The sequence below is a fragment of the Streptococcus mitis genome (assembly GCF_002005545.1).
Classification (GTDB): domain Bacteria; phylum Bacillota; class Bacilli; order Lactobacillales; family Streptococcaceae; genus Streptococcus; species Streptococcus mitis_I.
The window spans coordinates 757,644-814,226 of record NZ_LBMT01000001.1 but is presented as its reverse complement, the minus strand read 5'-3'; the positions used below and the strand labels follow the sequence as shown (position 1 = coordinate 814,226).

The window sequence follows — 56,583 nt, the reverse complement described above, 5'->3', positions numbered from 1 at the left end:
CGCCATGTCATTGATCATGATTTGGGTATTGACCCAGGCTTCAAATTCCTTCATAAATTCTTGTTCGTAACTCATTTTTTCTCCTTATTCTAATCCACGGAAATAGTCCGTATCAATCTCACGGTAGGGCTGAATATCCTGAACATACTCCAGCACTCCTTGGAATTCTCCCTCTTCATCGTGCACTGCTGCGTAGGTGATGTGGACAAACTTGCCTCGTGACTCAGATTTGAACCACATTTCATACTTGTCTTTGCTTCCCTCACGAAGCCCCTTCATTATGGTCTTGATCTTGTCCAAATACTTAGGCGGATGGCAAAGTTCAACATTGCGCCCGACTTGGGACGGTGTTCGTTTGAAAATCATCTCATCAGCCGGCGTATTGTCATTGTAATACTGGAAAATATCGTCTTTATTGACAAAGGTAATCTCCATAGGAAGATGATTGAGGATGAGATTGGCCTGCTCTACTGAGAGATAGCCATTCCCAAAAGCCTGTTGACTATGGCGGTCCAGCACTGCTTCCTTTTCCTTAGGAGTAAAGGTAATAGTAAACTGGCCTTCTGGCGTATCGATAACTTGCTGAACTTGACCCTCTGCCGTATCTAGCTGTACAGGCTCCCCTGCACTATCTTCCTCAACAAAGCTATGTCTTTCTGGCACCCATTTCTCAGATGGACGTATGATGGCATAACCATAAGCGTCGCTCTCCTCCGCAATCTGAAGCCAGTCATCCTGAGTAAAGGACTCAAGAAGAATCATGAGAAGGATAGATTCTTCCTTGAAAATCATACTTTCAAACTCTGTCGCAAAAGCTTCAAAAGCTTCCTTTACAGCGGAAATCGACACTTCTGGTAGTGACTTGGCTGTCGCTAAAGCTGTTTGAAAGAGTTCCCTGATCTGGTCATCCACTCCCCACATAACTTTAGGAGGTGAATCGTGTCCATAGCGCTCCATGATAGGGAAGAAGAGCTCTTCCTTGCGCTGGTAATGAATATCAAATTGCCCCACAAGTCCCATCTGACGCACCAAGCCCTTGCGCATCTCCGCAAGCATTTCTTCATCTTCCATATACTCATATGTATCTAACAATCTACGAATGCGAATCAAGGCAGCGCGGAGAGCCAGATTTTCTTCCTTAAAGACACGAACTGGGTGCCCAGGGTGTTCGGTATCAGAAACTTCAACACCTTTAATAGCATTTTTAAAAAGATTGGCATGGACATCGCAGAGTTCCATGACATCTTCAAAGGTGACACCTGAGTCTGAGTTCATCAGCTCGTGCTCCATGAGGGAAATCTCGATGGCTGAGACACCCGCAAAGGTCGCATCAAAACGCTCCTGAACCGACTCAGGAGAGGCACCATTATGCAATTCTAACAAAATATCCCGCAGGACATGAATCCGTTCATCTGCCATTAGTCTAACCCAATCACTTCGTAGCCGTTTGCTTCCAGCGTGCGGACAATCTTGTCCATAGGGGTTCCTTCGAGCTTAGAACCCTGTTTGAGCGATACTTTACGACCAACTGTGTTGCGCATTAAGGGATTGGCAAGGGGTTTAAAACCAAGCTCGACTAAAATTTCCAAGACTTCTGGATGCTTGTCCACCACTTCTGCAACAGGAATTGACACATCGATGATATTGTCCATGACGACCTCCATTGAATCTTCTAAAATGATTTTACTGCTTTTATTATACCACAAGGAAAGAGATTAAAAAACTAGCAGTGGAGTTCCTGCTAGTTCTCTGCGACTTGGATAACCATCTAAATAAGTTTAAAGAGCCAATCCAATATCTTAAATAATATCTTGTAAAACAGCAATTGGACTGCAAAAGAGATGATCATCCAAAAGAATTTCAAAATCCCAATAATCGGTTTAATAAAAATAATAGCAAGAAGTCCCCAAAAAAATTTCATTCTCTCTCCTCTGGCTTGATGAGCCATCGAGCCGTATCCATTAACTTGTCTGCAATAAAAAGTTTCCCCAGACCAACAACGACATGGTCATCTTTCTTTATCGTTTTTATTACTTTTACACCTTGCATGGTTAAAAAGTAATTCCCGTAAGTTTTAGCTAGAATTTTTATGAGTCCCATATTACTCACCTTCGATGATTTCAGCTTCTTTTCGGATAGTATCAATATCTATTTGATACTGCCCTTCATTATAGTTAACTAATTTGGATAATTCCTTTTGCAGTCTTTCCCCCATCGGCTTCATGGTCGCAAAGGTTAAGCCACCAGAAAGGACACCCCCTAAAATAGGAATCACTTTTCCCATTCCCTTAGCCAAGCCTCCCTTTGTCAAGCTGACTCCAAAAATTTTCAAAACTTTCTCCAGAATAGGATACCAAAGTGTCTTTGTCAACGCTTTCTGCGGAATCGTCTTCATCACATGCTTGGCAACTGTTACACCTCCAGAGCGAAGCAAAGCTCCTGCTCCATTTACCCCTAGCATGACACCGAGATAAAGTAAGAGTGTATTTTGAGCATCCTCGCTCAATTCATCACGGGATTCCCAAAGATCATCAAATCCATAAATATAGCCTAGTTCTTGGGCTAACTTTAATGAAAAAGCATAAAACTGAACTACATCTGTTGGAATAGTGATTGCCATGGCAATACCGCCAGGTAAACCTGCCAAAATCGAAGTCCCGCTTGCTCGTAGAACATTGTCCTTAATACAGGTCTTAGCAACTCGATCCAAGCTTTCCTTTGTTAACAAAGAGGTCGGACCTTTTTCCAATAATGTAGCAATATCCTTTCGATCTAACTCTTTAGAAAATTTGTCAACTAAAAATTTTTCTCGATTAACTTTGACCATGGGTAATTTCACCACTTGTTGCAGCACTTGCATCGCTAACTCTTGTTTGCCCATCTCTATCTCCATTTATCATTCGTATTAAACTTTATCATATCATACTATGAGGTATTTACAAATTTTTTAAACTGTTTTTTTGCTAATACAGCTATTAATAGCTAGAAGAGTTCACCCACTAAAAAAGAGGGTTTCCCCTCCTTCTTAGTTCTTATCCAGATTGCGTAGCATTTCGTCAATCTTGTTTCCATATTCGATTGATTCGTCTTTGACGAAGGTCAAATCTGGGATTTTGTACAATTTCAAATTACGACCAAGTTCACGTTTGATGGTACCAGTTGCTTTTTCAAGCCCGATTTGAGCTTTTTGATTATCTGAAGCAAGGTTACTCAAAATGGTGTAGTAAACCTTGGCTACAGACAAGTCACCCAGCATCTGAACATCTGTGATGGTCACGCCTTGGACACGCGGATCACGGACTTTCTTTTGCAAAATCTCATTGACTTCACGCTTGATTTCCATGCCCACACGATCCGTACGGAAATGATTTGCCATGATATTCCTTTCTCTACTTTGAACCAAAAGCTAGGCCAGCAGACCTAGCTATTTTTATTAGATAGAGGAACTAGAGCCATTTGAATCTAGGAAACAAGCCTTAGATAGAACTGAGGGTTCATCAAGGCGCTGTTGACGACGAGTCAAATGAGCTATCGTTTCTCTATTATCTCTTGATTTCTTCCATGACATAAGCCTCAATCACATCATCCATCTTGATATCATTGTAGCCATCAATCATCAATCCACCTTCACGGCCGTTTGTAACTTCTTTGACGTCGTCTTTATAGTGTTTCAAGCTTGCGAGTTCGCCATCATAGATAACAACACCGTCACGGATAACACGGACTTTAGAGTCACGGGTAACCTTACCGTTGATAACCATGAATCCACCGATGGTTCCCACTTTAGATACCTTGAAGGTTTCACGAATAACTGCTTCACCGATAACTTTTTCTTCAAATTCTGGATCAAGCATCCCCTTCATGGCTTCTTCCATCTCTTCGATAACCTTGTAGATAATGCTGTGAAGACGGATTTCCACATCGTCAGCTTCGGCTTGTTGACGCGCTTGTGGTGTAGGGCGTACGTTGAAACCAACGATAAAGGCATTTGAAGCTTCGGCAAGAGTCACGTCAGATTCGTTGATGGCACCGACTGCCGAGTGGACGATGGTCACTTTGACACCTTCCACATCGATTTTTTGAAGTGAAGCAGAAAGGGCTTCAACAGAACCTTGTACATCGGCCTTGATGATAACGTTAACAGACTTGAGTTCACCAGCTTTAAGGGTATCAAAGAGGTTTTCAAGGCTGACACGTTGGGTAGCTTGACGTTGTTTCATGAGGGCACGTTTGGCACGCTCTTCACCAGCTGCACGCGCAGATTTTTCATCTTCGTAAACGGCAAAGTGGTCACCCGCCATTGGCGCTTCGTTCAAACCTGTGATAGAAACTGGTGTTGATGGTCCAGCAACTTTAACACGACGACCAAGGTCGTTGGTCATAGCACGGACACGACCGAAGGTATTTCCGACAACGATTGGGTCTTGAACATTCAAGGTACCTTGTTGAACAAGAAGGGTTGCGACCGCACCTTTTCCTTTATCCAAGCGCGCTTCGATAACTGTACCGATCGCACGAACTGTTGGGTCTGCCTTGAGTTCTTGGATTTCAGCCACAAGAAGGACTGTTTCCAACAATTCTTCGATGTTTTGGTTGAATTTAGCTGAAATTTCAACAAATTCAGAATCTCCACCCCAAGCCGTTGACATAACACCATGCTCTGCCAATTCACCGATAACGCGTTCTGGGTTGGCACCTGGTTTATCAATCTTGTTGATGGCTACGATAATTGGAACGTTGGCTGCTTTTGAGTGGTTGATGGCTTCGATAGTTTGAGGCATAACTCCGTCATCTGCCGCTACGACCAAGATCGTAATATCGGTAACAGAAGCACCACGCGCACGCATAGATGTAAAGGCCGCGTGTCCTGGTGTATCAAGGAAGGTAATCTTCTTGCCATTTTCAACAATTTGGTAGGCACCGATATGCTGAGTGATACCACCTGCTTCACCTGTAGCAACACGAGAGTTACGAAGGGTATCTAGGAGAGTTGTTTTACCATGGTCAACGTGTCCCATGATAGTTACAACTGGTGGACGCTCAACCAATTCATCTTCATTAAGATAACCATCTTCGACAAAGAAACGTTCGATGTCGGCATTATCCACTTCAACCTTTTGTTTGGCTTCGATACCGTAATCCACCATGAGGAGTTCGATGGTTTCTCCATCCAAGGATTGGTTTTGTGTGGCCATGACACCCATCATAAAGAGTTTCTTAACGATTTCAGCTGGTTCACGTTTGATACGTTTTGCGATTTCCGCAACGGTCATACCATCTGTATACTCAAATTCTGTTGGCAATTCATGGAATTTACGCTCTGTAACAGGTTTTGGAGTCTGATTACGGTTGTTCTTGTTATTGCCTTTTTTGTTCTTTTTGTTGTTATTCCAGTTACTATTCTTTTGATTTCTCACTTGATTTTGACTACTTCGATTCTTTTGTTGTTTTCTAGGACCATCTTCTTCGTGATCATAATCGTCACGATTTTTGTCTGGTCGAGCTTGTTTTTTACGACGTGTATCCACTGCAGGTTCTGTTTTCTCAGGGACGACTTCAACCACTGCTTGAACTTGCTGTGCTTGCTGTTCTTGTTGCGCTTGTTCAGCTAACTTAGCCACTTCTTCAAAGATTTCCTCTGGCTCCTTGCGTTTATTTGCTTGGGCCAAGGCTTCTTTGGCAGCCTGAGTCTGCTTGAAACGTTCCTCACTTGAACGGGCATATTCTGCATTTTGCTCTGCTTTTAGGGCTGCTGCACGGGCTTTAAAGTCAACACGTGGAGCCGCTTGATTTGGACGTTTGTCCTCTTGCTGACGGCGCTCATTTCTACGATTTTGCTGACCTTGCTGTTTCTTAGCTTGGTCATTAAAGCGACGATTGTCGCGGTTGCCTTGAGCTTGTTTCCCACCATTACGACCGTCGTTTTTCTGACGGTTTCCGTTTTGTTGTTGATCACGGTTATTGCCCTTATTTTGCTTGCGTCGTTCTGCCTGCTCTTTGGCACGTGCTTCACGCTCAGCCTTGAAATTACGACTTTGCGGTTTAGCCGCTACTTTTTCTGTTTTCGGAGCGACTGGCTCAGCTGGTTTTGCCTCTTCCTTAGCTACAGCTGGTTTAGCTGGCTCAGATTTTTCGGCTTTCTTTTCTGCACTTGCTTTTGGTGCTGCAGGTTTTGCTTCTACTTTCGGAGCAGCTGCAGGCTTAAAGCTGGCAGCGATTTTTGCAGCGACAGCTTCTTCCACACTTGATGAGTGGCTTTTCACATCCAAGCCCAACTCTTTTGCACGCGCTACAACTTCTTTACTTTCTTTTCCAAGTTCTTTTGCGATTTCGTACAATCTTTTCTTAGACAAATCATGTCCTCCTCTTCTATTCCATAAGAGACCTCATTTTCTTTGTAAATCCAGCATCTATTACAGCCAAAACCTTTCTCGATTTTCCGACTGCTATGCTTAATTCCAGTGTTGAAAACACGGTTACAATTTCTACTTGATAATAATGACTTTTATCTTGAATCTTCTTGGTTAGATTGGGTCCAGCATCATGGGCTAGAAAGACCAACTTGGCCTTGCCGTCTTGAATGGCCTTGACCACCAATTCTTCACCCGATATTATTCGGCCTGCTCGCTGAGCGAGTCCCAAGAGATTGCTTATCTTTTGCTTATTCAAGTCCTAACTCTCTTCTTTTCACTTTGTGATCCACATAAGCGATCAACTCGTCATAAAAGCTTTCTTCCACTTCCATGCTAAAGCTGCGGTTAAAGACCTTCTTCTTTTTAGCCTCTATGGCTTCTGCATTGTCTAGTTTGATATAAGCGCCGCGGCCATTAGCCTTGCCTGTTGGATCGATAAAGACTTGCCCTTCTTTGTTTTTGACAATGCGGAGCAAATCCCGCTTATCAATCACTTCATTGGACACAACAGACTTGCGCAAAGGGATTTTTCTTGTTTTCATCTTTCCCTCCTCTAGCAGCTTTTATTCTTCTACAGTATCGTTTTCTGCTTCCAACTCTACCGAACCAGCTTCTTCCATGGCTTCAAATTCACTAGCAGACTTGATATCGATACGGTAACCAGTCAAGTGAGCCGCCAAACGAACGTTTTGTCCACGACGACCGATGGCAAGAGAAAGCTTGTTATCAGGAACAACCACCAAGGCACGTTTGCTGTCGTTTTCGTCAAAGATAACTTGGTCAACCTCAGCAGGAGCGATGGCATTGTAGATAAATTCAGCTGGATCTGCTACCCACTCGATAACGTCGATATTTTCTTCGATTGGCACCATACGGTCGCTCTTAGCATCGTAGCGAGCTGGGTGGAATTTGCTAGTAATCTTCTTGATATTCGCTCCACCACGTCCAACGATTGTACCGATAGCGTCCACGTTTGGATTATGGCTACGAACGGCAACCTTCGTACGGTCACCAGCTTCACGAGCCACGCTCATGATTTCAACAGTTCCATCATAAACTTCTGGAATTTCTTGCTCCATCAAGCGTTTGATCATTTCTGGATGGCTACGGCTAACAAAGACGTTGACACCGCGAGGGTTGTCTTCAACCTTGTAGACATAAACTTCGATACGATCATGAGAAGCAAAAACTTCCCCAGGAATTTGGTCTTGTTTTGACAATTGGGCTTCGATGCTGCCGAGGTTGACATAGATAAAGCGGTTGTCAAAGCGTTCTACTGTACCAGACATGATTTCTTGTTCATGCTCTTTGTAAGTATTGTAAGTGATGGCACGTGTTTGCTTGCGCATTTTTTCCATGATGGTTTGTTTGGCAGATTGAGCTGCTACACGACCAAACTCAGCAGGTGCTTCTTCAAACTTGATTTTGTCACCAAGCTCATAGGCTGAATTAATGGCAAGAGCATCTTTCAAGCTGATTTCCAAACGGCTATCAAATACCTCATCAACTACTTCACGGACAGTGTAAACGGTAAAGTCACCTGTTTTTTCGTTGAAGTCAATAGCTACGCTGTCTGATTGACCATAGCGTCTGCGATAAGCGGAACGAAGCGATTCTACTACTGCATCGATGATGTCTTCTTTTTTGATTCCCTTGTCTTCTTCCAAAATGCGGAAGGCCTCTAGCATTTCTTTACTCATGTTTTCTTCACTTTTGAATCCTCAAAAGCTATCCTTTCTTTTTCTATAATTTAACTGCTAAACGTGCTTTTGATACTAAACTGTATGGAATTTGGACAGTTTTCTTACGCGTCTTGTCCATATATTCCATAGTCAACTCGTCCTCTTCGAAGGCCAACAAGGTTCCTTCAAAGACCTTTTGCTTATCGATGGCTTGGTAGAGCCCGACATGGATGTATTTCCCAACTGCTCCAGCAACGGCATCCTTGGTTTTTAAAGGACGTTCCAAGCCTGGACTGGTGATTTCTAGGAAATATTGTTCTGGGAAGGGATCTGGCTTGATGGTGTCTAGAACAGGACTGATAATTTCTGTCAAGTCTGCCGTGTCGTTCAAGGTAATTCCTTCAGGTTTATCTACAAAAATACTGAGAATCATGTCACTGCCAATCTTTCCATACTCGATATCCACGAGTTCGAAAGGTGCTTGGATGACAGGTTCTACAACTTCTCTGACTAATTCTACGATTGTTGCGATTGCGTCCACCTCCTCATAAGCAAGAGGCGAAGATATTTCCCCGCCTCACTTTTCATATTCTTACTCTTAGTATAGCACGTTTGCCAACTTATGTAAAGCAAAAGCACTTATACAGCCTGATTTTAGGCTATTTCTTAAAATTCTGCCTCAACTCGGTAGATAACTTGACCCTTGTTGGAGAATTTTTGCTCGTATTCTGTCATGACATTGCCTTCAAAATCACTAGCATGTAAATCAAGCCAGACACCATTGAGTTTCATGCCATATTGAGAAAAGCTCACTAGGCTGTACTCAAACAAGCCACGGTTATCCGTCTTGAAATGAATTTCTCCATTTTCAGGCAAGATACGCTTGAAGGTATCCAAGAAGGTCTTGTAGGTCAAACGACGCTTTTCATGGCGTTTTTTAGGCCATGGATCTGAAAAGTTCAGATACAAGCGATCAATCTCACCGTCTTCAAAGTAGTCAGTCAAATCAGAACCATCTACCCACAAGAGCTTGATGTTAGGCACTCCAACTTCAAGCACCTTGTCCAAAGCGTAGCTCAAAACAGACTTTTGAATATCAATCCCGATATAGTTGATGTCAGGGTTTTGCTTAGCCATACCTGAAACAAAGGCACCCTTTCCACTTCCAACCTCCACATGAATGGGATTATCATTGCCAAACAAGTCCCGCCATTTTCCCTTGGCTTCTAAGGGATTGAGGACCACATACTGGGGATTTGCCTCTAGTAATTCTGTCGCCCCTTTACGATTTCTAACTCTCATCTTCTCTTTCCATACTTGTCTCGGAAGTGACGCAAGCCATGAATCTCCCGATTGACATTTTCTAAATCTTGGTTCATATAATACTTGGAAATCTGGCTCAAGTAAGACAATTGACCGTACCAATACAATTTATTTAATACCGTTTGATTATACTTATAGCCGTAGTAGGTCAACCATTCCTTCCACTGATGTTCTGGAATATAATGGCAGAGCATATGGGCCACATCAAACATGCGATCGGTCAAACGAACCGAATCCCAATCCACCAAATAAATCAAGCCACTGTCTGTCTCAATCCAATTACTATGTCGTACATCTCCATGGACAATGGTCGCATAGTCCTCTCTAAATCCTGGAATAGTTTGACGTAAATCAGCCATCACTTCACTGATAAAATGATTTTTACGCAAAGCATCTGGAGCCGTTTCCTGCCAAGACTGTAGTAAATCTACAGGTGTTTCCATAGCATATCCCAAACGACTCAACTGTGTCATCAACGGACGTGAGCGATGAAGACGGGTTAAAATATTGACGATTTGCTTACGATTCATATCATAGGGGGTCAATATCTTGCCTGTCAACCATTCTTGAGCACACATATCACGCCCATCTGCCAAACGGCGACTCCATAATAATTGTGGAGCAATTTGTTCTCTAGCTAGACCAGGTAGGATTGGAGAGGTGTTCATTTTTACAAAGATACGCTTCCCATCAGGATAGCTACCCATATAAGCCTTGCCACTTTTCCCAGGTATGGGAGTCAGTGTTAGCTCATTATCACCCAAATCCATTTCTTTCCTCCGTATAAAGTTTCCTTACTATTCTACTAGTTTTTGGCCTATTCGTCAACCGCTCCACACCCGATTCTCAAAGAAAAGCCTCTGGATTGGCTGGGGTATCATTATAGAAAGAAAAGGTAAGCACCGTCTTCTGCTTACCTTTTCATAATTTTTATAAATAATATAAGAGTGGCAAACTGTTGTAAAACATGTGGACTAGAGTAGAAACCCATAGGTTTTGGCTCTTTTTATAAGCAAAGCCCAGCAACAAGCCCCCAAGTAGATAAAAAATAAACGAAGGGACATTGGAAGGTCCATGCATGAAAGAAAAGAGAGAGGAAGTTAGTACAAGCCCTAACCAAGAATTGTCAAAAACCGCACCTTGAAGAAGTCCTCTGAAAATGAGTTCCTCCTGGATGGGTCCAAAAACTGAGGAAGTCAAAATCAAAGACAGAGAAATTCCTCTGCTGACTTCCGCCAAGTGTTGAACTCCCGCGCCAGAAGAAACAGCGAAGAAATGAATATAAACCAGCGTCTCAAGCACACTTAGAAGAAAGATTGCAATGAAAAGTAAAAGTTCTTTCTTGCTTAACATCCCAAAAGAAATCATTTCAAACTTTCTAGCATAAGCAACACTCAGCGAGGTTACTAGAAGACTTACAATAATCAATTCAGATTCATTTTGAAAAAAATCCCCATGGTTAATCGTATAAGGAACTGTAATGACGATTAGTAGTACTAAAAATCCAAAACACAAGGCATGAAATTTATCAAAAAACTCCATAAAGCTATCCTCCTCACCAAACAGACTTCCTACACGTCATTCTTTAGATCTAGTCTTTCCAAAACAAACCATTTGAGTAACCAAAATCCGACCACATAGCCAGCCCCTAAGAATATAGCCATTAAAGCTAGCATGGAATTTAGGGAATTAAAGACCACCGCAGATACAAAGGTTAGCACAAAAACATTAAAGGCAATGGTGTCAGAAGCCAAGACCAGAATATAGGGCGTCAACCGGTCTAAGGTTTTTGAATCTAGGAAAAATAAGTGTTTATACATGATAACCTCCTCTATGGCTAAAAAGCAAGGCTTTGGTTTTTTTACCCTAAGACCCTATGTAGAAAAGTGAGCAAAAATGGTAAGTTTGCGATGATATTATTAACAATATGAATCGAATAAGAAGGATAGATACTCTTCGTATAACGTGTTAGACAGGCAAACAGACAGCCCACTGCCGTATAGACAAAAATATCTGCGAGACTTGGCAAGCTAGAAAAGTGGGGCAAGGCAAATAAGAATGACGGAAAGAGAAGATCCTGCCCCCATCTCGAATCCTTAAAGAAGGCATGTTGAAGCAGGCCCCTACATACCAATTCTTCCATCAGAGGTCCTAGTACGATTAAGGTTAGGTAAACACCAAACTCCGCAAAATTTGTCTCACTATAGGCAATAAACAAATTCCACCCTTCATTAGTTCCCTGGACGTGTTTAGCTGTCAGATAGTTAAAGCAGATAAGTACAACAGCGGCTAACACCGTCAGAACAGAATAGCTCAACCACTTTTTCCTAGGGATACGAAAGAGATAAGCATGGCCCGACCTGACCAAAATCCAAACCATCAAGCAGATAAAGAGAAGACTGATGATGTTTCGAATCCAGATAATATTTCCTACCCAAGACGAGAACTCCCAATAATTGCTCCAAAATTGGGTTGTCCAAGACAGTCCGAAAAACAGAAACAAATAAGAAAGAATTGCACTCGTTTTGAAAAGAATAGCGTGTCTTTTCATATAAATCCTCCCTACTATCTACAAGACAGGATAGCTCACCTTGTCATGCTCTATTACTGCAAGATTAAGAAGACAGCTTGTTCTTTTTAAGGCTAACCTGACTACTAGATAATAGATACATTAAGGCATTAAAGACAATGAAAATATGTCCATAGAATAAAATCAACCTCGCATCCAAACCAAGATAAAGTTTGACCATCAAAAAGATGAGCAAAAAAATTTGAAACCATAAGGTTTTTCCAAAAATAAATTTAAAGCGATTTCGAATATCTACTTCCTTTATTTTTACCGCTACCCCTTTATTAGCAAGAAGGAAAACGCCTGCTTCAAATAATCCACTGTAGAGAACAATCCACCCAATCGATACATTAGAGATTTGTAAAAATGTCCCTAAAAGAATATTCAACATACTACTCAAGAAAATAACAAGAAATAATCTATATTTCATATTAAATACCTCCATTCACTTATTTCACGGACAGTTTAATAGAGCCTTCTAATAAAAGATTCTGTCAGAAGAGGAAGGCAAGCTACTTTTTATAATACTTCAAGCCCCAAATGAGTAGAAGCATAATAATCAAGCAGAGAATAGCGCCAATATAGGCAATTAGTTGTTGGTAAGATTCTCCTGCTGTGACACCTCTATACAAACAAATAATAGACATAAAACCTGTCAAGCCGATGAACATGAGTTGATTGGTTCTAGGACTAACCAAATCATCATCTTCAAACTCTCTTATCCTCATTTCCCTAGTGAGGTAAACAGTAACCAAAATAGAGGCCAAGTTAATAACCACTAAAAGAAATTGGAGAACTACGGAAAAATTTAAAAACTGACGAGATAGAAATAGATAAGTAGAGACAAGTAAAGGCAACTGACCTAAGAACAATCTCGCAAGGAAGATGTTCCGTTTTTTAGCAAGAAAAGTTTTCATTTCTTTGCTCCTTTCTTTTTAGTTAAAGCAAAATAGATCACAACCGCAATCATATAGGCTATGGTATAAAATAGATGATACCAAATACTCTCCCTAAGCGGATAAAGAAGGATAGACATGATCAGATACAGAACGAAAATGATTAGTATTTTTTTCTTCATAAGATTTCCTCCTAAATGTATGCTTTATCTTAGTTTAGCTACAACCTTTACACTGCTAGTATAGCACTCATTTTATCCTTGGAACACTCAAATCATAAATGGTCATCAAAACATCTTGAATTGTAAAAAATTTAAAAAGCAAGCATGAAAAACATACTTGCCCTGGGGGAACTTGACAATGTGAAAATACAAAATAGAAAACTACTCACCCTCACTTCCGTATGTTCTCATATATTCTCATAATCGCAACAAGGATAGCAGCTGTCCCACTTGCCAAAGCGATAAGGGTAATGATAATGTTGAGGATTTCAGGCGTACTCCCTATTCTATTGATAAGACGGAGTAGGGATATAACTGTCAACTGAATCAGGAGTATTGATTCTACTCTTACCAATGAAGTCAGTTGGTTTTCAACTGCATATAAAAAGACTGGTAACATAACACAGGCTATAGCAATCACAAACAGGTTACTCCCTGTTTCTTCTCCCTTGTTCACCACGGAAATCATGAGAAGATTCGAAGCTATGATCAACGTAGAACAGATGATAAAAAAGGATTTCTTATTCATTTAATATACCTCATATACTATAGTACAAGTCAAACTGACTAAAAACAGACTTCAACTGCTAGCTTCTGCCAATTCTTTTTTCACAAATTTTCTAATGACCAACCGGCAGCAAGTGAACCGTTAAAACTTGACGAAAGACTTGATTTTTGCAGGTGGTATTGAGACTGGTATTGGGATGACTTTCCACAATTTTCATGACGGTATAGAGACCAACTCCTCTCTCCTCCCCTTTAGAACTGGCTCCAAAGGAGAAGATTTCAGAAATATCTATGCTCTCTTCTTTGATGGAGTTTTCAATGATAAAGGTCTCCTGTGCTCCATTTTTTAAAAAGGCGATTGAAACATGAGGTTGACAGGCTTCTACACTAGCTTCAATAGCATTGTCACAAAGGATAGACACAATGGTTAGAAAGTCAAGCAAGCTCATCCCCTCTACCTGAATCTCCTCAGGAACTTCGACATTAAATACAATCTTCTTATCTCTGGCTTTTAGAAATTTACCTGCTAGGAGACTTTTGAGGGCACGGTCACGAATATTTACCAATCGTCCAAGGTCATATTTATTGTCCTGCAATTTTTCACTAGAATCCTTTAAGACCGAGTCGTAGACCTCTTTTATCTGCTCCATATCCTCCTCTTCAATGCCCAGACGTAAGCTAGTCAAGAGGTTAGTGTAGTCATGTCGAAAACTTCGTACTTCCTTGTAAAGTTCCTCTATATGCCGACTATATCGCTCCATATCTCTGTAGCGCAAGGCCTGCTCTTGGTCCAATCTCTCATGGAGTTTGTCCTTCAAATAGGTATCCAGTTTCTTGATAATCCCCATAAAAAAGAGCAAGTAAAACACTAGAATCAGATGGCGAACAGTCGTTGATTGAATACCTTGTTCATATTCAAAGAAAGACAGACTTTGCATCACTAGATAATAAGCCCCCATTATCCAGTTAATCGTGGTCAGGGACTTTTGAAAACCTTTATCGAGAATCTCCTTTCTCAAGTTAGTGAAATCATAGTCCAACCATTTCAAAAAGACTAAAACTATGAAGCAAACGAATATCGTCATCAATAAAAAGATAGGATTGCTACCTTTATCTACAATTTCTTGTCCCCAAAATGGAAGCACAAAATAGGAGACCCCTCTATAAAAGAGATTCACCAATATCATTGGAAAGAGACCATAAAAGAAGAGGAGTTTTTTAGGAAGCCCTCTTAACAGTAAGAAAGACAAACCTATACCGTACAAGGGTTCCATAAAATAAGATAGATAATCATTTCCTACTATATAGCTAATCATTACAAAAACAACTGCCAAAAGTAGCTTAAAAAGAAAGGCCTTAAAAATTCTCTCAAAATTGAGACCAATTCCATCTACCTTAAAGAAAATAACAATTTTTAGCCCATTAGTAATAAGCGTATACAATAATATCCAAGCAATATTCATAAACTCTCCTAGCTCAATGCAAGTTATTGATGGCCTCAGACACTTCTCTGACCTTATAACGCGCGATCAGACAGCTTCCTCCATTGGGAAAGAAAAGGAGTTTTTCTTTCTTATCCAAACGAACTACATTGGCAGGATTGATGAGAAAAGAGCGATGGCACTGCAAGAGACGGGGCTCCTGCTTGAAAACCTCCTCTAAACTCGCTGTAAATTCCAGCCTGTCTGTCTTGGTATAGAGAATAACACGATGGGCTCTAGGCGATGTTTCAAGATAATAAACCTCTTTAAAAGGATACTGGAATTGGGCAAATTTTGATTTAAAGTAAAAGCAATCTTCCGCCAGACTTTTACTATCTTGACTATTGGCATAGAGGAGGGCTGTCTCGATCCGAGATTCAAATTCCTCTGCCGACAAGGCCTTATCAATGTAGTCCAAAGCAGACACTTGGTAGCGAAAGGACAAGGGCATAAACTCCGAGTGAGTCGTCACAAAGACGATGAGAGCATAAGGATCCCGATCCCGAATCTTTCTAGCCACCTCTAAGCCTTTCATCTCCTCGTTTCGAATCTCAATATCCAAAAAGAATAGCTGATGGGCTCCCTTCTCATGCACCTCTGCCAGCAGTTGGTCTGGCTTACCAAAGACTTTAAAAGAACTGGGAGTGATATGATGTTCCTTCAAGAGTTTCTCAATCGTCGTTTCAATCCTAGTCTGTTGGGAAAAATCATCTTCTAAAACAAATATTCTCATCTTCTTACTCTCCTTGATTTGATTTCTTCCTAAAAAGAGAATAGCAAAAATACTATGATACAAGCCCACCAAATCCTAAACAGGCCTTTAACGCTCCTGAAGGGTATCTTGTTCCTCAAATAAGCATGATAATCTTACAACTATTTTATCATAAAATCTTAACAGTACCATTCAGGAAATTTCAAGGGCAATTAAAGATTTTATGGTGAAAAAGGAGATAAAAGTGATAGACTAACAGTATCAAAACACAGTTGCTAGAAACAAGACTAGCACCCAGATTAAAGGAGGAATTCTCATGACAGATATAGACCCCATCAAAAGAGCTCAGACTTTGATTACTGACTTAAACAAAGCCTATCAAGCATGCAAACAGGCAAGCGCTGACGACGTCCGCTTTCAGGAGCAATTAAACTCTATTCTTGGTTTTCTAGCCAAGGCTGAGACAGTGGATAATCGAGTCTTGATTGAACTGGAAAAATTTTACCAGACTTCCAGTCTTCTCATGGGACTCAGCGCTCTCAATCCAGATGCTCCTACTCGCGCCGCTTGGCGGGCCTATGACCGCTTCCACTTTGACCAAGTCAAGACCAAGTTAAGTCTCTACGGACCAACCATTATCCTATAGTAACAAAAAAGAAGTTGAGACAAACTGAACTCAACTTCTTTTTTAGTGTCATATAGGGCAATGTTAGTTCTGCATCTGACGTTTTACTTGATAAGGTAAGTACAAGACTAGTAAAACCAAACCCGCTCCCAGTAAGGCTAGAAGGGCTAGTTTTTCTTGGAAGGTAATCAACCCAACCACTAATTCCACTACTAAGACCAAACTGGTCAATCCTCGGACTACTGCCTGCAAGCCTTTTTCCTTTTGCCCCTTGTCCAGCGGAAAGAGTTGGGTCAAATACTGGTAGTCAAAGGCATGATAGAGGGCCAACAACTGGAAGAGCAAGAGGTAGTTAAACAGCACTACCACTGCTGTCGCAATCCAAGCTTGCTCGATAAAAACCTGCGCCAGTATGGAAAGCAAGAGCAGACGAAGACTGAGCGCAAAGAGGTCTCCATTTCGCAGATAAGAACGCAGATAGAGATTTTGCCAAATCTTCCCAGGCACCTTCTGAACAGCCTTTAGGATAAAGTCCAGATAGGCACGACGCTTGACGCTGTTTGAAATTCCCTTGACCTGCGTAAAGAGGGCAAAGAAACGAAGCAAGACTTGCTTACGCTTGCTTTCTTGGGAAATGACATAGTCCCAGTCCAGTCCAGTTTCAGTAAAAAACTTGCTGGCCTTTTGACGAAAGAGGAAATATTTCCCTACTCCCAATAAAAGCACATAGACCAGAAAAACTGGCAAGGCATAACCCATTGCCAAAAATAAAGGCGCAAATAACAGCAAGAAAAGGGTCTGGACAAAGAGCCAAAAGGCTAGAGAAATGCCAGTTTGACGCTTGAGATGGAGTTTGATTTCCTCTTCTCCAACTAAGAGAAAGAGCTTGTCTGGAGCCTCCATATAGGTGGCAATTCCTCCCCAAAGCAAAAGTAAAACAGACGTAATCCCTACAAATAAAAGGATGGGCCAATGATTTTCAGGAAAATGTTGCAAGAGTTGACTGTACTGGTAGGCTAGAAAGCCCATCAGAACAAGCAGGAACAAGACAAAGTGGTCATTGAGAACATAGCGCAGATAACCAAGACACTCCTTACGAAAAGCCTGCTTTCTCTTTAAAAACAAGTCTTTCATAGCTCCTCCTCTTTGGTCAGAGCCAAGTAAATATCATTCAAACTAGCCTCAGGCATATCAAAGGCTTCGCGCAGTTGCAGGAGATTTCCCTTAGCACGCACTTCCCCTTTGTGGAGAATAACAAAGGCATCACACATCTTCTCCGCCGAATCCAGCACGTGGGTACTCATGAGAATGGACTTGCCCTTTTGCTTTTCCACTTCCAAAAGCTGAATCAAGTCCGCAATAGCCAAGGGATCAAGACCAAGGAAGGGCTCATCCACGATAAAAAGACTCGGATCCACCACAAAAGCACAGATAATCATGACCTTCTGCTTCATCCCTTTTGAAAAATGAACAGGAAACCAGTCTAATTTCTGGTCCAGACGGAACATTTTTAACAAGGGCTCTACTCGCTCAAAAGCCACTTTCTGCTCAATACCATAAGCCATAGCAACCGTTTCGATATGCTCTCTGAGGGTCAATTCCTCATACAGACTAGGCGTTTCAGGAATGTAGCCAATTTGCTTACGGTAACTAGTCGCATCTTCTTGCAGTGTCAGGCCATTGATATTGATAGAACCGCTATAAGGTGTCAACAGACCGATAATCTCATTAATAGTCGTCGATTTCCCAGCACCATTGAGACCAATCAAACCGACCAACTGCCCACTTTCAACAGTAAAGGACACATCTTTCAAGACAGGAACATGAACATAGCCACCTGTCAGGTTTTTAATTTCTAACATATTTTCTCCAAATCTGGTATAATGTAGCTATATTATATCAAAATTCAATACAGTAGAGGTAGATTTTATGTCAGATTGCATTTTTTGTAAAATCATTGCAGGGGAAATTCCTGCTTCAAAAGTATATGAAGATGAGCAGGTTCTTGCCTTTCTTGATATCTCTCAAGTGACACCAGGACACACCTTGGTCGTGCCAAAGGAACACTATCGCAATCTTTTGGAAATGGACGCTACTAGCGCCAGCCAACTCTTTGCCCAAGTACCAAAAGTAGCTCAAAAAGTCATGAAAGCTACCAAGGCTGCTGGTATGAATATCATTGCCAACTGTGAAGAAATTGCAGGGCAAACCGTCTTTCATACCCACGTTCACCTCGTGCCTCGCTACAGTGCGGACGATGACCTCAAGATTGATTTTATCGCCCACGAACCTGACTTTGACAAACTTGCTCAAGTCGCTGAAACCATCAAAAATGCCTAAGGAGTTGCCATGAAATTATCCAATCTACTGCTATTTGCAGGAGCTGCAGCTGGAAGTTATCTGGTTACAAAAAATCGCCAAACCATCACAGATGAAGTCTTGAATACCACTGACCGCGTTCAAGCTATCAAGGATGATGTGGATATTATCCAAAACAGCCTGCAAATCATCGACCAGCAAAAAGAACTGATCAAAGAATACCAAGAAGATTTGACTTACAAGTTTAAGGTCTTGGAAAAAGATATCCAGACTAGACTAGCTGTGATCAAAGAAACACAGGAAACTGAAGATAAGTAAAAAGAGCCCAACGGCTCTTTTCTAAAAGGTAAACAAGTTATATCACATTAACTATACATCATAATTTAGGCAACTCATTCACCATTTCACAACTAAATCGAAGACTTTCCGCCGTAATGAAAACACCTGAAACAGTTTGGTTTCAGGTGTTCGGAAACTTTGAGACCTAGGCTCAAAGTTTAGGTATGGAACTTCAAAGAAGGTCGCTACCGTCCGTCATTACTTAAGGAAAGTCTTAAAAAATCTATAAACAAAAAGAGCCCAACGGCTCTTTTTGCTTTATTCTCCTTCAAAGGCATCTTTAATATGGTCAAAGAAACCTTTTTTCTTTGGATTGACTTTTAAATCACCAGCAGCTGCGAATTCTTTAAGCGCTGCTTTTTGGCGTTCGTTCAAGCCTGTCGGTGTTACGACATTAACGGTAACATATTGGTCACCAACTGCACCACCACGAAGACTCGGAGCTCCTTTGCCACGTAGACGGAATTTCTTACCAGTCTGAGTTCCCTCTGGGATAACCAATTCAACATCACCGTGAACAGTTGGGATATCTACTGTGTCACCAAGAGCCGCTTGGACAAAGTTGAGGTTGAGATTGTAGAAGATAGTAGTTCCTTCACGTTCAAACTTGTCGCTGGTTTCCACAGAAACCACTACATACAAGTCACCATAAGGTCCACCATTAAAGCCAGCTTCACCTTGACCAGCTAGGCGAATTTGTTGACCTGTTTCCACACCAGCAGGGATTTTTACATGTACACTATGGGCTTGTTTTTCATGACCTGTTCCGTGACAAGTGGTACATGGATCCTTGATTTCTTTTCCACGACCGTGACAGACATCACAGGTTACTTGGCGCCGCATCATACCAAGCGGAGTTTGTGTATCAACGTTAATGACACCAGCGCCATGACAGCGTCCACAAGTGACTGGACTTGTTCCTGGCTTAGCACCTGAGCCATTACATGTACTACAGCTTGCTTCACGGTTGTATTTAACTTCTTTTTCAGCTCCAAAAATAGCTTCTTCAAAGGTCAAATTCACACGGTATTGGAGGTCATCCCCCTGACGAGGAGCATTTGGATTGCGCGAAGCACCGCCACCGCCGAAGAAACTTGAAAAGATGTCCTCAAAACCACCGAAGCCACCTGCCCCGTTGAAACCGCCAGCTCCACCACCGAAGCCTCCAAAGCCACCATTGGCACCAGCAGCACCGTATTGGTCATAGGCAGCCCGTTTTTGGTCGTCACTCAAAGTCTCATAGGCTTCTTGAACTTCCTTGTACTTTTCCTCAGCACCAGGCTCCTTATTGATATCTGGGTGATATTTTTTGGAAAGCTTACGATAAGCCTTTTTGATTTCGTCTGCCGAAGCGTTTTTTGACACCCCCAGACGATCATAAAATTCAGTATTGTTCATACAAGATACCAAGACCGTAAAATTCGACTGAAAAATAGGAAATCTGATGCTGGAGCGATGCTCCTAGACAGATTTATCTTTTTTCCGAGAATTTAGGTCGGGTTCAATTCCTTTCTTTTATATTGAGTAAGAAAGCTCAGAGTGTGAGTTCAATTCCCTGAACACTCTTTGTTCCTTTCTATAATTTTCATGTAAATCTTTAGAGGATGTTTTCTATACTCTGCTTCACTTCATCAAACTCTTTGTCCGATAGAGTAAAAATCAAATCCTCTTCAGCATACTCGTTCTGTTCTTTAAAATAGTTGTCCGTATTCTCTGCCAACCCTAAACCGAAAATCACTTTTCTTGCAAACTCTTGATGTGCAAAACCGATAGCCGTAATGATTTGTTTATCTTGGACAAGAACTTTCGGTTGGAAATTCTCACGTGGAAGAAATTCAAAATAGTCAAAGAAGTTTTGCCAAATTCCACCTGTAAATTTCGTGTCGTTCAACAAGCCTGCTTTCGCCAATAAAAGGGGCGCTGAAGAAATGGCTGCAATTAGTATATCTTGCTCATTAAGACTTCTCAAAAACGAGATCAATCTCTCATCTTGTAGAGCAGGACCTATATTTACCATTCCTGGCAAAATCACACAAGAATAATCTTCTATACGGATCTGATCCAATATTTTCGTCGGTTGACAGGACAAACCATCCTCAGAGACCACCATCGAATTCTCAGAAGCGACATAATCAATCGTGATGTCAAAAGATAGAGCTAAAGTGCTTGTCAAAGCGGTTATCTCATAAAGAGAAAAATTAGGATAAATGATACAAAGTACTTTTTTCATACGCAACATCCTCTATTTTATCGAAAAACAGAGGCTGGGTTGCAACCTCTGGATTTCTTATAACAAATTCGGATACTCCCTGATTATATTGATAATATCTCGAGCATTAGTTATATTTTCTGAGTAACTTCCACTCGCGCCATCATCATCTTGGTAACTATAATTACTTGTTAATGAATAATCACTTTCAATTATGTATTCTTTAACCCAATTCCTAGTATATCTACCATCCGAACTCCAGCTATCAAAGCTACCTTCTTCAGTATGTCTATTCCCTACCGAATTAATAAAACGCATTAACCAATCTACATCACTATCATTCAAATGACAACTAGCGATATCTACGAATTGCGAAAGATACTCTCTTTCTTCTTTAGTAGCCATATCATTCTCCTTTAAAGTATAACTATCTAATAACCAGGGAAATTAAACATATAACTTAATAAATCTTTTTATTTCTCAGTAAACTCTCCGTCTACGACGTCATCGCCTGCGTTTCCTGTTGCTTGTGCACCTTCTGCTCCTGCTTGAGCTTGTTGAGCTGCTGCGGCTTGTTCGTAGAGTTTAACAGCAAGTCCTTGAGCTTTTTCGTTCAATGCTTCAAGTTTTGCTTTCATTTCGTCCAAGTTGTTGTCTTCTTGAGCTTTCTTAAGGTCATCAAGGGCAGCTTGGGCAGCGTCACGTTCTGCGTCGAAACCTTTGCCTTCAGTTTCCTTGATTGTCTTTTCAGTCGCAAAGATTGCTTGGTCTACTTCGTTACGAAGGTCAACTTCTTCTTTACGTTTCTTATCTGCTTCAGCGTTAGCTTCTGCATCTTTCATCATGCGGTCGATTTCTTCGTCAGTCAAACCTGAGTTAGATTGGATGACAATTGTTTGTTCTTTTTGAGTTCCAAGGTCTTTAGCCTTAACAGAAACGATACCGTTCTTGTCGATGTCAAATGTTACTTCGATTTGTGGAATACCACGAGGTGCAGCTGGGATGTCTGTCAATTGGAAACGTCCAAGAGTCTTGTTATCTGCTGCCATTGGGCGTTCACCTTGAAGAACGTGGATATCAACGGCTGGTTGGTTGTCTGCTGCTGTTGAGAAGACTTGTGATTTAGATGTTGGAATAGTAGTGTTGCGGTCGATGAGTTTTGTGAAGACACCACCCATTGTTTCGATACCAAGTGACAATGGTGTTACGTCAAGAAGGACAACGTCTTTGACATCACCAGTGATGACACCACCTTGGATAGCAGCACCCATGGCAACAACTTCATCAGGGTTTACTGATTTGTTTGGCTCTTTACCAGTTTCAGCTTTAACAGCTTCTACAACGGCTGGGATACGAGTTGAACCACCAACAAGGATAACTTCGTCGATTTCTGACAAGCTCAAACCTGCATCTGAAAGGGCTTGACGAACTGGAACTTTTGTACGTTCAACAAGATCACGAGTCAAATCGTCAAATTTCGCACGAGTCAAAGTCATTTCCAAGTGAAGAGGTCCAGCTTCACCTGCAGTGATAAATGGCAAGCTGATTTGAGTTGAAGTTACACCAGAAAGGTCTTTCTTCGCTTTTTCAGCTGCATCTTTCAAACGTTGCATTGCCATCTTGTCAGTAGACAAGTCAATACCGTTTTCTTTCTTGAATTCTGCCACCAAGTGGTCGATGATTTTTTGGTCAAAGTCATCACCACCAAGTTTGTTGTCCCCTGCAGTTGACAATACGTCGAAGACACCGTCACCCAATTCAAGGATAGATACGTCGAATGTACCACCACCAAGGTCAAATACCAAGATTTTTTCTTCTTTGTCAGTCTTGTCCAAACCATAAGCAAGAGCTGCTGCTGTTGGTTCGTTGACGATACGTTCTACTTCAAGACCAGCGATTTTACCAGCGTCTTTTGTTGCTTGACGTTGAGCATCGTTGAAGTAAGCTGGAACTGTGATAACTGCTTTGGTTACTTTTTCACCAAGGTAGTCTTCAGCATAACCTTTCAAGTATTGAAGAATCATAGCTGAGATTTCTTGTGGAGTGTATTCTTTGCCGTTAGCAGAAACTTTTTCAGAAGTTCCCATTTTAGATTTGATAGAGATGACTGTATCTGGGTTTGTAACTGCTTGACGTTTTGCAGCATCACCAACGATGATTTCGCCGTTTTTGAATGATACTACAGATGGAGTTGTGCGGTTTCCTTCTGGGTTTGCGATGATTTTGCTTTCAGTTCCTTCAAGAACTGCAACTGCTGAGTTTGTTGTACCTAAGTCAATACCGATAATTTTAGACATGTGTTTTCTCCTTGTTAGTTAATTTTCTATTTTTGATATTTCCCCTAAGTGGTGGGGACGTGAGCAACTCCCTCCGGGATTTCATCACTTATTTTTGAGCCTATTGTCTCAAAAATCCCCTGTTTCAGTAGCAGAAGCTACTGAAACTTTCACCACGGCGGGAAATATCTTCCTTGCAAGCCTCCGGCTTGCCTCTTATCTTTCTTCATAGTTTATTGTCGTTTCGGACAATACTAAATCAGTCTTTCTTACTTACTGACATATCTTCTGTAAGTAAGAATAACAATTGACCAATTAAAATAGGTTGCAATATAAGTTCTAATACTTTTTGCAGCCAAATTACTGGTTGCGTTCCAAAATAAGAAACTTTTGCTCCTTCCGAAATAGGATAAGCAAAAAATATCCCTACTACCAGAAAGAAAACGACAATTCCAATAGCCCAATTTGTAGCCGCTATCTTTTTCATTCTCATCTTCCTACTATATTGTTTCGACATATAAAACTTCTAATTATACACCACTACCATTGCTGGGCGTAGGATGCGGTCATGGAGTTTGTAGCCTTTTTGGAAGACTTGGGCGATGGTATCTGCTGGGTGTTCATCGTCTGCTGGGAGAGTTTGGATGGCCATATGGTAGTTATGGTCAAATTCTCCGTCAGCTGCGATTTCTTCAATTCCTTCTTCTTTCAAAGCATGAATCAAACTTTCTTGAACCATTTCCAAGCCCTTCTTCACATCATCTGTCAAACCTTCAACTGCGAGTGCACGCTCAAGGTTGTCCAAAGAAGGGAGAATCGCTTTTGCCAAGTCCTGACTACGATAACGTTGCAAGTTTTGACGCTCTTCATTGGCACGGCGTTGGATATTTTGCATTTCTGCATGAGCGCGAAGGTATTTGTTTTCGTACTCATCTGCACGTTCATTTGCCAAGTCCAATTCAGACTTCTCAGGAGTTGTTTCTTCTACCGTTTCCACAACTTTCTCTTCTTGGACTTCTTCCACTTCTTCATTTTTTATATCTTGGGCCATTTTCGCCTCCTTTAATGATTTCAATCTTAATGTACTTCGTAATGATTACTGCTGAGGTAGCGGTAAAAATCTGTCAACTTCATAGTCAAAACACGATTGACCACATTGACCTGATTGATTAGCTGCTGGTAATCCAGATTAACTGGACCGATAATGGCTAGAATTCCAACTCCCCGATAAGGAATGAGGAACTTGCTACTAATCACCGCTAGGTCAGCTAGACAGGACTCTTGACTGTCTGCAACACGGACGTTTTGCATCTGATCTTCACGCAACCCCTCACGAATCTCCAGAGCCACCTTTTGCGGTTGGTCAAAGAACTGATAGGCTGCTAGATTGGCAAAATTCAAGAGATTAACCTTGCCCGCCACCACAATGTTTTCGTTGAACATTTCCTTAAAGATATGTTCAAAGAGATCGATAACATTGTCCGTTGTTGTAAAGTAACGCTGGATAATCTGCGGAATCTCCGTCCGAATCTTGTAGTGAATATCTAGAACGGTGTGGCCGAGGAAACGTTCCTGAATGATGTTCTTCAGTTTCAGCAAATCCTCCTGCAAAAAGTTCCTTGGAATCAGAAACTGACTAGTAACCGTTCGCGACTCGTCTAGGGTAAATACTGCCAAGGCTGTATGTTGCCCCAAAACAACGATATCAAAAGCTGTCAGACGTTGCCTGCTCGGCTCAACATCCAGCGCCACTACCGTACAGCCACTCAAGTCTGTCAGCAGGTTAGCAGCCTCTTGCAGAATATCCTCCAATTTGAAGAATTCCTGATCAAAGGCTTTGACAATCTCATAAACCTCATTTTCAGCTAGTCGGTCAAAATCCAGTGAGTGTTTTACATAGTACTGAAAACCAGCAACACTTGGCATCCGACCACTTGAAGTATGAGCCTTCTCAAGCAAACCTTGCTTTTCTAGAGCCGCCATGTCATTACGAATGGTCGCACTGCTAGAGTTAATAGACTCTTGCAAGGTTTTGGATCCGACAGGTTCGTGCGTTTTGGTAAAGATGTCAATAATCAGATTTAGAATATCCTGCTGACGCTCTGTAACCACCTCATCACTCCTCTCTGTCTGATCGATTAGCACTCGACACACTCAAGTGCTAACTTATGATTCTATTATACACCCTTAAAAGAGAATGTCAAGACAAAAACTCAAAAAATTAGCACTCTTTTATCAAGAGTGCTAAAAATCGGTCTGAAGACCTAGAACCCTACCTTCCATCTACTCGGTATTTCCTTTTAAGTCTGAAAAAACCATGGATTAGATAAGAAATCAGAAAAGCATATAAAAGAAAAATAATAAAGAAAGATATAGAAAGTTCTTCTTTAAATAAACTCATACAAACAACCAAACCACCTAAGAAAGTAGCTGTACATGAACGAAGTCTATTTCGCATAACTTCCCATCTGAGCCCCTTACTCATATAGACTTGATCCTCTGGAAGTAAATCAGAAGACGATTTACGAAGAATCGAACAAGAACCTGCTCCTATCAATTCCCAACCTCTATTTCTAAAATCTTGCAGTTCATGCTTATATTTTTTAAGAAATCTAGAATCATAGATACGGTAGATGACATCGTCTGGTTGACATTGGTCAAAATAGAACAAACCAAAACGACTAGTTCTATACCTCCAACCTTTCAAGTGCATCTCATGCAAATATTCTTCTTTCTTATCCTCATCAAGAATCGTAAAAATCCGAAATTGTACTTTGCTATTCATTACCTTACCTCCAAATCAGAAAACATACATAGTTTTATTTGTCAGATAATTCTTTCCACTTTTGAAACAATCTCCAAAAAATATAAGAAATCTGAATCGCAAAAACTATTAATAAAACACCATCTATTATGAAAATCAAAAACAATGCCCAACTGAAAGAACTAACTCCACTGACAAACTTTGAAAAAATCGGTAGTAGAGCTGCAAAGAGAAGCAAGATAGGAAGTATCCGCATTGTTAAAATGCGTTTGACCATAGCTAACCTCCCGGCCGCATCATTATAAATTTCAAACTCCGCATCCGATTCAATCTCAGAATGTGCTTTTCTAAAATAGGAAAAACTATTAAAGTCTGTAATATGCTCCCAGCCACAGTCTTTAAATAGCTGTAAATAGGAGGCTCTCTCTGATTTTTTCATGGGATAAAAGTCCAACTGATAAGACACCTGCTCCGGTTGGCACTTTTCAAAAGTATACTTAACCGCAACTACTAAGTTAGAGTAGGTTACTTCCTTGAGTTTCCAGCCCTCAGCATGCATTTTTCTAAGATATAAAGCCTCTCTATCATAATCCGCAATGGTAGCAATTCTATAAACAACCTTCTTTTCCATCATCTTCCCTCCAGACTGTTTCTGTGGAGTCGTTCAATACGTTTCAATTCAATATCTAAGACTTTTCGTCCCAAGTCCGTAATCTGATAGATTTTCCGTTTTTCCTCTTCGCGGACAAAGGAAATCAAACCATCCTTTTCCATCTTTGACAAGGTTCCATACATAGTTCCAGGACTAATCGAAACTTGCGAATCTGTCATCTCCTTAACCTTTTGCGTAATACTATAACCATGACCTTCCTTTTGCAGACAGAACAAGATATAAAAACCCGTTTCCGTCATCGGAAGATAAACTCGACGAATCTTATCCGTTAATTCCATTTGCATTCACCTCCTATTCGATTCGATATATCGCACTTCGTTATATAAAATATATCACACCTCGATATAAAACACAAGAAAAAAGATCACCCTCAGGCAATCTTTCTTCTATATTAGTATTAGTAAAGGTCTAAATAATTATCAATTTCCCATTGTGAAACGAAGGTTGCATAGCTTGCCCATTCGATTCGTTTGGCTTCAAGGAAACTAGTATAGATATGTTCTCCAAGAGCCGCTCTGACAACTTCATCTTCTGTCAAAGCTTTCAAAGCGTTGTGAAGAGTTGATGGAAGATCTGTAATACCAGCTTCCTTGCGCTCTTCTGCTGTCATGATGTAGATATTTTCTTCGATAGGAGCTGGTGCTTCGATTTTATTTTCAATACCATGCAAACCAACTTCCAAAAGAACTGCCATAGCGATATATGGGTTTGCCATTGGATCCACTGAACGCAACTCAAGACGAGTTCCCATACCACGTGAAGCAGGCACGCGCACAAGTGGCGAACGGTTACGACCAGCCCAAGCAATGTAAACAGGCGCTTCATAACCTGGAACCAAACGTTTGTATGAGTTAACCGTTGGGTTCATGATGGCAGTATAGTTGTAAGCATGTTTGATCAAACCACCAAGGAAATGGTAGGCCGTTTCTGACAACTGCATTCCTTTTGGATCATTGGGATCAAAGAAGGCATTATTTCCTTCTGCATCAAACAAGGACATATTACAGTGCATACCTGATCCGGCAATACCAAATTTTGGTTTAGCCATAAAGGTTGCGTAAAGGCCATGTTTGCGAGCAATGGTTTTAACAACAAGTTTGAAGATTTGAATTTTATCACAAGCACGGAGAACTTCATCGTACTTAAAGTCAATCTCATGCTGTCCAACCGCAACCTCGTGGTGACTCGCTTCTACTTCAAATCCCATTTTAGTCAAGACATTCACAATCTCACGACGTGTATTGTCCGCAAGGTCAGTAGGCGCCAAATCAAAGTAGCCACCCTTGTCATTCACTTCAAGTGTTGGGTCTCCATTTTCATCCAACTTAAATAGGAAGAATTCTGGCTCTGGCCCAAGATTGAAGGATTTGAATCCCACTTCTTCCATGTGACGAAGAGCACGTTTCAAATTACCACGAGGGTCCCCTGCAAATGGCTCACCTTCTGTTGTATAGACATCACAGATCAAACCTGCAACACTTCCATTTTCATCTCCCCACGGGAAGACTGTCCATGTATCCAAGTCTGGGTACAAGTACATATCCGACTCATTGATACGTACAAAACCTTCAATAGAAGATCCATCAAACATAGCCTTGTTTGACAAGACTTTATCTAACTGTTCATCTGTAGCAGGAATTTCGACGTTTTTCATGGTTCCCAAAATATCTGAGAACATGAGACGGATAAAGGTAACATTTTTTTCCTTGACTTCACGACGAATATCTGCAGCTGTGATTGGCATGAGTTTTCTCCTTAATGTATAACTACTTGCGGTTGGCTAACCGCGACCAAAAGGTGATCGTACCGAAGCAAAGCGACCCTGTTGGAGGAGTTCATTATGAAGTGCACGACGCACCTCAGTCTGACTCACCGCTTTCTTGGATTTCGCTTCACGTTCAGCATATTTTTTCTTAATGGCAGCGATATTATAACCTTCAGAGATATAATCTTTGATTTCAAGCAGACGATCCATGTCATTCAAGGAATACATGCGACGGTTCCCTTCGTTTCGATCAGGCTTAATCAACTCTTGATCTTCATAATAACGAATCTGACGCGCCGATAAATCGGTCAACTTCATAACACTGCCGATAGGAAAAACAGCCATATTTCGGCGAAATTCTTTTTCCTTCATTTACAATTTCCTTCTTTCTGTCTATTATAGTCTAAAAAAAGACAAACGTCAATTGATAATGTTATAAAATGTAACATTATTTTTCTTTTTTCTCTAAAAAGAGACGAATACGATCAATATCGTAATTTACTAGAATTGCGACAAAAACTCCCATGAAAGTTTCTGATACACGCGCAAACACGTACAAAATCGTTTCTCCGCTCGGAATCGATAGGGTAATGATTAACATGGCTGCTACACCACCAATAACGCCTGCTTTGTTATTCATGGCTACATTTGTCATAATGGTTAACATGGTGCAGATTGGAACAACTACCAAGGTCACCCAAAAGGCTTCGTGGAAAAAGGTATTTAATAAGAAGAAGACCAGGGCATAGAGGCCACCGATACTATTTCCTAGAATACGCGAAGTCCCAAAATGGACACTCTTATCAAAACTCTCCCTCAGGCTAAAAACGGCTGTCAAAGCACCGATTTGAAGACCTTTCCAGCCAAAAAAGCCAAAAATCAAGAGAACTAGAAAAACAGCAATACCTGTTTTAAAGGTTCGCATACCAAGTTTAAACTGGGATTTATCGAATTTATATTTTTTAAAATAACTCATAATCTCAACTTTCTATTTCCATTTTATCATAATTTGGGTGATTTTATGAGCAATAGTTGAGAGGAAGCGTTTTTATTTTGAACAAAAGAAAAGAGGAACTTTCATCCCTCTCTTCTTTGATTTATTTATAAAATCTTATTTTTCTGTCAAGGCTGCAAGTCCTGGAAGAACTTTACCTTCAAGAAGTTCCATTGATGCTCCACCACCAGTAGAGATCCATGAGAATTTGTCTGCACGGCCAAGGTTAATCGCTGCGGCAGCTGAGTCACCACCACCGATGATTGATTTCACGCCTGGTTGTTTCACGATAGCGTCCATCACACCGATTGTACCAGCTTGGAAATCTGGGTTTTCAAATACACCCATAGGTCCGTTCCATACAACTGTTTTGGCACCAGTCAAAGCTTCGTCAAATTTAGCGATAGATTTTGGACCAATATCAAGACCAAGGAATCCTTCTGAAACTGCTTCACCTTCAGTGTCACGCACTTCAGTGTAACCAGCAAATGCGTTAGCTTCTTTTGAGTCAACTGGCAAGATCAATTTACCGTTTGCTTTTTCAAGAAGAGCTTTCGCAACATCCAATTTGTCTTCTTCTACAAGTGAGTTACCGATTTCGATACCTTGTGCTTTGTAGAATGTATAAGTCATACCACCACCGATAAGGACTTTATCAGCTTTTTCAAGCAAGTTTTCGATAACACCGATCTTGTCTGAAACTTTTGAACCACCAAGAATCGCTACGAATGGACGTTCTGGAGTTTCAACTGCTTCTTGGATGTAGGCAATTTCGTTTTCAAGAAGGAAGCCAGCAACTGCTTTTTCAACATTTGCTGAGATACCAACGTTAGATGCGTGTGCACGGTGAGCTGTACCGAATGCATCGTTTACGAAGATACCATCTCCAAGTGATGCCCAGTATTTACCAAGTTCAGGATCGTTTTTAGATTCTTTCTTGCCGTCAACATCTTCGTAACGAGTGTTTTCAACCAAGAGAACTTGTCCATCTTCAAGAGCGTTGATAGCTGCTTCCAATTCAGCACCACGAGTAACACCTGGGAAAACAACGTCTTGGCCCAATTTAGCTGCCAAGTCTGCTGCTACAGGAGCAAGTGATTTACCAGCTTTATCAGCTTCTTCTTTCACACGTCCAAGGTGAGAGAAAAGAATTGCACGTCCACCTTGTTCGATGATGTACTTAATAGTTGGAAGAGCTGCTGTGATACGGTTGTCGTTAGTGATTACGCCATCTTTCAATGGTACGTTGAAGTCAACACGAACGAGGACTTTTTTACCTTTCAAGTCAACGTCTTTAACAGTAAGTTTTGCCATGTTACAAAAACCCCTTTATTTATTTTATTCGAAACTATTATATCACACTTTGGAAATATAAGGAAAGATTTCACAAGATTTTTCGATATTTAATCTTTGTGACATGCTAGAGTATACTATTTTTGATTTTTCTAACGAATTTTCTTTCTAAAATCTTAGCTTAACACTTGTTAGATTTACTTTTATCCTTTAAAATAGAATAGGAGAAATTCCGTTATTATTTTTCGGAGGAAAAAGAAATGTCCATCAATTGGCAGGAAATTTTATTTCACTTTTTAGGTGGTCTGGGACTATTCTTATATAGTATCAAGACCATGGGAGACGGTTTGCAACAAGCTGCTGGAGATCGCCTTCGTTTTTACATTGACAAATATACCAGTAATCCCTTTTTAGGTGTTCTAGTCGGAATTGTCGTGACTGCCCTGATTCAGTCAAGTACAGGGGTTACAGTTATCACGGTTGGACTGGTCAGCGCTAGTCTTCTCACTCTTAGACAGGCTATCGGAATTATCATGGGAGCCAACATCGGAACCACAGTTACTTCCTTTATCATCGGTTTCAAGCTTGGTGAGTATGCTTTACCCCTGATTTTCCTTGGAACCATGTTCCTCTTCTTTACCAAAAATAGAACAGCAAACAATATCGGGCGCATCCTGTTTGGTGTAGGAGGAATCTTCTACGCCCTCAACCTCATCAGTGCCGGTATGAGCCCTCTTAAAGATTTACCACAATTCAAGGAATATATGGTAACCTTGGGACAAAATCCTGTATTAGGAGTTTTTGCCGGTGCAGTGATTACCGTCCTCATCCAAGCTTCTTCTGCGACAATCGGGATTTTGCAAGGTCTCTATGCAGGTGGATTCCTTGACCTTAAAGGTTCGCTACCGGTTCTCTTCGGGGATAATATCGGGACAACCCTAACAGTTATCATCGCGGCAGCTGGAGCCAATATCTCTGCGAAACGCGTTGCTGCAACCCACGTCACCTTTAACGTTTTAGGGACTATCCTTTGCTTAATCTTATTAGGTCCATTTACGTCTATGATTGAGTACTTCCAAGCACTCCTTCACCTCTCACCTGAGATGACCATCGCCTTCTCTCACGGTGCCTTTAACGTAAGTAACACCATTGTACAATTTCCATTCATCGGAGCCTTGGCCTACTTTGTAACCAAGCTCATCCCTGGTGAAGATGAAGTTGTCAAGTACGAGCCGCTTTACCTTGATGAGCATTTGATTAAACAAGCTCCATCAATCGCTCTCGGAAATGCAAAAAAAGAACTCCTTCACTTGGGAAATTATGCTTCTAAAGCCTTTGACCTTTCATACAACTACATCATTGACCTTAATGAAAAGGTTGCTGAAAAAGGACACAAGACAGAAGAAGCCATCAATACCATTGATGAAAAATTGACTCGTTACCTGATTACTCTTTCAAGTGAGGCCCTTAGCCAGAAAGAAAGTGAAGTGCTCACCAACATCCTGGATTCATCCCGTGATTTGGAACGGATTGGGGACCACGCAGAAGCGCTAATCAATCTGACTGACTACCTTCAACGTAAGAATGTTGAGTTCTCTGAAGCTGCTTTACAGGAATTGGCTGATATCTATCAAAAAACCACTGGCTTTATCAAGGATGCCCTTGACAGCGTGAAAAACAATGATATTGAAAAAGCTCAAAGTCTGATTGAACGCCATAAAGAAATCAACAATATGGAACGTGTTCTCAGAAAGACTCACATCAAACGCCTCAACAAGGGCGAGTGTTCAACGCAAGCTGGGGTCAACTTTATCGATATTGTTTCCCACTACACTCGTGTATCAGACCATGCTATGAATCTAGCTGAAAAGGTCATCGCTGAACAAATCTAAGATCCAAGAAGCTATCCTAAATGGGATGGCTTTTTTCTTTTCCTAACCAAGAATTGCTTGTCTAACATATAGAAAAATGCTTTGATTCACAATGGAATCAAAGCATTTTAAAGAGCTCCCCGTACATAAGCGCAGAAGCCGCAGTTCCTCTGTACTTTGCTTCTTCTCTTTTGATAAAGCGAGCCAAGTTGAGCAACTCAGGTGCCGGATGTTTGGGATTCTTGAGCAATTCACGATTGACCAGTCCTGAGAGACGGACTGCCAGCAATTGCTCATTTGTAGCAGGTAGTTTTTTAGCAGTCTCTAAGAGAGCAGCAACTAAATCTTCACTCAAATCATGTCGAGCATGATTGTAAAGATCTTTTACAAGGCTTTCTAGGTTTGGTTCTACCATCCCTACCACCTCCCTTATGGTTTAATAATTTTTAATCAAATCAACTGTTGAACGATCCAATTTTTTCACCAAGGCTTGCAAGAAAGCTTGAGCTTCTAGGAAGTCATCCATAGCGTAGAGGGTTTGGTGAGAGTGGATATAACGAGCGCAGACACCGATTGTTGTAGATGGGACACCACCATTTTTCAGATGAGCTGCGCCAGCATCCGTTCCGCCTTTACCACAGTAGTATTGGTACTTGATACCAGCTTCTTCAGCCGTTGTCAAAAGAAAATCCTTCATCCCTGGGAGAAGCAAGTGACCTGGATCGTAGAAACGAATCAAGGTGCCATCTCCAATCTTGCCTTGACCACCGTAGACATCACCAGCAGGTGAGCAGTCAACTGCTAAGAAAACTTCTGGGTCAAACTTGGTTGTGGAAGTATGAGCACCACGAAGACCAACTTCTTCTTGGACGTTAGAACCAAGATAGAGTTCATTTCCCAGTTTTTGACCTGAAAGAGCTTCTGCCAACTCACTCACCATGAGCACACCATAGCGATTGTCCCAAGCTTTTGAGATAATATTTTTTTCATTGGCTGTCAAGATTGCAGAGCTATCTGGTACGATGGTGTCACCAGGACGGATGCCAAAGCTTTCTGCCTCAGCCTTGTCCGCAAAACCGCCATCAAAGACGATATCTGCAATAGCTGGCATAGTTGGTCCACCCTTACCACGAGTCAAATGTGGCGGAACAGAACCTGAAATCACAGGAATTTCACGACCGTCACGAGTAAAGAGTTTGAAACGTTGGCTGCTAACCACCATGGGGTTCCATCCACCGATTTCAACGACACGGAAGGTACCATCTGGCTTAATCTCGCTGACCATAAAACCAACTTCATCCATGTGAGAAGCGACCAAGACGCGCGGTGCATCCGCAGCTTGTGAATGTTTGATACCAAAAATACCACCCAAGCAATCTGTCACCACTTCATCCACGTGCGGTGTCAACTTTTCACGAAGATAAGCACGAACAGGTGCTTCATGACCTGAGATCGCAGCAAGTTCTGTTACTTCTTTGATTTTTGAAAATAATGTTGTCATTTCAGTTCCTTCTTTCTTTCATCCATTTTACCACTTTTTATAGGAGAAGGATAGCGGGAAGGTGGATTTCTAAATTAGTATCTTAGTCTTACTGTATCTTAGAAAAGCTTGTATTTTCTTGCATGTGAGGTGAAATCTAAGAACTATTCCAAGACCAACCAAACTATTAATTCCCAAACACAAAACAATTCAATGCTATATTTGTTAAGTTTTTCATGAAATTCGCAGAAAATAGTTGACTTCACCTTCTTATTTCTTTAAAATAGTACAAAACTAGGAAAAGGAAAAAATCATGACCAAAACAATTCTTGTTACAGGTGGAGCTGGCTACATTGGCTCCCATACCGTTAAAGCTCTTTTAAATGCTGGCTATCAGGTACATGTTCTAGATAATCTCTCTACAGGAAATCGAGCGGCTGTGGATAGTCGTGCTAGCTTTAAACAACTGGATGTTTATGATGCTAGCGCCTTAAAGGCTTACTTAGAAGAAAATCAGATTGATGCTGTTCTTCATTGTGCAGGTGAGATTGTTGTGAGCGAAAGCATTGAAAATCCAAGTAAATACTTCACTGCCAATGTTGCTGGTATGAACCAAGTTCTCAAAGTCTTATCTGAAGTTGGTATTCAAAAAATCATGTTCTCTTCGACTGCTTCCCTCTATGGTAATAACTGTATTGACAAGCCCGCAACTGAAGATACCCTGCTCGACCCTGTCAACCCTTATGCAGAAACAAAACTGATGGGTGAACGAATGATTTACTGGATGGCCAATCGCTACGATTGGAAATATGTCATTTTCCGTTACTTTAATGTAGCTGGGGCTGAAATGGATGCTTCAAACGGTCTGCGCGTGAAAAATCCAACTCATATCATTCCCAATATCAACAAGACCGCATTGGGACAAAATGATAGCCTAAAAATATTTGGAGATGATTACGATACACGTGACGGATCATGCATTCGTGATTACATTCATATCTTGGACCTTGCACAGGCTCATGTTAAAGGAATGAACTACCTATTTCAAGAAGACAGTTCTTCTCAAATCTTTAACTTGGGAACTGAAAAAGGCTATACCGTCAAAGAAATCTTTAAAACTGCTGAAGAACTACTGAATCAAAAAATCCCACACGAAATTGTTGCTCGCCGTGCTGGTGACCCAGCTAGCGTCCTAGCAGACGCATCAAAAGCTAAAAAATATCTTGATTGGAAGGCTAGCTACTCCCTTGAAGATATTATTTTATCGGATTATCATTGGCGTGTTAAAGAAGGCAAAAACATTTTGGAATAGGAAAACAGAGGAGAAGGTCCTGGTACTCTCTCCTTGCTTTATTTATTAAATTGTCAGAAAATTTATTAACAGATTAAATAAATCGTGTTACAGTAATATCCGCAGGTATCTTTCGGTACCAAATCTACATGAAAGGATGGGGTATGAAACTTTCTCATTATTTAATTGGCTTACTTCTACTCCTAGTCTTTCTCTCTATTAGCATTGGGACCAGTGATTTTTCATGGGGAAAGCTCTTTGCACTGGATCATGAAACTTGGCTCCTCTTTCAAGAGTCCCGTCTCCCAAGAACTATCAGCATTCTCCTGACCGCCTCTAGTATGAGTATGGCAGGACTTCTCATGCAGACTATCACTCAAAATCAGTTTGCTGCTCCAAGCACAGTTGGAACGACTGAAGCTGCCAAACTGGGAATGGTATTGAGCCTCTTTGTCTTTCCGTCGGCTAGTCTGACCCAAAAGATGCTCTTTGCTTTTGTTTCATCCATCGTATTTACCCTCTTCTTCCTAGCCTTTATGACCATTTTTACTGTAAAGGAAAGGTGGATGTTGCCTCTGATTGGGATCATCTATAGCGGGATTATCGGTTCTGTGACAGAAGTTATCGCCTACCGTTTCAATCTGGTTCAGAGTATGACTGCTTGGACCCAGGGGTCCTTCTCCATGATTCAGACCCATCAGTATGAATGGCTCTTTTTAGGCCTCATTATCCTGATAGCCGTTTGGAAATTATCCCAAACCTTCACCATCATGAATCTAGGAAAAGAAACTAGCGAAAGTTTGGGGATTTCCTACTCCCTACTTGAAAAACTGGCCCTCTTTCTTGTGGCTCTAACGACTAGTGTCACCATGATTACCGTGGGTGGCTTGCCATTTCTCGGGGTCATCGTTCCCAATCTTGTTCGCAAGCACTATGGAGATAATCTAAGTCAGACCAAACTTATCGTCGCACTGGTTGGAGCCAATCTAGTTCTGGCTTGCGATATCCTATCCCGAGTTCTGATTCGACCCTATGAGTTGTCTGTCAGTCTTCTACTAGGAATCATTGGTAGCCTCGTCTTTATCCTACTTCTATGGAGAGGGGGACGAAAAGATGCAGTCTAAAAGCAAACATACTAAGCTCTTCTGGATTCTCATTATTCTTGCCATCGGAGCTTGTCTTCTCTACTTTTGGCCCATCACTCACTTGTCATCCTTTGCTTGGAAGTTGCGTTCCCAAAAGATCATCGTTTATCTCTTGGTAGCCATCGCGACTGGGATTTCGACTATTAGTTTTCAAACCCTGACGGAAAATCGCTTCCTGACGCCAAGTATTTTGGGAATCGAATCCTTCTACGTCCTACTACAAACCCTACTACTGGTTTTTGAAAGTAAGTTTCTTCAACTTGGTAAGTCTCCTATTTTAGAATTCCTAGTCTTACTTCTACTTCAATCCCTCTTCTTTCTCGCCTTGCAAGGGTACTTGAAGACACTGATGAAGCAAGATCTGGTCTTCATCCTGCTGATCTGTCTAGCCCTCGGAAGTCTCTTTCGAAATATCAGTACCTTCCTTCAGGTCCTGATGGATCCAAACGAATACGATAAACTACAAAACAGTCTCTTTGCTTCCTTTCAGCATCTCAACACTTCCATCCTAGCCATTGGTTCTCTAATCATCCTTGCTTTGACAATCTTTTTCTTTCGAAAAGCAGTCATTCTGGATGTCTTGCACCTGCAAAGAGAAACGGCTCAGATATTGGGACTCGATGTTGAAAAAGAACAGAGAGAGCTCCTCTGGGGCATCGTACTTTTGACCTCAACGGCCACTGCCCTGGTGGGACCTATGGCCTTCTTCGGCTTTATGCTGGCTAACCTCACCTACCTGATTGTCAAAGACTATCAGCACAAGTTACTCTTTATCGTAGCCATTCTGGTTGGATTTATTAGCTTGACCTTGGGGCAGGCCCTGATTGAACGAATTTTTGCGCTGGAAATTCGCATCAGTATGATCATTGAGAGTATTGGAGGTCTCTTATTCTTTATCTTACTTTACAGGAGGGCACGTCGGTGAAACTGGAAAACATTGACAAATCCATTCAAAAACAGGATATTTTGCAAGGCATTTCGCTTGAAGTCAGTCCTCAGAAACTGACAGCCTTTATTGGTCCAAATGGTGCTGGAAAATCGACTCTCCTCTCCATCATGAGCAGACTGACCAAGAAAGATCAGGGTATTCTCAGTATCAAAGGTCGTGAAATCGAGAGTTGGAATTCGCAAGAACTGGCCCAAGAACTGACTATCCTAAAGCAGAAAATCAATTACCAAGCCAAATTAACCGTTGAAGAACTGGTCAGCTTTGGACGTTTTCCTTACAGCCGAGGTCTACTGAGGGCAGAAGACTGGGAAAAAATCCGAGAAACTCTGGACTATTTAGAACTGACCAACTTAAAAGACCGCTACATCGATAGCCTGTCTGGAGGACAACTCCAACGGGTCTTTATCGCTATGGTACTGGCCCAGGATACAGACTTTATCTTGCTGGACGAACCACTTAACAATCTCGATATCAAGCAAAGCGTCAGCATGATGCAGATTCTTCGGCGACTGGTGAAAGAACTCGGAAAGACCATTATCATCGTTCTCCACGATATCAACATGGCCAGTCAGTATGCAGATGAAATTGTCGCCTTCAAGGACGGTCAAGTCTTTAGCAAGGGAACAACCAATCAAATCATGCAGGCTGACCTGCTTAGTCAACTTTATGAGATTCCCATCACGCTAGCTGATATCAATGGCAAAAAGATCTGTATCTATAGCTAGTAACATAGAAGCTCAAGTTAGAGAACCTTCAGTCTCTTAGTCAATAAGACCAAGAGACTCCCTAAATCGTTATCACATTTTAAAAAGGAGAAATCATGAAAACATCCCTTAAACTTTATCTCACTGCCCTAGCGGCTGGCTTCTTGCTCCTACTTGGTGCATGTAGTACAAACTCAAGCACTAGTAAGACGGAGTCAAGTAGCTCCGCTCCAACAGAGGTAACCATTAAAAGTTCACTAGGTGTAGTCACACTTTCAAAAGTCCCTGAAAAGATTGTGACCTTTGACCTCGGTGCTGCGGATACTATTCGCGCTTTAGGTTTTGAAAAGAATATCGTCGGAATGCCTACAAAAACTGTTCCGACTTATCTTAAAGACCTAGCTGGAAAAGTTAAAAATGTTGGTTCCATGGTTGAGCCAGACCTAGAAGCCCTTGCTGCTCTTGAACCAGACCTAATTATCGCTTCACCACGTACCCAAAAATTCGTAGATAAGTTCAACGAAATCGCTCCGACTGTTCTCTTCCAAGCAAGCAAGGACGACTACTGGACTTCAACTAAGGCTAATATCGAATCCTTAGCAAGTGCCTTCGGCGAAACTGGTACACAGAAAGCCAAGGAAGAATTGGCCAAGCTAGACAAGAGCATCCAAGAAGTCGCTACTAAAAATGAAAGCTCTGACAAAAAAGCCCTTGCTATCCTCCTCAACGAAGGAAAAATGGCTGCCTTTGGTGCCCAATCTCGTTTCTCTTTCTTGTACCAAACCTTGAAATTCAAGCCAACTGATACTCAATTTGAAGACTCTCGCCACGGACAAGAAGTCAGCTTTGAAAGTGTCAAAGAAATCAATCCTGATATCCTCTTCGTTATCAACCGTACCCTTGCCATCGGTGGAGACAACTCTAGTAACGACGGTGTCCTAGAAAATGCCCTCATCGCTGAAACACCTGCGGCTAAAAATGGTAAGATTATCCAACTAACACCAGACCTCTGGTATCTAAGCGGAGGCGGACTTGAATCAACCAAACTCATGATTGAAGATGCACAAAAAGGCTTGAAATAAGCAACTTCAAACTCATACTCTTCGAAAATCAAATTCAAACCACGTCAACGTCGCCTTGCCGTACTCAAGTACAGCCTGCGGCTAGTTTCCTAGTTTGCTCTTTGATTTTCATTGAGTATCAACTAACATCTTTACATGATAAAACGCATCCTATCAGTTCACTCAAACCTGATAGGATGCGTTTTTATCATTTCACTAAAATCTTTTACCCAGCCTCATTTTTCTTCTTGATTTCGTTTGAGAGAAAAATGGTTTGGCACAGGATCCTTGCCTGTTTTCGACCAGGGATGGCAACGTAAAATCCGAGCCAAGCCCATCAAGACACCCTTGAAGCCATGTTCCTCAATAGCCTGAATCATATAGTTGGAGCAAGTCGGCTCAAAGCGACAAGAGGGTGGAAAGGCTGGCGAGATAAAACGTTGGTAAAAGCGCACAGGCGCTATTAAAATTCGTTTCATTATTTCTTGGTTACAGCCATGGTGTGTAGTTGGCTGATTTCTTTTTTATTAAGACGACGGGATTCTCCTGGACGGAGTCCTGTCAAGTCTAGATGTCCGAAACGGGTCCGTGACAACTTATCTACTTGGAGACCGACAGCTTCAAACATCTTTTTAACCTGGTGGTTACGCCCTTCATGGATGGTCAACTGTACCACAGAGCGATTTTTAACTGGATCCACTTTGAGAATTTCATAAACAGCTGGTTTGGTTTTCTTGCCATCAATCTCAAGTCCACGGGTCAAGGGGCGGAGATTATCCTTATTGGCCACACCTTTAACACGCGCGACATAAACCTTGTCAATCTCATTACGAGGGTGAATCATCTCATCTGTAAAATCCCCATCATTGGTCAAAATCAAGACTCCTGATGTATCCCAGTCCAAACGACCTACAGGGTAGATGCGCTCTTTCACGTTGGGCAAGAGGTCGACAACCGTCTTGCGGCCCTTGTCATCTGTCACACTGGAAATGACACCGCGTGGTTTGTTAAGCAGATAGTAGACCTTTTCTTCGTTGTAGATAGGCTGACCTTCAACTTCGACCTTGTCGCCTGACTTGATAGTGGTTGCTAGTTCACGTACCACTTGGCCGTTAACCGTCACCAAACCTTGCTTGATCAGCTCTTCTGCTTTTCTCCTACTGGCCACACCTGCGTGGGCAATATACTTATTGATTCTCATCTTCTTCTATCCTTTCACCAAATAATTGGCTTTCTTGGGCTTGAATCTCAAGCTCATCAATCACTGGTAATTCTTCCAAATGGTTTATCCCCATGTAATCTAGGAAATAATCTGTAGTCACATAGAGGTTGGGGCGACCCAACACTTCTTTTTTCCCGTCTTCTCGTATCAAGTCAAAAGCCTGCAACTTTGCCAAGGCCCCACTCGAGTTGACCCCACGGATGGCATCAATCTCTATCCGTGTGATAGGCTGTTTGTAGGCAATGATGGACAAGGTCTCAAGGGCAGCCCGAGATAAACTCTGGTTGATAGGTGCCTTAGAGTATTCCTTCAAAATCTCTGAAAACTGAGGCTTGGTCACCAATCTATAAGCACCACCTGTCTCAATCAGGGCCAAACTGGAATCTGGGTCCTTTTCATACTTCTGGGCTAATTTTTCTAAACTCTGTTGGATGCCTGTCGGTGGCAGAGAGAGGAGTTCAGCTAACTGGCGGACTCTAATCCCATCTTCACCCGCTACAAACAAGAGCGCTTCTATTTTTGCTAAAGTACTCATCTTTCCTCTCTATCAAGTCTAGCTTTGGGCCACTTGACTTTCTTCCTTCTTTTCCATGAGATAAATATCTCCGAAACTTTCCTCTTGCACGAGGATCAGCTCCTGAGTTTTGATTAACTCTAGGGTTGCCAAAAAGAGGGTGATGACCTCTTGGAGATTCTGGGCTTCCTTGAACAAATCCTGCAAGCGCAATTGATCTCGTCCAATCAAGGACTCTTTCACGATAATCATCATGTCCTCAATCTTATACTCATCCCGCAAGATAGTCGTGTGGTTCTGTGCAAACTCCTCTTTTTTCTTAGCTAAGATATTGGAAAAAGCCAAAAATAGGTCAATGGTCGTCTTGTCATGCACAAGCTCCGCATCTTCATAAATCAACTCTGTCGGCGCTTTGGAATAATACTGGGCTCGCTCTTGGTGCTTGGCTTCCAAATGCTCACCCAAGAGCTTGAACTTGCGGTATTCTTCGATTTGAGAGAGAAGATCCTGCTCTAGGTCATCCTCCAAGTCTGTCACTTCTGCCACCTTCGGAAGAAGCTTGCGGCTCTTGATCAGCATGAGCTGACTGGCCATAACCATGTACTCACCCGTCACTTCCAGACGCATGGCCTGCAGGGTTGAGACATAGGCTAGATACTGTTCGATGACTTCCGTAATGGGCACATCGTAGATATCCATCTGGTACTTAGAAACTAGGTGCAAGAGCAAGTCCAGGGGCCCTTCAAAATCTTTTAGTTTAATATCCATTATCTATATTTTTCTAAGGTCAGGACTGTTTTTAATCCTAATTTTTTTGCAATTTCGTACAAATCGACCTTTTTTTCAATTTGTCGTAGAATGAACTGTTCCCGTAGGGCTTGAGCTGATAGTTCTGGAAAACCTTTCTCCTTGACAAAGGACTCTAGCTGACGGAAGGCCCACTGACGAGAATAGGCTTTCCCTGCCCTTTCAAAGAGGTAGGTCTGCCCCATCAAGGATTCCAATTCTGAAAGCAAGCTCGTGGGAATGGTAACAATCCTCTGTTGGGAAGCCTTCTTGATTCGCAACACCTGAAAGTCCAGATTGATATCCTCAACCTTGAGAGCCAAAATCTCACTCGGCAAGAGCCCCATTTCCAAGATAATAAGAGCCAGTAAACGCCCCTCTGGATAATCACTTTCCTGCCAAAAAGAGTCTAGGTTTAACAGTTCTGGTTTTGAGGTCTTCTTTTCAGCTTGTTTAGCTAATTCCAAGCGGTAAAAGCTATCCACTTCTCCTTTTTGATAGAGAAAGTAGAGAAATTGGTTACAGGTCGAAATCTTTCGCTTCTGGGCGCTGATTTTTAGATTGGCTAGCTGGGCTTGGTAAATCTTGAGACTGGTCTCAGAAATCCGCTCGCCTACAATGTCTAAAAATTGCTCCAAATCATACTTATAGGACTGCTTGGAATTAGCAGATAAGCCCTGCTTTTCCTCTAAAAAGGCTGAAATCCTGTCTCTCATTTGCATCGAATTTCATATTCCTTACTAAAATCATGCAAGAGGGCATTGACTGCCTTGAGGATAGACTTGCGCGTGATAATTCCTTGGAAAATACCAGACGCATCCACAACCGGCAAGAAGGACTCATCTACCAGCTTGTGCAAGACCTCCGTAATGGTAAAATCAGGCGAAACAACCGCTACGTCCGTTCTCGTCATATGAACGATATCCGTATCTGCCATGATTTCTTGACTCAAATCATGCTCCATCTGATAAGCCATAATATCTCTGAGCCCAATAGTTCCAACAAACTGTTTTTCATCTGTCACAACAGGAACACGGGTATAGGTCATCTGACTGAGCAAGAGGGTCGCATGATCCGCATTGTGGGTATCAATCAACACGGCTAGATTTTCAGCAGGGGTCAAAAAAGTTTCCTCCTGCCCCAACAAGAAAGTCTCAAACTCCTTGGCAATCATCGGCTAAACTCCTTGGACAAGCCCGGATACACCTCATGGTCTCGTGTCAAAAAGTCGACTTTGAAGTAACTATCATCAATCTCCACACGAGCATAGAGACATTCTCTGATGGTCCCACGTGGTTGACTGATAGAACCTGGATTTAGAAAGAGGGTCTTGCCTTCCATCCAAGCGCTTGGCACATGCAAGTGACCATAAAGACAGATATCGGCCTCTTCTTCCTGAGCCCAGTAGTCCAACTTTTGAAAGTTGAAATTGATGTCAAACAAGTGACCATGGGTTTGGATAATCTTGGTCGAACCAAGCTCAGTCACCAAACGTTCTGGGTAGCCGGCGTAGAAGTCCATGTTCCCTTTAACAACACGGATGCCTTCCCAAAGGGGAGAATCAGGACGCAGTTCAGAATCGCCGTTATGAAAAACGGCGTCAACTTTGCCCACATAGCGATCACGGATTTCTTCCACAATCAAGCTATCGCCATGAGAATCGCTCATTACAATGATGGTTTGCTTTGCCATGATGGAAATACCTCCAAAAGTTTCTTAACGGCTAAGGCACGATGAGATTGACTATTTTTTTCTTCAAGGGTTAATTCAGCTGATGATTTGCCTGTCTCTCCCACAAGGAAAAGAGGATCATAGCCAAAGCCATTTTCACCCTTGGGTTCAAAGTTAATGTAGCCAGGCCAGTCTGCTTCAACAACCAAGCTTTCCTTGTTTGGACTGGCAACGACTAGGGTTGTATGGAATTGAGCCGAGCGGTCCTTGAGTTCAAAGACCATGGCCAATTCGTGCAAGAGCTTGGCATTGTTTTCACGATCAGTAGCTCCCACACCTGCGAAACGAGCTGACCAGACACCTGGCAAGCCACCAAGGACATCAACTTTAAGTCCAGAATCATCTGCCAAAACCATCTTGCCCGTTAATTGAGAAATGGTTTCTGCCTTGAGGCGGGCATTTTCTTCAAAGGTCATGCCTGTTTCAGCTACTTCAGGCAAGTCAGGGTAGTCATTAAGATTTTCCACATCGTAGCCTAGCTTGTCAAAAATAGCTCGAAATTCCTTGGTCTTGCCCTCGTTACGAGTCGCAATCAATAAGGTTTCTCTGACCTTGTTTGTCTCAAAGAATGCTTCTACATCAACACCTTCTTTAGGCAATTCTACATGCAGGAGTTGCCCATTTTCAACCAAGAGCAGGGCTCCCTGACGTTGAATAACTTCCAAATTTCGTCCCATTTCTTGGTTAAGGATATCTACTACAAAAGACAATAAACGGTAGGGAGAACCATAGCGTAAAACAGTAACTGAAAGTGGAAAACCTCGTTCCTCGTCTCGAAAGATTTTGGCCAATCCAACTAGAGGAAAATCCAAGTCTTCATCAGTCAAAGTCCGGACACCACCAAAAATACTATAGGACCCAACATACCAGTCCTGGTCATCCTTGTATTCATAAATTTTATTTGTCATAATTCTACATGCTCCACATAAATCTCTTTTTCCAGCCATTCTTCACCAATTTGTGCAAAACTTTGGCTGCTGGCTGTTGTGTAAAAACGGTGATGAAGTGGTCCAGCATCGCGACCACGATTGATTTCAAAATAATTAAGTAAGACTGAGATATCCCGTACGCACTCTGCCCCACTATCAATGAGTTTGACATTCGGTCCCATGACATTTTGAATAATAGGTCTGAGCAGTGGATAATGGGTACAACCCAAAATCAGGCTATCCACCTTTCCAACCAAGGGACGCAGGGTTTCATAGACCACTTTCTTGGTGACACTGGTTGACAGGGCACCAGACTCCACTAAGGGAGCAAACTTGGGACAGGCCAAACTCTCCACCTGTAAGTCCGGATCCAAATCATGAATTTTCTGACGGTAGATGTCTGATTGTACCGTCATGGGTGTTCCAATCACTCCGATTTTCCCACCTTGGCTGGACTTGATAGCTGCCGAAGCTCCTGGCAAAATTACACCCAAGACAGGAATATCTAGTTGAGCCTTGATTTCTTCCCAGACGACCGCAGTCGCAGTATTACAAGCAATGACAATCATTTTGACATCCTTGGTCAAGAGAAAGTTGACCAACTGCCAGGTATATTCACGAATTTGCTCAGCAGGACGGGGACCATAGGGCGCCCGTGCCGAATCTCCAATATAGACGATTTCTTCATGGGGAAGTTGGCGCATGAGCTCGCGCACAACGGTCAAGCCCCCGACACCCGAATCCAAAAAACCAATTGGTCGATTATCCATACAGTCTTCTTTCTAGTCTTTTTTCTGATTGATAGTTCATTATGATTATTGATCCTTATGAACTGAATGACATCCTAATCAACAACTATCTCTCTTAATCATAATCAAATATCAATAGAATGCAAGGAAAAAGCCTCATCCCTAAACCCTTAGCCAACATAGTGAGAAGTCTGGAACTTTCATCCCAGACTTTTCCTTATTTATTTTTTCTTTTTATTGTTAGCAAGGGCTGCCTTTTGTTGGCGGATGATTTGGTGGTAAACTTGTTGTACCTTAGCTTCGCTTGGTTTTTGACCATTTGCACTCAAAAGAGTACGAACTGCTTCAGCATTCAAACGTGGGTTGTCAGCAAATTCTTTTTCGATTTGCTTACGAACCAAGTACATCCCTCCAAGAGCTCCTCCTAGAAAAGCTAGCACAATCAATACAATTGCTAAAAGTAAATCCATCATTTTTCTCCTGTTTCTTTTTGAGTCCCTTTCATTATACCACAAACTAGCCACCCTGACTAGTTTGTTTTACGCTTTCATAGATGGAATAGACAGCAAAAAGAACCCTGCTTTTCTGCAAAAGAGGGCTCCTTACTGAGTTTATACTCAATGAAAATCAAAGAGCAAACTAGGAAGCTAGCCGCAGGTCGCTCAAAGCACTGTTTTAAGGTTGCAGATAGAGCTAACGTGGTTTGAAGTGATTTTAGAAGAGTATCAATTTCATATTTCTGCCTATCCATTTGTACTAATAAAAGACTGAGACACTAGATCTCAGCCTTTTTCTTTATCCCAAAACCAATTCATCACTAACTAGACTTTGGCCACTATTTTTCTGGAAGAGATGCATGAGGTCTTCAACTGTCAGATGCTTTTTCTCTTCTCCCTTGACATCCACTACTATTTTACCCTGATAGAGCATAATGAGACGATTGCCGTACTCAATCGCATGGTTCATATCGTGGGTAATCATCAAAGTCGTCAACTGATGGTGTTCCACAATCTTTTGCGTCAAATCCATCACCATTTGACTCGTTTTAGGGTCAAGGGCCGCAGTGTGTTCATCCAAAAGCAAAAGTTTGGGTTTCACCAGAGCTGCCATGACTAGGGTCAAGGCCTGTCTTTGTCCTCCTGAGAGATATTGAGTATCTACTTTTAAGCGGTTTTCAAGACCAATATTCAACTCCTTCAAGGCCTCTTGGAACTGGATTCTATCCTTCTCCTTCACGCCCCAGCCAAGTCCTCTTTTTTGTCCACGTCTCAAGGCAATAGCCATATTCTCCTCAATCGTCAAACGAGAGGCTGTTCCCATCTTAGGATCTTGAAAAACACGGGCGATATCCTTGGCTCTCTTTCTTACACTCAGATTTTTAATGGATTTCCCTGCCAATAAAAGGTCCCCTTCGTCCACCGATAGATTGCCAGCCAAGATATTCATCAAAGTGGATTTCCCTGCTCCATTTCCACCAATCACAGAGATAAAATCTCCCTCTTCAACCTCTAAATCTAATCCTTTGAGGACATGGTTCTCATTGACCGTCCCTGCTTCAAATGTTTTGTGAATATTTTCAAGCGTTAACAAACTTGCCATAACTTTCTCCTCCTATTCATTTCTCAATTTCAGACCACGAATCTTTAATCTCTTTTGCAATTCTGGTGCAAATAAAACTAAGGCGAGCAAGATTGCATTAAAGAGACGAACCAGGTTTTGGTCTAGATTTGGAATCTCATAGATATTTAAAATAATCAAACGGTAAACAATCGCACCAATTCCGATGGATAATAAGCGGCTTCCAATGGTTAAATCATGAATCAAGACTTCCGCAATAATCACTGCACTCAAACCAACAACGATGGTTCCTGTCCCAGAAGTCACATCTGAAAATCCATCATTTTGGGCAAACAAGGAACCACATAGGGCAATCAAGCCGTTTGAAATCATGTAACCAACAATCTTCATGGTGTCTACATTGACCCCATTGGCCTCACTCATCGGAATATTGTCCCCAGTCGAACGCAAGACCAAGCCAATCTCTGTTTTCATCAAAAGAGTCAAGACCAAACAAACAAGTAAGAGACAGACCAAGCTGAGTGAGAAAACAGCTTCTTCATTTGTCAGTCCCAAGCTCGCCAACTGTTTAAAGACAGTTGAAGAATCTCCCAAGGAAAGATTGGGCACACTTCCCATGATTTTAATATTGATGGAATAAAGCCCTGTCAAGGTCACAATCCCTGTCAAGAGAGCTGGAATTTTCATCTTGGTGTGGAGCATTCCTGATACTAGACCTGCTACCATACCAGCCAGCAAAGCAAGTAAAGTCGCAATCCAAGGATTTGTCCCTGCCTGTATCTGAGATACGACGACAGCCGCCCCCAGTGGAAAGGCTCCTTCAGCAGTCATATCCGCAATATCCAAAATACGGAAAGTCAAGTAGACCCCAATCGCCATAATCGACCACAACAAACCTTCTGATAAACTAGATAATACAAAATTCATCTCAAATCTCCTTATTCCTTGCCTTCTAACTTACTCATATCAATTCCCAATGCGTCTGCCATTTCTTGATTGGTATGCAATTCCAATTTTTCAGGCAACTCAACTGCTATATTTTCTGGCTTCTCACCTTTTAAGACACGAACCAGCATGCGAGCTGTCTGTCTTCCCAATTCTTCATAATTGGTTCCGTAGTTATACAAGCCACCAACCGCAATCATTTCTGTTGAACCACCGAATACTGGAACCTTGTGTTTAATAGAAACCTGCTTGACTGTTTCCATGGTTGATGAAATGATATTATCCGTTGGTACAAAAACCATATCCACCTCTGCCATCAAACTCTCTGCTGCCGCCTTGACGTTGTTGCTGTCCAAGATTGTTTTTTCAACAACGGTAAATCCTTTTTCTTCCAGAAGTCGCTTAGCTTCATCCTTTTGGACAACTGAGTTTGGCTCGCTCTGAGTATAAAGAATTCCAATTGTTTTAGCTTTTGGCAACACTTTCTTTATCAAATTGATTTGGGTTGAAATAGCATCTGATGACTGATCGCTTGTCCCAGTTACATTGCCCCCAGGATGTTCTCTTGACTCAACCAACTTGGCACTGACAGGATCTGTTACCGCTGAAAAGATAACAGGTGTCGTTTGTGTTGTATTAGCCAAGCTCTGGGCAGAAGGCGTTGCGATGGCTAGAACGACATCACTAGATTCTGCTAGTTGCTGGGAAATCGTTTTAAGATTTCTTTGTTCTCCCTGTGCATTTTGCAAATCAATCTCAATATTTTTCCCATCAACATAGCCTTGTTTGGCCAGTTCATCTACAAACCCTTCTCTAGTAGCGTCTAAAGACTGGTGGGTAATAAACTGCGAAATACCGATACGAAAAACATCTTTTTTCTTATCTGCCTTCAACTGATGCAAACTAATCAGAGAGGTTAAGAGGATCCCCACTACCAAGAGGGGTGCTAGCAATTTTCGAACAACTTTCATAATGAAACTCCTTCTCAGAAAAGATAATACTCAATGAAAATCAAAGAGCAAACTAGGAAACTAGCCGCAGGCTGTACTTGAGTACGGCAAGGCGACGTTGACGTGGTTTGAAGAGATTTTCGAAGAGTATAAAACAAAAAACCGCCTAGATAATACCTAAACGGATGCTTGAAATAATCTAACAAGTTACAACTTAGCTAGTCCATTTAGATATTCATCTATATGGACCACAATCAAAAATCTTAGCCACATAGATACAAACAAATTGCTTGAACTGTTTGCATCCATGGTGACATGTCTACAAACACTATCTAAAGTAGCTAAAGTAAAAGTTTTGATTCATCGTTACAGCTTGTTTCTTATTCATTTCTTTTTCTGCTTTCTTTTTTGATGTTTCCTATCTTACCACCTTTTTTATCAGCTGTCAAGAATATTTCAGAATTTTTTAAAATTTTTTGAAAATTCGTAACTTCTCAAAGTAACTTCCAGCTCTCTCCCAAAACTGGAAGTTAGTCTCAGACGACGAATTATGCTAGAATTAAGCCTGAGACTTTTCGTGAGGAGGCACCTCATGACGAAAAAACAAAAACATCTCACTCTAGAAGACCGTATTGACATCCAAACTGGAATCAGCCAACAGGAGACTTTCCGTTCCATCGCTGAGAAGATGGGAAAAGACCCGTCAACGATTTCAAAGGAAATCAAGCGCAATCGCATCATTCATCCAACATCCGTCAAATCTGATTGCACGGATTGCCCTCTTCTCAAAAAAGCTCCTTATGTCTGTAACAACTGTCCAAAAAAGAGGACGGATTGTGGGTTTAACCGCTATCTTTACTACGCGAAAAAGGCACAGGAACAGTACGAGACTATGTTGAGGGAGTCCAGAGAGGGCATTCCCCTAAACAAGGAAAGTTTTTATCAGATGGACAAGGTCTTAACCCTAGGCATCCAGAAGAAACAAAGCATCTACCATATCATTCAGACACATAACCTACCTGTGTCGAAAGCTACGGTGTATCGGCATGCCAAGCTGGGATATCTGACAGCCAAGCCCATTGATTTTCCTCGGATGGTCACGTTCAAGGAACGCAGAAAATCCAGAAAAGTAGCTATTCCCAAAGAGCTAAAAATTGGGCGAACCTACCAAGATTTCCAAGAGTTACGAGAAACAGATGATTTCTTCAAATGGTTGGAAATGGACACGGTCATCGGCAGACCTGGTGGAAAGCTACTGCTCACCTTCAACGTTTCCTTCTGCAATTTCCTCTTCGCCTTGCTTTTGGACAACAAGACTGCTCTGGAGGTCGCCACTAAATTCGCAGCTTTGAAAGAAAGAGTCATGGACGGAGGGGTTGCGTTCCATCAGCTGTTCCCTGTCATTCTAACGGACAACGGCTCTGAGTTCTCCTATGTGGAGGAGCTTGAGAGAGACATTGATGGGAAGTCTCACCTCTACTTCTGCGACCCTAGCCGTCCTGACCAGAAGGGGCGGATTGAGAAGAACCATACGGTTTTGCGAGCCATTCTGCCCAAGGGCACTTCCTTTGACCAGCTGACTCAGAAAGACGTCAATCTAGTCATTTCCCATGTCAATTCCTTGAAACGAGAAGAGTTTCAAGGAAAATCTGCTTACGACGTCTTCACCTTCACCTTTGGCGAGGACATCGCCGCTCTTCTGGGTTGCCAATTTGTCAAACCAGAAGACACACACTTATCACCTGATTTATTGAAATAAAGGGAATTTTCCACTCTAACTACACATCTTATCACCATCGAAAAGTCTCAAACTAAACGCTAGCAACTGGAAGTTACTCTAAGACGACTCTGTTTTAGGGCTATTTGTCGTGCACTTTTTTCTGTGTCTTTTCGCTTTTGAACCCTTATATATCAAGAAAAAGAAAACCAGCGGAAGTTAGTCTAATACGGATTTCCACTGATTTCACGCGTTTTTCTCATACTAAAAGCTAGGTTGGGGGAAACTGGAAGTTAGTTTTAGAAGTTACCTTTTTTGAAAATTCTTTCAAAGTTTTTCGATCTCTGTTTCAAACTCATAACCAAGTCAATCTAAACTCAGAAAGTATGATGCGAAATTTCAATTTTATACATTAATACTAACTAGTTTCTAGATACACAAGTCATCTTTTTAAGAGTCAAAAATTTACTTTATTTTGTTCAAAAACAATAAATTCCTTAAATTTATTTTTGAAAAGTTCAATAGCTTCCGAATTTTTTCTAGTCATTATGTAAGTAAAGGATAGTGGAATAGAAATTTCTTCTGGTATTCGAGTAGCAATATTAGGATTTAAAGTCATTTTAAGGTATAGAGGAAGATAAGATATTCCTTGTCCCATTTCAATCAATTTCTCAGTTACTGCTATATCCTTTATAGAAACAAATTGAGATTCCGGAACAATTTCAGAAATTTCTTGTTTTACTTTATTCCAATAAACAGGATGATTATCTGATAAAATCTTATATTTTTGAAATAACTCCACCTCAGTTAGTTGAGAATCATTTTTGGGATAAAAAAGAGCAATTTTACCCTCACAAATTTTTTCTGAATTAATCTTTGTAGTATAAGGTTCTTCCCTAGCTATCCCAATATCAAATTGATTATTTTCAATTTCTCGAGCAATATCATTTTGTAAAACTGTAATTGAAATACCTACAGATGGTTGTTCTTCAAAAAATTCTGGAAGAAATTTCGGTAACAGATAGGTAGCTATGTAAGGTGAAACTGCGATGTTTAAATGTGTTTCCAACTTTTTATTTTTTAACTGTATTTTTTTAATCCCATCTTCATATGTCGCAATTATTTTTTTTACGATAGGGATAAATTCTCGTCCTGTTGGAGTTAAAGTTAAATTTCTTCCAACTGTTTCAAATAAATTTACTTGTAAGTGTTTTTCGAGTTTTTTTATTTGCTGGTGAAGTGTTGGTTCCGTTAAAAATAATTCTTCGCTTGCTCTATGATAATTGAGGTGTTTAGATAATACTAAGAATGTATAATACCAATCTAAATTCATTATCTCCTCTCCTTCCTAAAATAATATTTAATGAATTATTAACTTTTTCCAAATTTTAAAAAGTTAGTATTTATTATATCATAGAATCAAGAATAATTTATTCGATTATATGAAAGGAGCAATATGATGAAAATTAATATACCTTTTAACCAGAACTTATTGCCTAAACGATTTGGAAAAGAAGCAGATTGTACCGACATTATTAAGGGGAATCCTGTACGATCTTTCCCCTTTGAAATTAGCGAATTACCAGAAGGGACAAAATATATAGCTATTACTTTAATTGATTATGATGCGATTCCAGTTTGTTCATTCCCTTGGATTCACTGGCTTGCTACGGATATAGAAGTTAAAAATAATACAGTCATTATTCCTGAAAATTACAGTCTAGATTATAAAGATTCTATTACGCAAGGGAAAAATAGTTTCGCAAGTCCTCTATTGGAAACTGACTTTTCTGAAATTGATTCTATGTTTGTTGGACCAACTCCTCCTGATAAAGATCATCGATATACGCTAGAAGTGTTCGCTCTAGCTACTAAAACAAATTTGAAAAATGGTTTCTACTATAATGAACTATTAGATGCTCTCTCTTCAATTTCGTTGGATAAAACTAGTACAGTTGTTATTGGTCAATTTTAAATAAAAATATGGGATAAACGATTTTATAATAGTTCGAAACAGATACGGACTATCAAATTCACTAATTTAACATAGTCTAATTTCTAATATTCTCTATACATACGTTTGAAGCTATACAAAAACTCAATTTTATACTCAATGAAAATCAAAGAGTATTAGGAGAAATTCATCAAATCTTTACATAATAAAAACGCATAATATCAAGCTAACCTACATCTGATATTATGCGTTTTGATCATTTTAAAATTTTTCGAAAATTCTTTCATAATTCTTTTAGGATAATTTCAAAGATTTGCCCATTAGACAAAATAGAACGATTTGAAGACTTTTATGGTATTTAGTTGTACTAGAGTCTTTTAAAAGTGTTTTGATAACTTGTATTTCTTCTTTGGTTGATTTCATATCACTATTATATAATGCGTTTTGATTTTAGTATAGTATTAAACTGACTCTTGGCAGTCGGACAAAAAATCGACAGTTATTTTATACTGTTTAAAACCAATAGTCAATACGACAATCTCTTTACTTTTCGGTTATCAACTCTGTAGATTGCTAACATATCCAAAATAAGCCAAGTATCCCGAGGATAGCAGCAGAAATGAATTATTTATACTCTGGATACCACTTCAAATCACGAACTGCTTTGGCCATATCTGTTTCCTTAGCGCGTGCAAGACCTTGCTCTTGTGCTTTTTTAGCGACTGCTTCTGCTACTTTAATAGAAACATCTGCTACATACTTGAATGGTGGCAAGACAGGAGCTCCTGGTTGGCCTGGATTGACAATACCACTCAATGAATGCGCCGCTGCTCCAATCATTTCATCAGTCAAAAGACTTGCTTCAGAAGCCAGCATACCTAGACCAAGACCTGGGTAAATCAGGGCATTATTTGCTTGACCAATCACATAGTCTACACCTTTATAAGAAACCGTATCAGCAGGAATTCCTGTTGCGACAAAAGCTTTGCCATCTGACCATTCAATCAAATCTTTGGCACTAGCTTCTGCCAATTTAGTTGGGTTTGACAAAGGGAAGATCATTGGGCGTTCTGTGTTTTCACACATAGCTTCTACTATTTCTTTAGTGAAGGTATTAGGCTGAGTTGAAGTTCCTACAAGAATGGTTGGCTTCACAGTCTTCACTACTTCAAGCAGATCAGTCAACTTATCTGCGTTACTAAAGTCAGCACGTTTCTTAGCAAATGGTTTTTGCTCTGGTGTCAAGTCATCCATGTCATCAAAGAGAAGACCTTGTTTATCAACCATAAAGAAACGTTTATAGGCTTCTTCTTCAGAAAGACCTTCACTTACCATTTCACGAAGAACACGAGAGGCAATTCCTGCACCCGCAGTACCACCACCATAGCAGAGATAAACTTGATCTGTTAATTTTTCACCACTAATATCCAGCGAACCAAAGATACCACCCAAGGTAACGATGCCTGTACCTTGAATATCATCATTAAAGGTCGGAATTTGTTTCCGGTATTTTTCAAGAATATTGGCAGCATTCAATCGACCAAAATCTTCCCAGTGAAGGTAAAGTTTAGGAAAGAGACGTTCTGCTGTTTGAACAAATTGGTCAATGAAGTCGTAGTAACGATCTCCGCGGACCCGTTCGTGACGATTTCCTAAGTAATTAGGATTGTTACGAAGTTCTTCACGGTTAGTCCCTGCATCAATGACTAAAGGAAGGACCATTGAAGGATCGATTCCAGCAGCACCCGTATAGACCATCAATTTCCCAACAGAAATATCGACACCATTTGTTCCCCAGTCGCCAATTCCAAGGATTCCTTCTGCATCTGTTACAACAATGAGACGAATCTCGCGACCCCCGGCAGCGTTTTTCAAAGTAGCTTCAATATTTTCAGGATGATTAATATCAAGATATCCCGCATATTGGGGATCTACAAAAAGATCACTATAGCCTTCAATCGTATCTGCAATGGTTGGATCATATACAATTGGATTGAATTCTTCCAAATGTTGAGAAAAGAGGTAATAGAAAAGAGTCCTGTTGGTATTAAAAATTTCCATTAGGAAAAGACGTTTTTCCAAATCATTGGCTTTTGTTTGCATTTGTGCATAAGTTTGCGCCGCTTGTTCTTCAATCGTTTGAACATACGGTGGCAGTAAACCAATAAGGCCTAGTTCCTTTCGCTCCTCTAAGGTAAAAGCAGTACCTTTATTGAGGAAAGGATTGTTTAAAATATCATGTGAAGTCATAGTGCAACCTCCTTTTTATTTATATTATACCACATGAAACGAATTGTTCGTAAAACGTTGTTGTTTAAATAATACAATTGTATACGCATATGTTATAAATTTCTGAACTCATCAAACTCTCGATGATCTCTCTTTACTAAAAGTTTCGAGTAAAATAAACCAATCATACAAATTGACAATCCTAATTAAAATAAATATCATATAGGTATGTTATGTAGTACTTTGTATTTTTTAAGGTGTTTTTTTGTCATATAAAACTTGTATTCTATTTATATGACAACTAAAAACTATTTACAACAATATATTTCCCAAAAAGTGAAATATTTTCGAACACAGAATAAAATGAGCCAGGAAGAACTTTCAGAACAAGCAGGACTCGGGCTTAAGTATATCAATCAACTTGAAAACCAAAATGTGAATCTGACCATTCACAGTCTTGAAAAAGTGATTGACGCCCTAGAAATGACCCCAGAGGAATTTTTCAATTTTGATAGCCTTGAATCATCCTCTGATAAGAGTGACAATCTTTCACTCAAAAGAATCAACATGAAGATTAAACAGCTCCCTATTGATAAACGAGAAAAAATGTTGGTCATTTTTGAGAGTATCTTAGATAATCTTTGAGATCCCTGACTCACTTACATTTTAACTGGTGAATACTCGTATAGTCAAATTGTAGGATACGGATAAAAATTATTTATCTGCTGTTTTCCACTTATTTTCCTTCTCCAACTAATGAAAGTGAACCCATATGAATTTAAAAGATCTACAATATTTTTATGACCTCTGCCAGCTTCAATCCTATACGGAAGTAGCAAAACAACATAAAGTCAGCCAACCATCTATTTCTTATGCTATCAAGCGCTTAGAGGAATCCTTTAACTGCAAATTGATTCACCATGACCCCTCGCATCGTTCCTTCAAGCTAACTCCTCAAGGACAAATCCTTCTAAAGCATACAGAACTGATTTTACCTGAGGTCATTTCTACTCGCAAAGAAATTAATCGCTCCTTGGCACAATACTCTACTGTAGGATTCCCTCCTATTATCATTCAATATCTCTTTGCTGCCTTAAACGAAAAAGATAAATTCGATTTTTTAAAAAAGATACGCCCTATCCGCGGTGGCTCCGTAGAGTTATTAAACCTTCTCCTTAAGGGAGACCTTAATGCAAGCCTACTCGGTTTGATTGAGCCTCTCAACTATCCTTCAATAGAGACACACGAGCTATTTCATAAAGAACTGTATGTCGTTTTATCTAAGAACCATCCTTTTGCCACTGCTCCTTCCCTCGCTTTTGAAGAATTAGCAGATCAATCCTTTATACTCTTAGATGAACACTTTGTTCACCTGAAAGCTTTTGAAACGCTTAATCAAAAGTATCAAAACAAGGCAGAAATATTCTTTAAGACTGATGACATTGCCATCCTTAAAGAACTTTTAAAGAAAGGGATTGGCCTTAGTTTACTGGCTGATATCGCACTTTCTGATGAAGATGATGATTTAATAAAAATTCCGCTTATACCGAAGGACAAGATAACTTTTACAGTTTATTACGCTTACCTTAAATCAGCTACACCGTCATCAGAAGTAGAAGCCTTATTTAATCTCCTTAAATCATATGAATAGAAAAAACTCTAACTATCAATGAACTGATAGCTAGAGTTTTTTACATTGTAGATATTAGACTCAATG

General features: G+C 40.9%; 67 protein-coding genes and 1 pseudogene (1 of these 68 cut by a window edge). 13 read left to right on the top strand and 55 right to left on the bottom strand.

Features of this window, described 5'->3' with window-relative positions; all coding sequences use genetic code 11:
• From QS39_RS04220 to QS39_RS04115, 21 genes are all read right to left on the bottom strand, one after another.
• On the bottom strand, positions 1-75 hold the 5' portion of the coding sequence (locus QS39_RS04220; protein WP_000119706.1) for a DUF1912 family protein. Its footprint begins 180 nt before the window's first position; the window shows 75 of its 255 coding nt (coding positions 1-75); it begins with the start codon at positions 73-75; its stop codon lies off the left edge, out of view.
• A gap of 9 nt (positions 76-84) precedes the next feature.
• Positions 85-1,419 (bottom strand): DUF438 domain-containing protein, encoded by a 1,335-nt coding sequence (locus QS39_RS04215; protein ID WP_077804723.1) that lies wholly within the window; start codon positions 1,417-1,419, stop codon positions 85-87.
• Positions 1,419-1,652, bottom strand: a complete 234-nt coding sequence (locus tag QS39_RS04210; RefSeq protein ID WP_000368739.1) for a DUF1858 domain-containing protein — start codon at positions 1,650-1,652, stop codon at positions 1,419-1,421. The genes QS39_RS04215 and QS39_RS04210 overlap by 1 nt, the downstream gene beginning before the upstream one ends.
• Before the next feature lie 265 nt (positions 1,653-1,917).
• Positions 1,918-2,100 (bottom strand): hypothetical protein, encoded by a 183-nt coding sequence (locus QS39_RS04205; protein WP_077804722.1) that lies wholly within the window; start codon positions 2,098-2,100, stop codon positions 1,918-1,920.
• 1 nt (position 2,101) lies between these two features.
• On the bottom strand, positions 2,102-2,881 hold the full coding sequence (locus tag QS39_RS04200; RefSeq protein ID WP_142761241.1) for a hypothetical protein: 780 nt from the start codon (positions 2,879-2,881) through the stop codon (positions 2,102-2,104).
• Between the two features lie 144 nt (positions 2,882-3,025).
• A complete protein-coding gene (gene rbfA / locus QS39_RS04195; RefSeq protein ID WP_001273601.1) occupies positions 3,026-3,376 on the bottom strand; it encodes a 30S ribosome-binding factor RbfA in 351 nt (116 codons plus the stop codon).
• A gap of 166 nt (positions 3,377-3,542) precedes the next feature.
• Complete coding sequence (infB, locus tag QS39_RS04190) at positions 3,543-6,353, bottom strand: translation initiation factor IF-2 (RefSeq protein WP_077804720.1); 2,811 nt, start codon at positions 6,351-6,353, stop codon at positions 3,543-3,545.
• Positions 6,354-6,369: 16 nt separating this feature from the next.
• Positions 6,370-6,669 (bottom strand): YlxQ-related RNA-binding protein, encoded by a 300-nt coding sequence (locus tag QS39_RS04185; protein ID WP_077804719.1) that lies wholly within the window; start codon positions 6,667-6,669, stop codon positions 6,370-6,372.
• Entirely contained in the window at positions 6,662-6,955 is a 294-nt protein-coding gene (gene rnpM / locus QS39_RS04180; RefSeq protein WP_077804718.1) for an RNase P modulator RnpM, read from the bottom strand. The genes QS39_RS04185 and rnpM overlap by 8 nt, the downstream gene beginning before the upstream one ends.
• Positions 6,956-6,976: 21 nt before the next feature.
• Positions 6,977-8,113, bottom strand: a complete 1,137-nt coding sequence (gene nusA, locus QS39_RS04175; protein ID WP_049502004.1) for a transcription termination factor NusA — start codon at positions 8,111-8,113, stop codon at positions 6,977-6,979.
• 43 nt (positions 8,114-8,156) lie between these two features.
• Entirely contained in the window at positions 8,157-8,636 is a 480-nt protein-coding gene (gene rimP, locus QS39_RS04170) for a ribosome maturation factor RimP (RefSeq protein WP_000338691.1), read from the bottom strand.
• A gap of 125 nt (positions 8,637-8,761) precedes the next feature.
• On the bottom strand, positions 8,762-9,397 hold the full coding sequence (gene trmB / locus QS39_RS04165) for a tRNA (guanosine(46)-N7)-methyltransferase TrmB (protein ID WP_001266094.1): 636 nt from the start codon (positions 9,395-9,397) through the stop codon (positions 8,762-8,764).
• Complete coding sequence (ccrZ, locus tag QS39_RS04160; protein ID WP_000363005.1) at positions 9,394-10,188, bottom strand: cell cycle regulator CcrZ; 795 nt, start codon at positions 10,186-10,188, stop codon at positions 9,394-9,396. The genes trmB and ccrZ overlap by 4 nt, the downstream gene beginning before the upstream one ends.
• A 160-nt stretch (positions 10,189-10,348) precedes the next feature.
• Positions 10,349-10,960, bottom strand: a complete 612-nt coding sequence (locus tag QS39_RS04155) for a CPBP family intramembrane glutamic endopeptidase (RefSeq protein ID WP_000394051.1) — start codon at positions 10,958-10,960, stop codon at positions 10,349-10,351.
• 29 nt (positions 10,961-10,989) lie between these two features.
• Positions 10,990-11,238 carry an immunity protein BlpZ gene (blpZ, locus tag QS39_RS04150; protein WP_000276505.1) on the bottom strand — a complete coding sequence of 83 codons (249 nt, stop codon included), beginning with the start codon at positions 11,236-11,238 and terminating at the stop codon, positions 10,990-10,992.
• A gap of 41 nt (positions 11,239-11,279) precedes the next feature.
• Positions 11,280-11,969, bottom strand: a complete 690-nt coding sequence (locus tag QS39_RS04145; RefSeq protein ID WP_000820344.1) for a CPBP family intramembrane glutamic endopeptidase — start codon at positions 11,967-11,969, stop codon at positions 11,280-11,282.
• Between the two features lie 64 nt (positions 11,970-12,033).
• Positions 12,034-12,417 carry a hypothetical protein gene (locus QS39_RS04140; protein ID WP_000877389.1) on the bottom strand — a complete coding sequence of 128 codons (384 nt, stop codon included), beginning with the start codon at positions 12,415-12,417 and terminating at the stop codon, positions 12,034-12,036.
• An 82-nt stretch (positions 12,418-12,499) separates the two neighbouring features.
• Positions 12,500-12,904, bottom strand: coding sequence for a hypothetical protein (locus QS39_RS04135; protein ID WP_000846945.1), 405 nt, complete (start codon positions 12,902-12,904; stop codon positions 12,500-12,502).
• A 372-nt stretch (positions 12,905-13,276) separates the two neighbouring features.
• Positions 13,277-13,573 carry a hypothetical protein gene (locus QS39_RS04125; protein WP_374057324.1) on the bottom strand — a complete coding sequence of 99 codons (297 nt, stop codon included), beginning with the start codon at positions 13,571-13,573 and terminating at the stop codon, positions 13,277-13,279.
• Positions 13,574-13,724: 151 nt separating this feature from the next.
• Positions 13,725-15,074: a sensor histidine kinase gene (locus tag QS39_RS04120; RefSeq protein ID WP_077804716.1), complete on the bottom strand. Its 1,350-nt coding sequence runs from the start codon at positions 15,072-15,074 to the stop codon at positions 13,725-13,727.
• 13 nt (positions 15,075-15,087) lie between these two features.
• Positions 15,088-15,825, bottom strand: a complete 738-nt coding sequence (locus tag QS39_RS04115; RefSeq protein WP_077804715.1) for a response regulator transcription factor — start codon at positions 15,823-15,825, stop codon at positions 15,088-15,090.
• Positions 15,826-16,120: 295 nt separating this feature from the next.
• Between QS39_RS04115 and QS39_RS04110 the strand changes: the two genes are divergently transcribed.
• The gene (locus tag QS39_RS04110; RefSeq protein WP_077804714.1) at positions 16,121-16,450 is read left to right on the top strand and encodes a helicase BlpT; all 330 of its coding nucleotides are present in this window, start codon (positions 16,121-16,123) and stop codon (positions 16,448-16,450) included.
• A 63-nt stretch (positions 16,451-16,513) separates the two neighbouring features.
• On the opposite strand, the gene QS39_RS04105 is transcribed toward QS39_RS04110, so the two are convergent.
• Entirely contained in the window at positions 16,514-17,563 is a 1,050-nt protein-coding gene (locus QS39_RS04105; RefSeq protein WP_077804713.1) for an ABC transporter permease, read from the bottom strand.
• A complete protein-coding gene (locus tag QS39_RS04100) occupies positions 17,560-18,291 on the bottom strand; it encodes an ABC transporter ATP-binding protein (RefSeq protein WP_050251578.1) in 732 nt (243 codons plus the stop codon). Before QS39_RS04100 ends, QS39_RS04105 begins: the two co-directional genes overlap by 4 nt.
• Before the next feature lie 67 nt (positions 18,292-18,358).
• On the opposite strand from QS39_RS04100, the gene QS39_RS04095 reads away from it, so the two are divergent.
• On the top strand, positions 18,359-18,769 hold the full coding sequence (locus tag QS39_RS04095) for an HIT family protein (protein ID WP_001278317.1): 411 nt from the start codon (positions 18,359-18,361) through the stop codon (positions 18,767-18,769).
• A gap of 9 nt (positions 18,770-18,778) precedes the next feature.
• Entirely contained in the window at positions 18,779-19,066 is a 288-nt protein-coding gene (locus QS39_RS04090) for a hypothetical protein (RefSeq protein ID WP_049487998.1), read from the top strand.
• 279 nt (positions 19,067-19,345) lie between these two features.
• Here the strand turns inward: QS39_RS04090 and dnaJ are convergent, their stop codons facing one another.
• The 14 genes from dnaJ to QS39_RS04020 all read right to left on the bottom strand — a co-directional run bounded on the left by dnaJ (position 19,346) and on the right by QS39_RS04020 (position 31,082).
• On the bottom strand, positions 19,346-20,485 hold the full coding sequence (dnaJ, locus tag QS39_RS04085) for a molecular chaperone DnaJ (protein ID WP_077804712.1): 1,140 nt from the start codon (positions 20,483-20,485) through the stop codon (positions 19,346-19,348).
• Positions 20,486-20,684: 199 nt separating this feature from the next.
• Complete coding sequence (locus QS39_RS04080) at positions 20,685-21,317, bottom strand: DJ-1/PfpI family protein (protein WP_077804711.1); 633 nt, start codon at positions 21,315-21,317, stop codon at positions 20,685-20,687.
• Positions 21,318-21,374: 57 nt separating this feature from the next.
• The gene (locus QS39_RS04075) at positions 21,375-21,701 is read right to left on the bottom strand and encodes a hypothetical protein (RefSeq protein WP_075231537.1); all 327 of its coding nucleotides are present in this window, start codon (positions 21,699-21,701) and stop codon (positions 21,375-21,377) included.
• 68 nt (positions 21,702-21,769) lie between these two features.
• Positions 21,770-23,593: a molecular chaperone DnaK gene (gene dnaK / locus QS39_RS04070; protein ID WP_000034667.1), complete on the bottom strand. Its 1,824-nt coding sequence runs from the start codon at positions 23,591-23,593 to the stop codon at positions 21,770-21,772.
• 238 nt (positions 23,594-23,831) lie between these two features.
• Positions 23,832-24,059, bottom strand: a complete 228-nt coding sequence (locus QS39_RS04065; protein WP_077804710.1) for a hypothetical protein — start codon at positions 24,057-24,059, stop codon at positions 23,832-23,834.
• Positions 24,060-24,098: 39 nt separating this feature from the next.
• Entirely contained in the window at positions 24,099-24,623 is a 525-nt protein-coding gene (gene grpE, locus QS39_RS04060; protein ID WP_077804709.1) for a nucleotide exchange factor GrpE, read from the bottom strand.
• Between the two features lie 26 nt (positions 24,624-24,649).
• Positions 24,650-25,684, bottom strand: coding sequence for a heat-inducible transcriptional repressor HrcA (gene hrcA, locus QS39_RS04055; protein ID WP_077804708.1), 1,035 nt, complete (start codon positions 25,682-25,684; stop codon positions 24,650-24,652).
• 160 nt (positions 25,685-25,844) lie between these two features.
• Complete coding sequence (locus tag QS39_RS04050; protein WP_077804707.1) at positions 25,845-26,357, bottom strand: DUF2812 domain-containing protein; 513 nt, start codon at positions 26,355-26,357, stop codon at positions 25,845-25,847.
• Between the two features lie 34 nt (positions 26,358-26,391).
• On the bottom strand, positions 26,392-26,967 hold the full coding sequence (locus QS39_RS04045) for a DUF2812 domain-containing protein (protein ID WP_077805515.1): 576 nt from the start codon (positions 26,965-26,967) through the stop codon (positions 26,392-26,394).
• Positions 26,967-27,287, bottom strand: coding sequence for a PadR family transcriptional regulator (locus QS39_RS04040; RefSeq protein ID WP_180375000.1), 321 nt, complete (start codon positions 27,285-27,287; stop codon positions 26,967-26,969). Before QS39_RS04040 ends, QS39_RS04045 begins: the two co-directional genes overlap by 1 nt.
• Positions 27,288-27,406: 119 nt before the next feature.
• The gene (glnA, locus tag QS39_RS04035) at positions 27,407-28,753 is read right to left on the bottom strand and encodes a type I glutamate--ammonia ligase (protein ID WP_001122886.1); all 1,347 of its coding nucleotides are present in this window, start codon (positions 28,751-28,753) and stop codon (positions 27,407-27,409) included.
• A 36-nt stretch (positions 28,754-28,789) separates the two neighbouring features.
• Entirely contained in the window at positions 28,790-29,146 is a 357-nt protein-coding gene (glnR, locus tag QS39_RS04030; RefSeq protein ID WP_000659548.1) for a transcriptional repressor GlnR, read from the bottom strand.
• A gap of 76 nt (positions 29,147-29,222) precedes the next feature.
• Positions 29,223-29,750 (bottom strand): FUSC family protein, encoded by a 528-nt coding sequence (locus tag QS39_RS04025; RefSeq protein WP_000119915.1) that lies wholly within the window; start codon positions 29,748-29,750, stop codon positions 29,223-29,225.
• A 135-nt stretch (positions 29,751-29,885) separates the two neighbouring features.
• Entirely contained in the window at positions 29,886-31,082 is a 1,197-nt protein-coding gene (locus QS39_RS04020; RefSeq protein WP_001096743.1) for a phosphoglycerate kinase, read from the bottom strand.
• A gap of 239 nt (positions 31,083-31,321) precedes the next feature.
• On the opposite strand from QS39_RS04020, the gene QS39_RS04015 reads away from it, so the two are divergent.
• The gene (locus QS39_RS04015) at positions 31,322-32,953 is read left to right on the top strand and encodes a Na/Pi cotransporter family protein (RefSeq protein WP_077804705.1); all 1,632 of its coding nucleotides are present in this window, start codon (positions 31,322-31,324) and stop codon (positions 32,951-32,953) included.
• Between the two features lie 97 nt (positions 32,954-33,050).
• Here the strand turns inward: QS39_RS04015 and QS39_RS04010 are convergent, their stop codons facing one another.
• Together QS39_RS04010 and pepA are read right to left on the bottom strand one after the other, a co-directional pair.
• Positions 33,051-33,347, bottom strand: a complete 297-nt coding sequence (locus tag QS39_RS04010; protein WP_077804704.1) for a bacteriocin immunity family protein — start codon at positions 33,345-33,347, stop codon at positions 33,051-33,053.
• 21 nt (positions 33,348-33,368) lie between these two features.
• Complete coding sequence (gene pepA / locus QS39_RS04005; RefSeq protein WP_077804703.1) at positions 33,369-34,433, bottom strand: glutamyl aminopeptidase; 1,065 nt, start codon at positions 34,431-34,433, stop codon at positions 33,369-33,371.
• Between the two features lie 292 nt (positions 34,434-34,725).
• On the opposite strand from pepA, the gene galE reads away from it, so the two are divergent.
• From galE to QS39_RS03980, 5 genes are all read left to right on the top strand, one after another.
• Positions 34,726-35,724, top strand: coding sequence for a UDP-glucose 4-epimerase GalE (galE, locus tag QS39_RS04000; protein WP_077804702.1), 999 nt, complete (start codon positions 34,726-34,728; stop codon positions 35,722-35,724).
• A 143-nt stretch (positions 35,725-35,867) separates the two neighbouring features.
• Positions 35,868-36,827: an ABC transporter permease gene (locus QS39_RS03995; RefSeq protein WP_180374999.1), complete on the top strand. Its 960-nt coding sequence runs from the start codon at positions 35,868-35,870 to the stop codon at positions 36,825-36,827.
• Positions 36,817-37,773, top strand: coding sequence for an iron chelate uptake ABC transporter family permease subunit (locus QS39_RS03990; protein WP_077804700.1), 957 nt, complete (start codon positions 36,817-36,819; stop codon positions 37,771-37,773). The genes QS39_RS03995 and QS39_RS03990 overlap by 11 nt, the downstream gene beginning before the upstream one ends.
• Complete coding sequence (locus QS39_RS03985) at positions 37,770-38,522, top strand: iron ABC transporter ATP-binding protein (RefSeq protein ID WP_077804699.1); 753 nt, start codon at positions 37,770-37,772, stop codon at positions 38,520-38,522. Before QS39_RS03990 ends, QS39_RS03985 begins: the two co-directional genes overlap by 4 nt.
• Positions 38,523-38,617: 95 nt before the next feature.
• Positions 38,618-39,583 (top strand): siderophore ABC transporter substrate-binding protein, encoded by a 966-nt coding sequence (locus QS39_RS03980; RefSeq protein WP_077804698.1) that lies wholly within the window; start codon positions 38,618-38,620, stop codon positions 39,581-39,583.
• Between the two features lie 215 nt (positions 39,584-39,798).
• Here QS39_RS03980 and yidD read toward each other — a convergent pair whose 3' ends face one another.
• The 13 genes from yidD to QS39_RS03910 form a co-directional block, all read right to left on the bottom strand.
• Positions 39,799-40,041: a membrane protein insertion efficiency factor YidD gene (gene yidD / locus QS39_RS03975; RefSeq protein ID WP_077804697.1), complete on the bottom strand. Its 243-nt coding sequence runs from the start codon at positions 40,039-40,041 to the stop codon at positions 39,799-39,801.
• A complete protein-coding gene (locus tag QS39_RS03970) occupies positions 40,041-40,763 on the bottom strand; it encodes a pseudouridine synthase (RefSeq protein ID WP_001222228.1) in 723 nt (240 codons plus the stop codon). The genes yidD and QS39_RS03970 overlap by 1 nt, the downstream gene beginning before the upstream one ends.
• The gene (scpB, locus tag QS39_RS03965) at positions 40,750-41,319 is read right to left on the bottom strand and encodes an SMC-Scp complex subunit ScpB (protein WP_020903100.1); all 570 of its coding nucleotides are present in this window, start codon (positions 41,317-41,319) and stop codon (positions 40,750-40,752) included. Before scpB ends, QS39_RS03970 begins: the two co-directional genes overlap by 14 nt.
• Positions 41,320-41,337: 18 nt before the next feature.
• On the bottom strand, positions 41,338-42,066 hold the full coding sequence (locus QS39_RS03960) for a segregation/condensation protein A (protein WP_077804696.1): 729 nt from the start codon (positions 42,064-42,066) through the stop codon (positions 41,338-41,340).
• A complete protein-coding gene (gene xerD / locus QS39_RS03955; RefSeq protein ID WP_307877693.1) occupies positions 42,066-42,800 on the bottom strand; it encodes a site-specific tyrosine recombinase XerD in 735 nt (244 codons plus the stop codon). The genes QS39_RS03960 and xerD overlap by 1 nt, the downstream gene beginning before the upstream one ends.
• Complete coding sequence (gene cbpB / locus QS39_RS03950; protein WP_004260968.1) at positions 42,797-43,258, bottom strand: cyclic-di-AMP-binding protein CbpB; 462 nt, start codon at positions 43,256-43,258, stop codon at positions 42,797-42,799. The genes xerD and cbpB overlap by 4 nt, the downstream gene beginning before the upstream one ends.
• On the bottom strand, positions 43,255-43,776 hold the full coding sequence (locus QS39_RS03945) for a metallophosphoesterase (protein WP_001118952.1): 522 nt from the start codon (positions 43,774-43,776) through the stop codon (positions 43,255-43,257). Before QS39_RS03945 ends, cbpB begins: the two co-directional genes overlap by 4 nt.
• On the bottom strand, positions 43,752-44,723 hold the full coding sequence (locus QS39_RS03940; protein ID WP_077804694.1) for a nucleoside-triphosphate diphosphatase: 972 nt from the start codon (positions 44,721-44,723) through the stop codon (positions 43,752-43,754). Before QS39_RS03940 ends, QS39_RS03945 begins: the two co-directional genes overlap by 25 nt.
• A complete protein-coding gene (gene racE, locus QS39_RS03935; protein ID WP_077804693.1) occupies positions 44,720-45,514 on the bottom strand; it encodes a glutamate racemase in 795 nt (264 codons plus the stop codon). Before racE ends, QS39_RS03940 begins: the two co-directional genes overlap by 4 nt.
• A 200-nt stretch (positions 45,515-45,714) precedes the next feature.
• Complete coding sequence (locus QS39_RS03930) at positions 45,715-45,963, bottom strand: YneF family protein (protein ID WP_000364990.1); 249 nt, start codon at positions 45,961-45,963, stop codon at positions 45,715-45,717.
• 325 nt (positions 45,964-46,288) lie between these two features.
• Positions 46,289-47,092 (bottom strand): ABC transporter ATP-binding protein, encoded by an 804-nt coding sequence (locus tag QS39_RS03920; RefSeq protein ID WP_000157661.1) that lies wholly within the window; start codon positions 47,090-47,092, stop codon positions 46,289-46,291.
• Positions 47,093-47,104: 12 nt separating this feature from the next.
• Entirely contained in the window at positions 47,105-47,998 is an 894-nt protein-coding gene (locus QS39_RS03915; protein ID WP_077804691.1) for an ABC transporter permease, read from the bottom strand.
• A gap of 11 nt (positions 47,999-48,009) precedes the next feature.
• The gene (locus QS39_RS03910; protein WP_077804690.1) at positions 48,010-48,987 is read right to left on the bottom strand and encodes an ABC transporter substrate-binding protein; all 978 of its coding nucleotides are present in this window, start codon (positions 48,985-48,987) and stop codon (positions 48,010-48,012) included.
• Positions 48,988-49,558: 571 nt separating this feature from the next.
• Here QS39_RS03910 and QS39_RS03900 point away from each other — a divergent pair.
• On the top strand, positions 49,559-50,725 hold the full coding sequence (locus QS39_RS03900; RefSeq protein WP_077804689.1) for an IS30-like element ISSmi1 family transposase: 1,167 nt from the start codon (positions 49,559-49,561) through the stop codon (positions 50,723-50,725).
• A gap of 415 nt (positions 50,726-51,140) precedes the next feature.
• Here QS39_RS03900 and QS39_RS03895 read toward each other — a convergent pair whose 3' ends face one another.
• On the bottom strand, positions 51,141-52,016 hold the full coding sequence (locus QS39_RS03895; protein ID WP_001047055.1) for a LysR family transcriptional regulator: 876 nt from the start codon (positions 52,014-52,016) through the stop codon (positions 51,141-51,143).
• Positions 52,017-52,142: 126 nt separating this feature from the next.
• Here QS39_RS03895 and QS39_RS03890 point away from each other — a divergent pair, with 126 nt between their 5' ends.
• A complete protein-coding gene (locus tag QS39_RS03890) occupies positions 52,143-52,658 on the top strand; it encodes a YbhB/YbcL family Raf kinase inhibitor-like protein (protein WP_077804688.1) in 516 nt (171 codons plus the stop codon).
• A 282-nt stretch (positions 52,659-52,940) separates the two neighbouring features.
• Here the strand turns inward: QS39_RS03890 and QS39_RS10715 are convergent.
• Together QS39_RS10715 and QS39_RS03885 are read right to left on the bottom strand one after the other, a co-directional pair.
• A pseudogene (locus QS39_RS10715) lies at positions 52,941-53,060 on the bottom strand (IS630 family transposase); the annotation flags it as partial.
• 201 nt (positions 53,061-53,261) lie between these two features.
• Positions 53,262-54,887 carry a malolactic enzyme gene (locus tag QS39_RS03885; protein WP_077804687.1) on the bottom strand — a complete coding sequence of 542 codons (1,626 nt, stop codon included), beginning with the start codon at positions 54,885-54,887 and terminating at the stop codon, positions 53,262-53,264.
• Positions 54,888-55,160: 273 nt separating this feature from the next.
• Between QS39_RS03885 and QS39_RS03880 the strand changes: the two genes are divergently transcribed.
• Together QS39_RS03880 and QS39_RS03875 are read left to right on the top strand one after the other, a co-directional pair.
• Positions 55,161-55,511 (top strand): helix-turn-helix domain-containing protein, encoded by a 351-nt coding sequence (locus QS39_RS03880; protein ID WP_077804686.1) that lies wholly within the window; start codon positions 55,161-55,163, stop codon positions 55,509-55,511.
• 127 nt (positions 55,512-55,638) lie between these two features.
• A complete protein-coding gene (locus tag QS39_RS03875) occupies positions 55,639-56,517 on the top strand; it encodes a LysR family transcriptional regulator (protein ID WP_077804685.1) in 879 nt (292 codons plus the stop codon).
• The last annotated feature ends 66 nt before the right edge of the window (positions 56,518-56,583 follow it).

Coding starts and splice junctions, on each gene's coding strand:
- QS39_RS04215 (WP_077804723.1), bottom strand. CDS start 1,419: ATGGCAGATGAACGGATTCATGTCCTGCGGGATATTTTGTTAGAATTG.
- QS39_RS04210 (WP_000368739.1), bottom strand. CDS start 1,652: ATGGACAATATCATCGATGTGTCAATTCCTGTTGCAGAAGTGGTGGAC.
- QS39_RS04205 (WP_077804722.1), bottom strand. CDS start 2,100: ATGGGACTCATAAAAATTCTAGCTAAAACTTACGGGAATTACTTTTTA.
- QS39_RS04200 (WP_142761241.1), bottom strand. CDS start 2,881: ATGGGCAAACAAGAGTTAGCGATGCAAGTGCTGCAACAAGTGGTGAAA.
- rbfA (WP_001273601.1), bottom strand. CDS start 3,376: ATGGCAAATCATTTCCGTACGGATCGTGTGGGCATGGAAATCAAGCGT.
- rnpM (WP_077804718.1), bottom strand. CDS start 6,955: ATGAAAACAAGAAAAATCCCTTTGCGCAAGTCTGTTGTGTCCAATGAA.
- nusA (WP_049502004.1), bottom strand. CDS start 8,113: ATGAGTAAAGAAATGCTAGAGGCCTTCCGCATTTTGGAAGAAGACAAG.
- trmB (WP_001266094.1), bottom strand. CDS start 9,397: ATGAGAGTTAGAAATCGTAAAGGGGCGACAGAATTACTAGAGGCAAAT.
- ccrZ (WP_000363005.1), bottom strand. CDS start 10,188: ATGGATTTGGGTGATAATGAGCTAACACTGACTCCCATACCTGGGAAA.
- QS39_RS04155 (WP_000394051.1), bottom strand. CDS start 10,960: ATGGAGTTTTTTGATAAATTTCATGCCTTGTGTTTTGGATTTTTAGTA.
- blpZ (WP_000276505.1), bottom strand. CDS start 11,238: ATGTATAAACACTTATTTTTCCTAGATTCAAAAACCTTAGACCGGTTG.
- QS39_RS04145 (WP_000820344.1), bottom strand. CDS start 11,969: ATGAAAAGACACGCTATTCTTTTCAAAACGAGTGCAATTCTTTCTTAT.
- QS39_RS04140 (WP_000877389.1), bottom strand. CDS start 12,417: ATGAAATATAGATTATTTCTTGTTATTTTCTTGAGTAGTATGTTGAAT.
- QS39_RS04135 (WP_000846945.1), bottom strand. CDS start 12,904: ATGAAAACTTTTCTTGCTAAAAAACGGAACATCTTCCTTGCGAGATTG.
- QS39_RS04125 (WP_374057324.1), bottom strand. CDS start 13,573: ATGATTTCCGTGGTGAACAAGGGAGAAGAAACAGGGAGTAACCTGTTT.
- QS39_RS04120 (WP_077804716.1), bottom strand. CDS start 15,074: ATGAATATTGCTTGGATATTATTGTATACGCTTATTACTAATGGGCTA.
- QS39_RS04115 (WP_077804715.1), bottom strand. CDS start 15,825: ATGAGAATATTTGTTTTAGAAGATGATTTTTCCCAACAGACTAGGATT.
- QS39_RS04110 (WP_077804714.1), top strand. CDS start 16,121: ATGACAGATATAGACCCCATCAAAAGAGCTCAGACTTTGATTACTGAC.
- QS39_RS04105 (WP_077804713.1), bottom strand. CDS start 17,563: ATGAAAGACTTGTTTTTAAAGAGAAAGCAGGCTTTTCGTAAGGAGTGT.
- QS39_RS04100 (WP_050251578.1), bottom strand. CDS start 18,291: ATGTTAGAAATTAAAAACCTGACAGGTGGCTATGTTCATGTTCCTGTC.
- QS39_RS04095 (WP_001278317.1), top strand. CDS start 18,359: ATGTCAGATTGCATTTTTTGTAAAATCATTGCAGGGGAAATTCCTGCT.
- QS39_RS04090 (WP_049487998.1), top strand. CDS start 18,779: ATGAAATTATCCAATCTACTGCTATTTGCAGGAGCTGCAGCTGGAAGT.
- dnaJ (WP_077804712.1), bottom strand. CDS start 20,485: ATGAACAATACTGAATTTTATGATCGTCTGGGGGTGTCAAAAAACGCT.
- QS39_RS04080 (WP_077804711.1), bottom strand. CDS start 21,317: ATGAAAAAAGTACTTTGTATCATTTATCCTAATTTTTCTCTTTATGAG.
- QS39_RS04075 (WP_075231537.1), bottom strand. CDS start 21,701: ATGGCTACTAAAGAAGAAAGAGAGTATCTTTCGCAATTCGTAGATATC.
- dnaK (WP_000034667.1), bottom strand. CDS start 23,593: ATGTCTAAAATTATCGGTATTGACTTAGGTACAACAAACTCAGCAGTT.
- QS39_RS04065 (WP_077804710.1), bottom strand. CDS start 24,059: ATGAAAAAGATAGCGGCTACAAATTGGGCTATTGGAATTGTCGTTTTC.
- grpE (WP_077804709.1), bottom strand. CDS start 24,623: ATGGCCCAAGATATAAAAAATGAAGAAGTGGAAGAAGTCCAAGAAGAG.
- QS39_RS04050 (WP_077804707.1), bottom strand. CDS start 26,357: ATGAATAGCAAAGTACAATTTCGGATTTTTACGATTCTTGATGAGGAT.
- QS39_RS04045 (WP_077805515.1), bottom strand. CDS start 26,967: ATGGAAAAGAAGGTTGTTTATAGAATTGCTACCATTGCGGATTATGAT.
- QS39_RS04040 (WP_180375000.1), bottom strand. CDS start 27,287: ATGGAATTAACGGATAAGATTCGTCGAGTTTATCTTCCGATGACGGAA.
- glnA (WP_001122886.1), bottom strand. CDS start 28,753: ATGCCAATCACAGCTGCAGATATTCGTCGTGAAGTCAAGGAAAAAAAT.
- glnR (WP_000659548.1), bottom strand. CDS start 29,146: ATGAAGGAAAAAGAATTTCGCCGAAATATGGCTGTTTTTCCTATCGGC.
- QS39_RS04025 (WP_000119915.1), bottom strand. CDS start 29,750: ATGAGTTATTTTAAAAAATATAAATTCGATAAATCCCAGTTTAAACTT.
- QS39_RS04020 (WP_001096743.1), bottom strand. CDS start 31,082: ATGGCAAAACTTACTGTTAAAGACGTTGACTTGAAAGGTAAAAAAGTC.
- QS39_RS04015 (WP_077804705.1), top strand. CDS start 31,322: ATGTCCATCAATTGGCAGGAAATTTTATTTCACTTTTTAGGTGGTCTG.
- QS39_RS04010 (WP_077804704.1), bottom strand. CDS start 33,347: ATGGTAGAACCAAACCTAGAAAGCCTTGTAAAAGATCTTTACAATCAT.
- pepA (WP_077804703.1), bottom strand. CDS start 34,433: ATGACAACATTATTTTCAAAAATCAAAGAAGTAACAGAACTTGCTGCG.
- galE (WP_077804702.1), top strand. CDS start 34,726: ATGACCAAAACAATTCTTGTTACAGGTGGAGCTGGCTACATTGGCTCC.
- QS39_RS03995 (WP_180374999.1), top strand. CDS start 35,868: ATGAAACTTTCTCATTATTTAATTGGCTTACTTCTACTCCTAGTCTTT.
- QS39_RS03990 (WP_077804700.1), top strand. CDS start 36,817: ATGCAGTCTAAAAGCAAACATACTAAGCTCTTCTGGATTCTCATTATT.
- QS39_RS03980 (WP_077804698.1), top strand. CDS start 38,618: ATGAAAACATCCCTTAAACTTTATCTCACTGCCCTAGCGGCTGGCTTC.
- yidD (WP_077804697.1), bottom strand. CDS start 40,041: ATGAAACGAATTTTAATAGCGCCTGTGCGCTTTTACCAACGTTTTATC.
- QS39_RS03970 (WP_001222228.1), bottom strand. CDS start 40,763: ATGAGAATCAATAAGTATATTGCCCACGCAGGTGTGGCCAGTAGGAGA.
- scpB (WP_020903100.1), bottom strand. CDS start 41,319: ATGAGTACTTTAGCAAAAATAGAAGCGCTCTTGTTTGTAGCGGGTGAA.
- QS39_RS03960 (WP_077804696.1), bottom strand. CDS start 42,066: ATGGATATTAAACTAAAAGATTTTGAAGGGCCCCTGGACTTGCTCTTG.
- xerD (WP_307877693.1), bottom strand. CDS start 42,800: ATGAGAGACAGGATTTCAGCCTTTTTAGAGGAAAAGCAGGGCTTATCT.
- cbpB (WP_004260968.1), bottom strand. CDS start 43,258: ATGATTGCCAAGGAGTTTGAGACTTTCTTGTTGGGGCAGGAGGAAACT.
- QS39_RS03945 (WP_001118952.1), bottom strand. CDS start 43,776: ATGGCAAAGCAAACCATCATTGTAATGAGCGATTCTCATGGCGATAGC.
- QS39_RS03940 (WP_077804694.1), bottom strand. CDS start 44,723: ATGACAAATAAAATTTATGAATACAAGGATGACCAGGACTGGTATGTT.
- racE (WP_077804693.1), bottom strand. CDS start 45,514: ATGGATAATCGACCAATTGGTTTTTTGGATTCGGGTGTCGGGGGCTTG.
- QS39_RS03930 (WP_000364990.1), bottom strand. CDS start 45,963: ATGGATTTACTTTTAGCAATTGTATTGATTGTGCTAGCTTTTCTAGGA.
- QS39_RS03920 (WP_000157661.1), bottom strand. CDS start 47,092: ATGGCAAGTTTGTTAACGCTTGAAAATATTCACAAAACATTTGAAGCA.
- QS39_RS03915 (WP_077804691.1), bottom strand. CDS start 47,998: ATGAATTTTGTATTATCTAGTTTATCAGAAGGTTTGTTGTGGTCGATT.
- QS39_RS03910 (WP_077804690.1), bottom strand. CDS start 48,987: ATGAAAGTTGTTCGAAAATTGCTAGCACCCCTCTTGGTAGTGGGGATC.
- QS39_RS03900 (WP_077804689.1), top strand. CDS start 49,559: ATGACGAAAAAACAAAAACATCTCACTCTAGAAGACCGTATTGACATC.
- QS39_RS03895 (WP_001047055.1), bottom strand. CDS start 52,016: ATGAATTTAGATTGGTATTATACATTCTTAGTATTATCTAAACACCTC.
- QS39_RS03890 (WP_077804688.1), top strand. CDS start 52,143: ATGAAAATTAATATACCTTTTAACCAGAACTTATTGCCTAAACGATTT.
- QS39_RS03885 (WP_077804687.1), bottom strand. CDS start 54,887: ATGACTTCACATGATATTTTAAACAATCCTTTCCTCAATAAAGGTACT.
- QS39_RS03880 (WP_077804686.1), top strand. CDS start 55,161: ATGACAACTAAAAACTATTTACAACAATATATTTCCCAAAAAGTGAAA.
- QS39_RS03875 (WP_077804685.1), top strand. CDS start 55,639: ATGAATTTAAAAGATCTACAATATTTTTATGACCTCTGCCAGCTTCAA.